Annotated in this window: 55 protein-coding genes and 1 pseudogene (1 of these 56 cut by a window edge); 26 read left to right on the top strand and 30 right to left on the bottom strand. The window is 54.2% G+C overall.

Features of this window, described 5'->3' with window-relative positions:
- Positions 1-1,187: the 3' portion of an ABC-F family ATP-binding cassette domain-containing protein gene (locus VGM55_RS17180; RefSeq protein ID WP_154185637.1), read on the top strand. Its footprint begins 544 nt before the window's first position; the window shows 1,187 of its 1,731 coding nt (coding positions 545-1,731); its start codon lies beyond the left edge, outside the window; its stop codon occupies positions 1,185-1,187.
- Positions 1,188-1,222: 35 nt separating this feature from the next.
- On the opposite strand, the gene VGM55_RS17175 is transcribed toward VGM55_RS17180, so the two are convergent.
- Positions 1,223-1,981, bottom strand: a complete 759-nt coding sequence (locus tag VGM55_RS17175) for an alpha/beta fold hydrolase (protein WP_154186284.1) — start codon at positions 1,979-1,981, stop codon at positions 1,223-1,225.
- A 142-nt stretch (positions 1,982-2,123) separates the two neighbouring features.
- Positions 2,124-3,461 (bottom strand): esterase-like activity of phytase family protein, encoded by a 1,338-nt coding sequence (locus VGM55_RS17170; RefSeq protein ID WP_331636121.1) that lies wholly within the window; start codon positions 3,459-3,461, stop codon positions 2,124-2,126.
- Positions 3,462-3,655: 194 nt separating this feature from the next.
- On the opposite strand from VGM55_RS17170, the gene VGM55_RS17165 reads away from it, so the two are divergent.
- From VGM55_RS17165 to VGM55_RS17150, 4 genes are all read left to right on the top strand, one after another.
- A complete protein-coding gene (locus VGM55_RS17165) occupies positions 3,656-5,194 on the top strand; it encodes a methyl-accepting chemotaxis protein (RefSeq protein ID WP_331636120.1) in 1,539 nt (512 codons plus the stop codon).
- 127 nt (positions 5,195-5,321) lie between these two features.
- Entirely contained in the window at positions 5,322-6,239 is a 918-nt protein-coding gene (locus VGM55_RS17160; protein WP_154185643.1) for a bestrophin family protein, read from the top strand.
- A gap of 528 nt (positions 6,240-6,767) precedes the next feature.
- Positions 6,768-8,642 carry a PAAR domain-containing protein gene (locus VGM55_RS17155; protein ID WP_331636119.1) on the top strand — a complete coding sequence of 625 codons (1,875 nt, stop codon included), beginning with the start codon at positions 6,768-6,770 and terminating at the stop codon, positions 8,640-8,642.
- Positions 8,633-9,298 carry a DUF2931 family protein gene (locus VGM55_RS17150; RefSeq protein WP_331636118.1) on the top strand — a complete coding sequence of 222 codons (666 nt, stop codon included), beginning with the start codon at positions 8,633-8,635 and terminating at the stop codon, positions 9,296-9,298. Before VGM55_RS17155 ends, VGM55_RS17150 begins: the two co-directional genes overlap by 10 nt.
- 110 nt (positions 9,299-9,408) lie before the next feature.
- On the opposite strand, the gene VGM55_RS17145 is transcribed toward VGM55_RS17150, so the two are convergent.
- Positions 9,409-10,089 carry a winged helix-turn-helix domain-containing protein gene (locus tag VGM55_RS17145; protein WP_331636117.1) on the bottom strand — a complete coding sequence of 227 codons (681 nt, stop codon included), beginning with the start codon at positions 10,087-10,089 and terminating at the stop codon, positions 9,409-9,411.
- Between the two features lie 74 nt (positions 10,090-10,163).
- Here VGM55_RS17145 and VGM55_RS17140 point away from each other — a divergent pair, with 74 nt between their 5' ends.
- Positions 10,164-10,523 carry an antibiotic biosynthesis monooxygenase gene (locus VGM55_RS17140; RefSeq protein WP_331636116.1) on the top strand — a complete coding sequence of 120 codons (360 nt, stop codon included), beginning with the start codon at positions 10,164-10,166 and terminating at the stop codon, positions 10,521-10,523.
- Complete coding sequence (locus tag VGM55_RS17135) at positions 10,516-11,259, top strand: sulfite exporter TauE/SafE family protein (protein WP_331636115.1); 744 nt, start codon at positions 10,516-10,518, stop codon at positions 11,257-11,259. The genes VGM55_RS17140 and VGM55_RS17135 overlap by 8 nt, the downstream gene beginning before the upstream one ends.
- On the opposite strand, the gene VGM55_RS17130 is transcribed toward VGM55_RS17135, so the two are convergent.
- Positions 11,256-11,645, bottom strand: coding sequence for a rhodanese-like domain-containing protein (locus VGM55_RS17130; protein ID WP_154185653.1), 390 nt, complete (start codon positions 11,643-11,645; stop codon positions 11,256-11,258). The genes VGM55_RS17135 and VGM55_RS17130 overlap by 4 nt on opposite strands.
- A 65-nt stretch (positions 11,646-11,710) precedes the next feature.
- Between VGM55_RS17130 and ftrA the strand changes: the two genes are divergently transcribed.
- The 3 genes from ftrA (at position 11,711) to VGM55_RS17115 (ending at position 13,486) form a co-directional block, all read left to right on the top strand.
- Entirely contained in the window at positions 11,711-12,715 is a 1,005-nt protein-coding gene (gene ftrA, locus VGM55_RS17125; protein WP_331636114.1) for a transcriptional regulator FtrA, read from the top strand.
- Positions 12,716-12,836: 121 nt separating this feature from the next.
- Positions 12,837-12,932 (top strand): protein MgtS, encoded by a 96-nt coding sequence (gene mgtS, locus VGM55_RS17120; protein ID WP_008459108.1) that lies wholly within the window; start codon positions 12,837-12,839, stop codon positions 12,930-12,932.
- Positions 12,933-13,126: 194 nt separating this feature from the next.
- Entirely contained in the window at positions 13,127-13,486 is a 360-nt protein-coding gene (locus VGM55_RS17115) for an RcnB family protein (RefSeq protein ID WP_154185657.1), read from the top strand.
- A 45-nt stretch (positions 13,487-13,531) separates the two neighbouring features.
- On the opposite strand, the gene VGM55_RS17110 is transcribed toward VGM55_RS17115, so the two are convergent.
- The 4 genes from VGM55_RS17110 to VGM55_RS17095 all read right to left on the bottom strand — a co-directional run bounded on the left by VGM55_RS17110 (position 13,532) and on the right by VGM55_RS17095 (position 15,911).
- Positions 13,532-13,789 (bottom strand): MafI family immunity protein, encoded by a 258-nt coding sequence (locus VGM55_RS17110; RefSeq protein ID WP_038472561.1) that lies wholly within the window; start codon positions 13,787-13,789, stop codon positions 13,532-13,534.
- 148 nt (positions 13,790-13,937) lie between these two features.
- Positions 13,938-14,840, bottom strand: a complete 903-nt coding sequence (locus tag VGM55_RS17105; protein ID WP_154185659.1) for an alpha/beta hydrolase — start codon at positions 14,838-14,840, stop codon at positions 13,938-13,940.
- Between the two features lie 154 nt (positions 14,841-14,994).
- Complete coding sequence (locus tag VGM55_RS17100; protein ID WP_154185661.1) at positions 14,995-15,552, bottom strand: histidine phosphatase family protein; 558 nt, start codon at positions 15,550-15,552, stop codon at positions 14,995-14,997.
- Between the two features lie 68 nt (positions 15,553-15,620).
- Entirely contained in the window at positions 15,621-15,911 is a 291-nt protein-coding gene (locus VGM55_RS17095) for a hypothetical protein (protein ID WP_154185663.1), read from the bottom strand.
- Between the two features lie 66 nt (positions 15,912-15,977).
- Between VGM55_RS17095 and tam the strand changes: the two genes are divergently transcribed.
- Positions 15,978-16,736: a trans-aconitate 2-methyltransferase gene (tam, locus tag VGM55_RS17090; RefSeq protein WP_154185665.1), complete on the top strand. Its 759-nt coding sequence runs from the start codon at positions 15,978-15,980 to the stop codon at positions 16,734-16,736.
- Here the strand turns inward: tam and VGM55_RS17085 are convergent.
- From VGM55_RS17085 to VGM55_RS17075, 3 genes are all read right to left on the bottom strand, one after another.
- Positions 16,733-17,662, bottom strand: coding sequence for an AraC family transcriptional regulator (locus VGM55_RS17085; RefSeq protein ID WP_154185667.1), 930 nt, complete (start codon positions 17,660-17,662; stop codon positions 16,733-16,735). The genes tam and VGM55_RS17085 overlap by 4 nt on opposite strands.
- A 1-nt stretch (position 17,663) precedes the next feature.
- A complete protein-coding gene (locus tag VGM55_RS17080) occupies positions 17,664-19,082 on the bottom strand; it encodes an aldehyde dehydrogenase family protein (protein WP_331636126.1) in 1,419 nt (472 codons plus the stop codon).
- A gap of 264 nt (positions 19,083-19,346) precedes the next feature.
- Positions 19,347-19,787 (bottom strand): multidrug/biocide efflux PACE transporter, encoded by a 441-nt coding sequence (locus tag VGM55_RS17075; protein WP_154185671.1) that lies wholly within the window; start codon positions 19,785-19,787, stop codon positions 19,347-19,349.
- 88 nt (positions 19,788-19,875) lie between these two features.
- Here VGM55_RS17075 and VGM55_RS17070 point away from each other — a divergent pair, with 88 nt between their 5' ends.
- The gene (locus tag VGM55_RS17070) at positions 19,876-20,739 is read left to right on the top strand and encodes a LysR family transcriptional regulator (RefSeq protein WP_154185673.1); all 864 of its coding nucleotides are present in this window, start codon (positions 19,876-19,878) and stop codon (positions 20,737-20,739) included.
- An 80-nt stretch (positions 20,740-20,819) separates the two neighbouring features.
- On the top strand, positions 20,820-21,443 hold the full coding sequence (locus VGM55_RS17065) for a LysE family translocator (protein WP_061276466.1): 624 nt from the start codon (positions 20,820-20,822) through the stop codon (positions 21,441-21,443).
- A 43-nt stretch (positions 21,444-21,486) separates the two neighbouring features.
- Here VGM55_RS17065 and VGM55_RS17060 read toward each other — a convergent pair whose 3' ends face one another.
- Positions 21,487-21,675: a YdiH family protein gene (locus VGM55_RS17060; RefSeq protein WP_016536582.1), complete on the bottom strand. Its 189-nt coding sequence runs from the start codon at positions 21,673-21,675 to the stop codon at positions 21,487-21,489.
- Positions 21,676-21,799: 124 nt separating this feature from the next.
- On the opposite strand from VGM55_RS17060, the gene VGM55_RS17055 reads away from it, so the two are divergent.
- Positions 21,800-22,189 (top strand): acyl-CoA thioesterase, encoded by a 390-nt coding sequence (locus VGM55_RS17055; RefSeq protein ID WP_154185675.1) that lies wholly within the window; start codon positions 21,800-21,802, stop codon positions 22,187-22,189.
- A gap of 158 nt (positions 22,190-22,347) precedes the next feature.
- Complete coding sequence (locus VGM55_RS17050; protein WP_061276470.1) at positions 22,348-23,016, top strand: epoxyqueuosine reductase QueH; 669 nt, start codon at positions 22,348-22,350, stop codon at positions 23,014-23,016.
- A 239-nt stretch (positions 23,017-23,255) separates the two neighbouring features.
- Here VGM55_RS17050 and dcp read toward each other — a convergent pair whose 3' ends face one another.
- Positions 23,256-25,304, bottom strand: a complete 2,049-nt coding sequence (gene dcp / locus VGM55_RS17045) for a peptidyl-dipeptidase Dcp (protein ID WP_331636113.1) — start codon at positions 25,302-25,304, stop codon at positions 23,256-23,258.
- Between the two features lie 134 nt (positions 25,305-25,438).
- On the opposite strand from dcp, the gene ydfG reads away from it, so the two are divergent.
- Together ydfG and VGM55_RS17035 are read left to right on the top strand one after the other, a co-directional pair.
- Positions 25,439-26,188 (top strand): bifunctional NADP-dependent 3-hydroxy acid dehydrogenase/3-hydroxypropionate dehydrogenase YdfG, encoded by a 750-nt coding sequence (ydfG, locus tag VGM55_RS17040; RefSeq protein ID WP_154185681.1) that lies wholly within the window; start codon positions 25,439-25,441, stop codon positions 26,186-26,188.
- A gap of 90 nt (positions 26,189-26,278) precedes the next feature.
- Complete coding sequence (locus VGM55_RS17035) at positions 26,279-26,965, top strand: GntR family transcriptional regulator (protein ID WP_331636125.1); 687 nt, start codon at positions 26,279-26,281, stop codon at positions 26,963-26,965.
- 51 nt (positions 26,966-27,016) lie between these two features.
- Here the strand turns inward: VGM55_RS17035 and VGM55_RS17030 are convergent, their stop codons facing one another.
- From VGM55_RS17030 to VGM55_RS17000, 7 genes are all read right to left on the bottom strand, one after another.
- Positions 27,017-28,468, bottom strand: a complete 1,452-nt coding sequence (locus VGM55_RS17030) for a mannitol dehydrogenase family protein (RefSeq protein ID WP_154185683.1) — start codon at positions 28,466-28,468, stop codon at positions 27,017-27,019.
- 71 nt (positions 28,469-28,539) lie between these two features.
- The gene (locus tag VGM55_RS17025; protein ID WP_331636112.1) at positions 28,540-30,090 is read right to left on the bottom strand and encodes an MFS transporter; all 1,551 of its coding nucleotides are present in this window, start codon (positions 30,088-30,090) and stop codon (positions 28,540-28,542) included.
- 25 nt (positions 30,091-30,115) lie between these two features.
- Positions 30,116-31,522, bottom strand: a complete 1,407-nt coding sequence (gene uxaC, locus VGM55_RS17020; RefSeq protein WP_154185687.1) for a glucuronate isomerase — start codon at positions 31,520-31,522, stop codon at positions 30,116-30,118.
- A 64-nt stretch (positions 31,523-31,586) separates the two neighbouring features.
- Complete coding sequence (locus tag VGM55_RS17015) at positions 31,587-32,975, bottom strand: MFS transporter (RefSeq protein ID WP_331636111.1); 1,389 nt, start codon at positions 32,973-32,975, stop codon at positions 31,587-31,589.
- Positions 32,976-33,038: 63 nt separating this feature from the next.
- Positions 33,039-34,052: a Zn-dependent oxidoreductase gene (locus VGM55_RS17010; RefSeq protein WP_331636110.1), complete on the bottom strand. Its 1,014-nt coding sequence runs from the start codon at positions 34,050-34,052 to the stop codon at positions 33,039-33,041.
- A 127-nt stretch (positions 34,053-34,179) separates the two neighbouring features.
- The gene (gene rspA, locus VGM55_RS17005) at positions 34,180-35,394 is read right to left on the bottom strand and encodes a starvation-sensing protein RspA (protein ID WP_154185693.1); all 1,215 of its coding nucleotides are present in this window, start codon (positions 35,392-35,394) and stop codon (positions 34,180-34,182) included.
- A 184-nt stretch (positions 35,395-35,578) separates the two neighbouring features.
- Complete coding sequence (locus tag VGM55_RS17000) at positions 35,579-35,905, bottom strand: YnfA family protein (protein ID WP_154185695.1); 327 nt, start codon at positions 35,903-35,905, stop codon at positions 35,579-35,581.
- 103 nt (positions 35,906-36,008) lie between these two features.
- On the opposite strand from VGM55_RS17000, the gene VGM55_RS16995 reads away from it, so the two are divergent.
- The 3 genes from VGM55_RS16995 (at position 36,009) to katG (ending at position 39,489) form a co-directional block, all read left to right on the top strand.
- Positions 36,009-36,410: a DUF1283 domain-containing protein gene (locus VGM55_RS16995; protein WP_154185697.1), complete on the top strand. Its 402-nt coding sequence runs from the start codon at positions 36,009-36,011 to the stop codon at positions 36,408-36,410.
- Between the two features lie 65 nt (positions 36,411-36,475).
- A complete protein-coding gene (gene speG, locus VGM55_RS16990; RefSeq protein WP_154185699.1) occupies positions 36,476-37,033 on the top strand; it encodes a spermidine N1-acetyltransferase in 558 nt (185 codons plus the stop codon).
- A 281-nt stretch (positions 37,034-37,314) separates the two neighbouring features.
- Complete coding sequence (gene katG / locus VGM55_RS16985) at positions 37,315-39,489, top strand: catalase/peroxidase HPI (protein WP_331636109.1); 2,175 nt, start codon at positions 37,315-37,317, stop codon at positions 39,487-39,489.
- A 72-nt stretch (positions 39,490-39,561) separates the two neighbouring features.
- Here the strand turns inward: katG and VGM55_RS16980 are convergent, their stop codons facing one another.
- From VGM55_RS16980 to VGM55_RS16960, 5 genes are all read right to left on the bottom strand, one after another.
- Entirely contained in the window at positions 39,562-40,680 is a 1,119-nt protein-coding gene (locus tag VGM55_RS16980) for an S-(hydroxymethyl)glutathione dehydrogenase/class III alcohol dehydrogenase (RefSeq protein ID WP_154185703.1), read from the bottom strand.
- A gap of 28 nt (positions 40,681-40,708) precedes the next feature.
- Positions 40,709-40,984, bottom strand: a complete 276-nt coding sequence (locus VGM55_RS16975; protein WP_154185705.1) for a metal/formaldehyde-sensitive transcriptional repressor — start codon at positions 40,982-40,984, stop codon at positions 40,709-40,711.
- Positions 40,985-42,185: 1,201 nt separating this feature from the next.
- Positions 42,186-42,578 (bottom strand): tautomerase family protein, encoded by a 393-nt coding sequence (locus VGM55_RS16970; RefSeq protein ID WP_154185707.1) that lies wholly within the window; start codon positions 42,576-42,578, stop codon positions 42,186-42,188.
- A 121-nt stretch (positions 42,579-42,699) separates the two neighbouring features.
- Positions 42,700-43,239 carry a dihydrofolate reductase family protein gene (locus tag VGM55_RS16965; protein ID WP_331636108.1) on the bottom strand — a complete coding sequence of 180 codons (540 nt, stop codon included), beginning with the start codon at positions 43,237-43,239 and terminating at the stop codon, positions 42,700-42,702.
- A 71-nt stretch (positions 43,240-43,310) separates the two neighbouring features.
- Positions 43,311-44,255 carry a GlxA family transcriptional regulator gene (locus tag VGM55_RS16960; RefSeq protein ID WP_331636107.1) on the bottom strand — a complete coding sequence of 315 codons (945 nt, stop codon included), beginning with the start codon at positions 44,253-44,255 and terminating at the stop codon, positions 43,311-43,313.
- 117 nt (positions 44,256-44,372) lie between these two features.
- Here VGM55_RS16960 and VGM55_RS16955 point away from each other — a divergent pair, with 117 nt between their 5' ends.
- The 5 genes from VGM55_RS16955 (at position 44,373) to VGM55_RS16935 (ending at position 51,601) form a co-directional block, all read left to right on the top strand.
- Positions 44,373-45,170, top strand: coding sequence for an SDR family oxidoreductase (locus tag VGM55_RS16955; RefSeq protein ID WP_331636106.1), 798 nt, complete (start codon positions 44,373-44,375; stop codon positions 45,168-45,170).
- A gap of 210 nt (positions 45,171-45,380) precedes the next feature.
- The gene (locus VGM55_RS16950) at positions 45,381-46,253 is read left to right on the top strand and encodes a ChaN family lipoprotein (protein WP_331636105.1); all 873 of its coding nucleotides are present in this window, start codon (positions 45,381-45,383) and stop codon (positions 46,251-46,253) included.
- Positions 46,254-46,260: 7 nt separating this feature from the next.
- Positions 46,261-47,049, top strand: a complete 789-nt coding sequence (locus VGM55_RS16945; RefSeq protein WP_331636104.1) for a TonB family protein — start codon at positions 46,261-46,263, stop codon at positions 47,047-47,049.
- Positions 47,050-47,133: 84 nt separating this feature from the next.
- Complete coding sequence (locus tag VGM55_RS16940; RefSeq protein ID WP_331636103.1) at positions 47,134-49,242, top strand: S9 family peptidase; 2,109 nt, start codon at positions 47,134-47,136, stop codon at positions 49,240-49,242.
- A 91-nt stretch (positions 49,243-49,333) separates the two neighbouring features.
- The gene (locus tag VGM55_RS16935) at positions 49,334-51,601 is read left to right on the top strand and encodes a TonB-dependent receptor domain-containing protein (RefSeq protein WP_331636102.1); all 2,268 of its coding nucleotides are present in this window, start codon (positions 49,334-49,336) and stop codon (positions 51,599-51,601) included.
- Positions 51,602-51,641: 40 nt separating this feature from the next.
- Here the strand turns inward: VGM55_RS16935 and VGM55_RS16930 are convergent, their stop codons facing one another.
- Positions 51,642-52,529 (bottom strand): SDR family oxidoreductase, encoded by an 888-nt coding sequence (locus VGM55_RS16930; protein ID WP_331636101.1) that lies wholly within the window; start codon positions 52,527-52,529, stop codon positions 51,642-51,644.
- Positions 52,530-52,653: 124 nt separating this feature from the next.
- Between VGM55_RS16930 and VGM55_RS16925 the strand changes: the two genes are divergently transcribed.
- Entirely contained in the window at positions 52,654-53,550 is an 897-nt protein-coding gene (locus VGM55_RS16925; RefSeq protein ID WP_331636100.1) for an AraC family transcriptional regulator, read from the top strand.
- A gap of 38 nt (positions 53,551-53,588) precedes the next feature.
- Here VGM55_RS16925 and cybB read toward each other — a convergent pair whose 3' ends face one another.
- From cybB to VGM55_RS16905, 4 genes and pseudogenes are all read right to left on the bottom strand, one after another.
- Positions 53,589-54,125 (bottom strand): cytochrome b561, encoded by a 537-nt coding sequence (gene cybB, locus VGM55_RS16920; protein WP_331636099.1) that lies wholly within the window; start codon positions 54,123-54,125, stop codon positions 53,589-53,591.
- 144 nt (positions 54,126-54,269) lie between these two features.
- Positions 54,270-55,064, bottom strand: coding sequence for a YdcF family protein (locus VGM55_RS16915; protein WP_331636098.1), 795 nt, complete (start codon positions 55,062-55,064; stop codon positions 54,270-54,272).
- 86 nt (positions 55,065-55,150) lie between these two features.
- Entirely contained in the window at positions 55,151-55,606 is a 456-nt protein-coding gene (locus VGM55_RS16910; protein ID WP_331636124.1) for a GNAT family N-acetyltransferase, read from the bottom strand.
- A pseudogene (locus tag VGM55_RS16905) lies at positions 55,598-55,699 on the bottom strand (glutathione transferase); the annotation flags it as partial. The gene VGM55_RS16910 and the pseudogene VGM55_RS16905, both read right to left, overlap by 9 nt.
- Positions 55,700-55,837: the final 138 nt, after the last annotated feature.

Below are 55,837 nucleotides of genomic sequence, written 5' to 3'. Positions count from 1 at the left end.
GCAGCCTGCTGGACAACGTCACCAACGGCAGTTGGATCCTGCGCGATCGTGCGCTGCATTTCTTTGCGCTGCCGTGTACTCAGGCACGCAGCGCGCTGGAAGAACGGGACAAAACCGATGCCCACCGCCGCCAGGCGGAGCAAAAGGAAATTGATCGTATTACCGCCAGCGCCAAACGTCTGGCGATTTGGGGGCGGGTCTACGACAACGAGGACCTCTCCCGAAAAGCCAAGCAGATGGAGAAACGCATCGACCGGCTGAAGGACGAGCAAACCGAGCTACCTGCCGGTAGCCAGTGGCGGCTAAAGCTGAAAGGCGAAGCGCTGATTGCCGACAGGCTGCTGGAGCTGGAAGCGCTGAACGTTCGGCCCGCGCCAGAATGCGAGCCGCTGTTTACCCTGGCGTTACAGAGGGTGAAAAGCGGCGATCGCGTGGCGGTGATAGGCCGTAACGGCTGCGGAAAGTCGTCGCTGTTGCGCCTGCTTTGGCAGCAGTATCAGCAGCCCGAGCGCGAGGAAGGCATTCGCCTGCATCCTCGCGTTCACCTGGGGTATTACGACCAGACGCTGCATCAGCTTAACGACGGTGACTCACTGCTGGCGGCGCTGGAGCCCTTTGCCCCGCTCAGCGAGCAGGACAGGAAAATGGCGTTAATCAGCGCTGGATTCCCGTGGCTGCGGCATCAACAAACCGTCAGTACGCTCAGCGGCGGCGAACGTTCAAGGCTGCTGTTTGTCGGCCTGACGCTGGCCCGCTACTCCCTGCTGATGCTGGACGAGCCAACCAACCACCTGGATATGGAAGGCAAAGAGGCGCTGGCGGAAACGCTGCAAACCTTTGAAGGCGGCGTGCTGCTGGTGACCCACGATCGTGAGCTGATCGCCAAAGGCTGTAACCGCTTCTGGCTGGTAGATAATAGCCTGCTGAGCGAATGGCACGATCTGGATGCACTCTACGCTCTGTTGACCGCGGAGGAAATCGGGCAGCCTATGAACGACGCGAAACCTCAGCCCGTACAGACCGTCACTGAACACTACCGCGAAAGCGATGCGCTGCTGAAGCGGCTTATCGAGCTTGAGGATAAGCTGGCTGAGGACATTGCGCGTAAGGAAAAGCACCAGAAACCAGCGCTACAAAAGCAGTGGCGTGAAGAGATAGCGGCGCTAAATAAAAAGTTAGCGATTTAAGCTCAAAGGCCATCCTCCGGGATGGCCTTTTTTTCTTAAGCACGGCATTGCTCAGCCAGCACCCGTGCCAGTCCTGCCGGGTTCTCCCAGGACATGGAATGCCCGGCGCTCGGCACGATAGCCGTGGTAACGCCGGCCTGCTGGAAGGCGGTAAAATCCTCATCCGGCAAAGAGAGCTCCCCAAAAATAAGCGTTTTGGGGATTTTTAGCTGAGTAAACAGCTGATACCAGTCCGGCTCAATGCCGCTGACCAGGCTGCTGGCGGCACGCCATGCTGCGCGGGGAGCGGTGTTCTGCAGGCAACCCGCCCAAGGATTATTTTCATTCGCCTTAATCGCTTTCCGGTAGCCATCGGCAACAAACTCGTCTTCGGTTTGCGCGGCAATCATGCGGCTGTACATCCCGCCGCCGATATGAAAATTAGGCTCCGACACCATCAGCCCGGCTATTTTCGCCGGCATTGAGGCCGCGACTTCAATGGCGATGCTGCCGCCCATGCTGTGTCCGTAAAGAAAGAAGCGATTTAACCCCAAATGCTCCACCAGCTCACCCACGACTTTTGCCTGCTCGCGGGTGCTGTAGCCGTAATCCTGAGGCCTGTCACTGTACCCGCTGCCGGGCAAGTCGATAAGGATGCTGCGGCGAGAACTCCAGGCAGGATCGCTGACGACCCGAGGATATTCATAAGAGGATGCACAGCCGAGGCCATGAATGAAGAACAGCGGCACACCTCCGCCGGGTAAATCCAGATAACGCACGCGGCATTGCGCCGTGGTGGAGAAGAAGTTTTGCATCAATATTCCCTTTTCTTACAATAACTGTGTTTATATACAGTATACCGTATTTTCCTGCCACTCCTTTCTCTAAAATGCCCCGGCCCGCATGGCATTATTGGCTTGCTCCTTCGCCGGTGCGACAAAGGAGCAAGGGCAGAGATTACTTCACCGGCTCTGGCAGCTTGATCACCCAGATGTCGTTTTGTGATTCAGGTTTTTCCAGCGGTTTGAGCACGATTTTTGTCGCCACTTCAGCGCCGTCTTTCAGCAGGTGGCCTTTACCGTCAACCTGGTAGTCTTCGGCGTTCTCCAGCACGGCCTGCAGGCCAAAGTCGTTGTCGTTGATAACGGCAATCGTCTGGCTATCAATCAGCGCCATACCTTCGGCTTTTTCCTGCTGCCAGCCCAGCTTGCGCAGGTCGACGATCTCTTTTTTGCTCGCCAGCTTGATGCCGCGCGCCTTCAGTTGCTCAGCGTCATCAAACTCAGGGGCTTTTTCCTTATCAAAACTGGCCAGGTCGGACGCGCCGTTCAGATCGACAACGTACACCAGATTACGCATCTGCTTGTTTTTGTCGCCGCCTTGCTCAATCAGCAACAGACGGTGATTATCCAGCGCCACGATGTCGCCAATTTTGGCATCTTTGGCTTTTTTATAAACGTCCACGTCAATCGGGTAGCCGTACATTTCAGTTTTACCGGTCGCCGGATCAAGGCTCACGAGCCGGGTAAACTGCGCGCTGTTTTTGGTTTTACCGTCAATGTCCAGCGTACTTTGCACCGCGGCAATAATACGGCCATCCGGCATACGGGTTATGCCTTCGAACCCACGGTTAGGCTGGCGCCATTTGACGATATTGGGTAATCCGCCCGCCACGCCCTGTTCACCTTGCTCAGCCTGCGGGCCATATTTTTTCAGGATTTTACCGTCTGCATCCACATGGATAACAAACGGGCCATATTCATCGCACAACCAGTAGCCACCTTTACCATCCGGCGTTACGCCTTCGGTATCCAGCCCGCGCTTGTCGCTCTTCAACTGCTGGAGCGTATCGCTCAACGCAATTTCATTGGTGGCGCCAATCAGCCCTTCCGGCAGCGGCAGCCCGCTAATTGGCCCTTGCTCGTCATGCAGCGGCTTCGCGTCGATAGCTTCGGCTTTGCCGTTGCTAACGCGGATGGTCATCAGCAGCGGCGTGAAGTCAGGGTTTGCAAAAATCTTGGACTCTTTTTTCCCTGCTTTCGGCGAGTCGGCGTTTGGCCCGCGATCCGTCACGGTGGTAAAGATCAGGTCGTCGCCCTGCTTGCCCATAAAGGTCAGGCCGGAACCTACGCCTACCGGCAATCCATGAGGGAAGTTAGCGGCGTATTCTCCTTTGTAGGTCACGCTGTCCCCCTGAGGGAACGTGACAATGTAACGTTCGACCTGCGCATCCGCAGCGTGAACAGCCAGAGGGAAAACGGTACTGCAAAGTAAGGCAAGTGTTTTTAATTTCATGGTTTTTATACATATCGATGGTTGAGGTACCGGAGTTATAAAATAGCCAGATGACAGTAAGATTACACTTTGTGCTCTATATTCGCCGTTCGGTAAATATCCCCTTCGCGCTGCCGATAACCTTACAGCCAGCAGTGTTGAACCTCTTAGCGGCTGGCTGGGATGAGAATAATTTACCGATTTAAGGATGTACTATGTCAGTCAGGCGTTTTTCGATTTTGGTTTTCAGCACGCTATTGTTTATTTTTCTCGCCAGTACGGCGTCCAACATTTGGTCCCTTACCCGCAGCAATCACGCCCTCAATGACGTAAACAGTGAAATCCGCGTCGTGTTATCCGTAATTGACCCGATTAACCACAGCCGCACGATGCGCGTTCGCGCCATGCAGGCGATTCAGGAGATGGAGTCAGGCAACGCCACGCAGGCAAGCCAGAGTCTGGAAGGCGCAAAGGAAGCGCTGGGCAAAGCTGACTCAAGTTTCCAGGCTTACCTTGCGGCGGTGAAGCAGCCCGGAGAACAGGCGCTGGCGGATGAGTATAAAGCAGCCTGGCTTGCCTATCGTGACGGTGGCCTGCAGCTCCTGCTGGACGCCGCCAAAGCCAATGACAAAACCCGCAGCGCTGAACTGGTCACGGCCACCATCCCGGCGCTCGATCGCGGGTTCGAAATCACGCTGGATAAGCTGCTGGCGTTCAGAGAACAGCACGCGCATCAGCTAAATGAGGACGCACAGCAAGGCTTCCACTCCAGCTTTGTTGCCATCGGCCTGTTTGCCGCGCTGTTCATCGCCATTCTTGCCGCCGTCTTTATTTTGCTGAAGGTTCGCGTTCTTAAAGAGCTGGACACCGCGAAATCACACTGCGCTGAAATCGCCAACGGCCTGCTGCATCACTCGATTGATATCAAATCCAATGATGAAATCGGCCAGATGATGCACAGCCTTGAGCAAATGCGCCTGTCGCTTACCGACATCATTGGCCAGGTGCGTGAGTCCAGTACCACCGTGGCTTATGCCGCAGAAGAGATAGCGGCAGGCAATACCGACCTGTCTGCCCGCACCGAAGAACAAGCGGCCTCTCTGGGCGAAACGGCGGCCAGTATGGAACAGCTTACCGTCACGGTTAAACGAACGTCAGAAAGCTCGCATCAGGCCAATACGCTGGCTAACGGTATGCGCGCGGCGGCGAGCGAAGGTCAACAGATTGTCGACCAGGTGATCGGCTCCATGCGCAATATTGAAACCAGCTCGGGCAAAATCGACAGTATTATTTCCATCATCGAAGACATCGCTTTCCAGACCAATATTCTTGCCCTTAACGCGGCGGTAGAAGCCGCACGAGCGGGTGAACAAGGTCGCGGTTTTGCGGTGGTCGCCTCCGAGGTGCGTAACCTTGCCCAGCGCTCCTCCGTGGCGGCAAAAGAGATTAAAGATCTGATTGAGCTGTCCGGCCAGCAGGTTATCAACGGCAGCGAGCTGGTTAACCGCGCGGGGGAAAGCATGAAGCGCATCTCATCTTCCATAACGCAAGTCACCACGCTAATGGCGGAAATTGCCGTGTCTACCGACGAGCAAAGCCGCGGCATCGAGCAAATTAACCAGGCCGTGCTGCAAATGGATGTGGTTACGCAGCAAAACGCCGCGCTGGTTGAGCAAGCTTCTGCCGCCGCGCTTTCTCTGAAGGATCAGTCTCAGCGGCTCAACGAAGCCGTCTCGGTGTTCAAACTCGCCTGATAGCCTCTTCAGGCCACCTTCCGCCGTTCTGAGGTGGCCTGTTGTTAAGGTTTTGTAGTGATAAATGTTGATCTGCGTCACGGTCTGCCGTTAAATAAAGGCTCTTGTTACTATTCTGTTACTCATCATGATCGTTCGCCCGCATCAACACTGGTTGGCTCGCCTGTTCGTCTGGCACGGCTCGGTATTGGAAAAAATTTATTCCCGCCTGCTGCTGAATCTTGCTCTTTCGATTAGCGTTATTTTCTTTCTGCCGTGGTATGAAACCCTCGGGATAAAGCTCACCATCGCGCCGTTCAGCATCCTCGGCGTGGCCATCGCTATTTTCCTCGGGTTCCGCAACAGCGCCTGTTACGCGCGTTTTAACGAAGCGCGTTTGCTGTGGGGGCAACTGGCTATCACCTCCCGCTCTTTGCTGCGAGAAGTGAAAACGCTGACGGGCGACCAGCCTGAAGCCGTGCAGCATTTTGTAAATTTGCAGGTGGCCTTCTGCCACAGCCTGCGTATGACGTTGCGCAAAAAGCCGCAGCAGGAAACGCTTAGCCGCTACCTGCGCCCGCAAGATCTGGCCTGGGTCAGCGAAAGCCACGCCCCGTGCAACCGTATTCTGATGCTGATGGGCAGTTGGCTGAACCAGCAGCGCGAACGAGGCGTTATTTCTGACGTGCTGTGGCGCAGCCTGGACAATCATCTGAACGAGCTGTCGACGGTTTCCGGCGGCTGCGAACGTATTATTTCTACCCCAATGCCGTTCGCCTATAGCCTTATCCAGCACCGCACGGTGTATATTTTCTGCATCATGCTGCCGTTTGCTCTGGTGACCGACCTGCACTACATGACGCCGTTTGTTTCGGTGTTCGTCTCCTACACCTTTATCTCTCTCGACTCGCTGGCCGAAGAGCTGGAAGATCCGTTTGGTACCGAGGATAACGATCTGCCGCTGGATGCGATTTGCGTGGCGATTGAGCGTGATTTGCGGGATATGAACGACGAGGCGGAAAAACCCGAGGCGCTGAAGCCTAACCGGCATTATCGGTTGAGCTAGATTACCCATTTCAGGGTCGATTGCTCATATTCAACCAACGTGCACCGATGTCATTCTGAAATACATCAGTGCACGCCATTTCTGGTTTTGCTTTTCTATAACGCAGTGCCACAGGGCATTAGCTATTTATCCGGCGGCATACTGACATCGCGATCGGTGAAAATCTCCCTCAGGCCAAATTTAAAAGTTAATCCGAATATCTACTCTGACCAGACAACCCCCCCACCAACCCAGTTAATTTAGGTTAAGTCACACTCAACATACTGATATACTGCGCTGGTTTTTTGCCCATACTAATCATGTGGAATTGATGTGAGGCAATATACGACCACGTTAAGCCCGGAGTTTAAAGCATTCCCGGAGCCACCTGTTACCGATCTATACCAGGTTGTCGTGAAGAGGCGTCTATGGCGCAATGATGACCGGATTATCAGTCTTCCTCAGAGCAGCGAGAAAATATTTCAGCGGCAAAGTGCTCCTGAACCAGAAGGCTTTTTGTGTTTACCGCAGACCTGCTAAGGACAGCATATGGCAATGGGCTATTATCTTCGCGTTGGCGATAAAACTACCTGTGGCGGGCAGATCCTGTCGGGCGATCCCACCTTCACCTGGTACGGTGTTGCTACCGCACTGGAAGGCAGCGTGGTGTCCTGCGGCGAGAACCCCGGCGTTTCCTATAAAATCCTCGGTGGAACGTTGGACACATGGGATGAGGGACGTTCACTAGCCGGGACGCTGGACAGCGTCAGTTCATGCCCGTGTCGGGCCAGATTCATTCCCTCCATTTTTGATTGCTATGAAAAAGTCTCTGCCACCGCGGCACGAGCCTCTCTCGCCCCTGTGCCCGGCGTTTCTCAGTTCGGACAGACGGCCAAACGTGAAGAAGAGCCGGAGCAGCACGCGCAGGCGGCAAAGAAAAAGAAACGTGAAATCACCCTGACCATCGGCGTATTTTTCGACGGTACGGGCAACAACGCCATTAACAGCGGCGAGCGTCAGAGAGCCTGCTCCGGGGAGCAGTTCAATATGAGCGACGGTGACGTGGCGTCGGCTCAGGCGCAGTGTGTTCAGTTGCAGCACGGTTATGGTGGTACGGCAGCCGGGAGTCATCTGGGCTATTACACCAACGTGCACTGGCTTTATACGCTGTATAACCAGGAGCTCACCGTCGATACGGCGCATGGGCAATGGGCGGTTTATATTGAGGGCATCGGCACCGAAAACGGCAAAGGCGATGATACCTGGGGAATGGCCTCCGGCTCCGGCGATACGGGCGTGGTAAGTAAAACAGATAAGGCAGTTGCCGGTCTGGCTTCTGCCGTGCAGGCTTATCTGGGCAAACATCCTGATGCAGGTTCAGGAGTAATAAAAGAATTACAGTTTGATATTTTCGGTTTCAGCCGGGGGGCTGCGGCGGCGCGGCATTTTGCTAACCGGGTATTCAGCCAGGACAGCGCGATTATTGCGGCGATCAAAGCCGGGCTGGGTGACGTTGAATTCTCTGGTAAACCGGGCGGTAAAACCCGTTTTCTGGGGATATTTGATACGGTGGCGGCGATGGGAACCCCAGCCAACGGCCTGAATCCGCACAGCGCCGATACCGGGGCGGCTAATATTGCGCTGCGTCCAGGCGTGGCGGAGAAGGTTTTCCACATCACCGCCCAGCATGAATGCCGCTTTAACTTTGCCCTGAACAGCGTTAAGCCCGCCTGGCCTGAGCTGGCCCTGCCGGGCGTACACTCTGATATTGGCGGCGGCTACAACCCCGAAGAGCACGAAGCCTTTTTCCTTAGCCGCCCGCAGTTTGAGACGGTGCCGCTTTCTGTGGCCGATGAAAATACCCTCACCTATCAGCAGACTAGCACTCAGCTTCAGATAATGGATACATATCCGGCTATAGCCCCTGTCCTGCAGGCGGTGGAAGTCGAAATTCACGCCTGGCATGACAGCCGCATGCCTGCCGATCGCTATGGAACGCCGCAAAAACGCGCGGGCGCCGCGCTAGTTATTGACCGTAAAACGCGTAACGACTGGTCAAAAGTGGTGCTGCGGGTAATGTTGGATGCGGCACAGGAGGCTGGGGTTATATTTGATCTTATTTTATCTAAAGATGACAATCTGTCGTTACCTCCAGAACTTAATGACCTGTGTAATAAAGCGCTCAGGATGGGACAGGCAACCCGTAGGGGTCACTCCGAGCCCGGCTTCTCCACGCCGGAAATTATTGCGCTAGCCGAAAAATACATTCACTGCTCGGCTAACTGGAATAACGTGGAAAGGAATAAACAGGGGGCGATCGCTGGTGCGGTGAAACCCGCAAAACTGTTAACCTTCACCAATCGCCCTGATGAACGCTGGCAGCGCACAATCTACGATATGGACGGAAACAAAATATGGAAATAAAACGTCTGGCCGGGCTTATTTCGCTGCTGACGCTGACGGCCTGCCACAGCGCAGGCCAGTCGGGTGCCGCCCCCGCGAAAAGCGATGCCCCCACCGAGTGGAAATTTAATTTTTTCACCCCCAAAGCCCTGCCTGCGATGGTGACCTTTGCCGTTGTGCTGGATGAGTCCGGCGAGTGGGTTTCACGGTACGTGACGCTGGACAGCACGCCCGCGATGAGCAAGGTTGTCGGAGAGTGGAACGATACTTCACGTGCCCCCAGCGGGCACTGGAATCGCGTCAAGTACCCACCCAGACACATTTTTTTCTGCTGGGATTCCATCATCGATAAAAAAGTCTATGAAACCCGGATTACCTTCTCGGCGGCTGACATTGAGAAGATGAAGCAGCCTAGCAAATATAAAGACCACAGCGGTAACGTCGCCTATTACGACAGCATACAAATTGGTCTGGCGCCGGGCGGTAAAGTTGCCGTCTGGCTGGACGGGATCGGGTTTGAGCCTAATTACCGCATTACGCCCTCGGCGTTAACCACCCTTTCCGGAGACAAACTGGAGATTTGTAAGGGAGTGACAAAGAGCGATTTCTCTTATGGATACGATAAAGACATAAAAGATTTTATAAAAGGTAAAACCTATCCTTATGGCTCATGGTAGCCATGGTGCATAAGTGGTTCTGGCAGCCCACTATTTACAACATGGACGGAAATAAAACATGGAAATAAAACGTCTGCCCCGGCCACCCTGTCAGTGAGGAGTTGTGACCGTCAAAACGCCACTCCAAATATCCCCGCCAGCTTGCGCTTACCGCTCGCCGACACGTGCAGCTCGCGGCTGACTAAATCCCGCCGCATCCAGCCTTTTTGCTCACAGGCATGCAGCAACGCTTTCCCTAACTGCCCGCCCAGGTGTTCACGCCTTTCGCTCCAGTCCAGACAGCCGCAGGCATAGCGACGGCGGGACGAACCGGCCTCCGCGCTTACCCCAAGAAGCAATAGCTGCTCTTTACCGTGAGCGGTGACCGCGTACTCTTCACCTTCCAGCCAGTTAAGACGAAACAGCGCGTCGTGCAGCGCCACCGCAATTTCACCCGCCATATGGTCGTAGCAGGTTCTGGCGTAGCGAAGATTACCGGGCGTTTTTGTGCGCATAGCCGCGTCATCGCGTCCAACTAATCCCATTAACCCCTCCAGCGCACCGGCGATTTGGCTGCTGTAAAGCCGATAGTAGCGGTGCCGCCCCTGCTGTACGCAGGCAATCAGCGATTGTTCCATCAGTTTTGCGAGATGGCTGCTGGCCGTGGACGGCGCCACATTGGCCATAATGCTTAATTCGGTTGCGGTCCAGGCCCGGCCATCCATTAGCGCGCAGAGCATGCTGGCGCGGGTTTTGTCCGCAATGGCGGAGGCAACGGCGGCAAGTCGGGTTTCGAGAAAATCTGTTTCCATATTTCGATGCTCAGCGAAGCGTCCTGTCTGACGATGAATTAGGGTTAGCACGACATGACAATAAGGAGCAACTGATGATCGCCGTAATCTTTGAAGTCCTGCCTGCAGAAGGTCACTATAGCCGCTATCTCGAGCTGGCGGCAGAGCTTAAGCCGCTGCTGGCTGAAATTGACGGTTTTATTTCAATCGAACGTTTTCAGAGCCTTAGTGAACCGGGAAAGATCCTTTCGCTTTCGTTCTGGCGCGATGAGGCCGCCGTGCAGCAATGGCGCAACCAGGAACTGCATCGCAGCGTCCAGCAACAGGGCCGCTGCGCGGTCTTTACCGATTACCGACTCAGGGTGGCAGGTGTAATTCGGGATTATGGCATGTTTGACCGTGAACAAGCGCCGCAGGACAGTCGTGATGCGCACAAGGAAAACGCTCATGAGTGATATCACGCTAAGCATGGCGATTACCGCCACGTTTGTTCTCGTGGGTACCGTAAAAGGTGTAACGGGGATGGGTTTACCCACCGTGGCGATGGGCATTTTAGGATCGTTGATTTCACCGGTGGCCGCGGCTGGCTTGCTGCTTCTGCCCTCTTTCCTGACCAATATGTTCCAGCTGTATGAAGGCGGTAATCTGGCCGCATTGCTCAAACGCCTGTGGCCGATGATGCTTACCATCGTGCTTGGCACCGTCGCCAGCAGCAGCCTGTTAGCTTCGGGCAGCAGCCACGCGACCACCATTGCGCTGGGCATCGCGCTAATTATTTATGCTTTATGGACGCTTTTTGCCAGACCGCTGCACGTGTCTGCCCGCCACGAACGCTGGCTTTCACCGCTGACAGGCTTGCTCACCGGATTATTAACCGGCGGGACCGGCGTATTTGTGATCCCCGCCGTGCCGTATATTCAGTCGCTTGGCCTCGAGCGCGATGAACTGGTTCAGGCGCTCGGGCTTTCCTTCACCTTTTCTACCCTTGCGCTGGCGGCCGGGCTTTGGTGGCACGGCGCGCTGCAGGAAATCGCTATCAGCACGTCAGTCATGGCGGTTGTCGCCGCGCTTATCGGCCTGTTTGCAGGCCAGCGTATCCGCAAATGCATCAGCCCATTAGCCTTCAAACGCGGCTTCCTGGTTTGCCTGGTTCTGCTTGGCGGCGATATGGTTATCCGGGCGCTGATTTAGCCGAACGCCAGGCCTTCATCTGCCCAGCCGGTAATGCCACCGGGCATAACCTTCACTAACCTGCCGAGCAGCGCAAGTTTCAATGCTGCGCGATCGGCACCGTTGCAGTGTGGCCCTGCGCAGTACACCACAAACAGCGTGTCTGCGGGCCATTCGGCCATGCGGGCTTCGGTGATAAGCCGGTGCGGTAAATGAATAGCGCCCGGCAGGTGCCTGCGAGCAAATGTCTCGTCAGACCCCACCACGTGCAGCAAAACAAAGTCGATATCAGCGCTGTGAATCGCCGCGTTGACGTCTGCACAGTCGGTTTCAAACGACAGTTTTTGCAGGTAATGTGCCGCGACGATTTCTGGCGTGGCCGCAGGATAATCAGTGACATAGCTCATACAGTTCTCCTTTTAGTCTGAGCTTTGATTCTGAAGCAGCCGCGGCGGCTTGACAGCTGGCATAAATGACGATTAGCGTAAAGATTATGACAAAATTATCCGTTACCTCTGATTCTCCGCTCGTTGTGGCGCTCGCCTACGACGGCCTTTGTACGTTTGAATTCGGCGTGGCCGTCGAGGTTTTTGGCCTGCCGCGCCCGGAGATGGGCAAAAATTGGTACCGGTTTGCCGTGGCCGGTATTGAGCCTGGCGAACTGCGAGCGATGGGCGGTATTCGGCTGGCCGTTGACGGCGGGCTGGATTTGCTGGCTGAAGCCAGCCTGATTGTCATCCCCGGCTGGCGCGGCATGGATGAACCCGTACCTGAAACGCTTATTCTCGCGTTGCAGGCAGCGCACGCGCACGGAGCGCGAATTATGTCTATTTGTTCCGGCGTATTTGTGCTGGCGGCGGCAGGTTTGCTCAACGGCAAACAGGCAACCACCCACTGGCGCTACACGGCAGTGTTACAGGCTCGCTACCCGGACATCGAAGTGATACCGGACGTGCTGTATCTTGATAACGGCGATGTTTTAACATCCGCAGGAAGCGCGGCGGGTATCGACCTCTGCCTGTATCTCGTCCGCCGTGATTTCGGTGCAGCGGCCGCGAACAGCGTTGCGCGCCGATTGGTCGTACAGCCGCATCGCGACGGTGGACAGGCCCAGTTTATCGAGCAGGCCGTTCCGGTAGAGTATGAAGGTGAGAGGTTTGCTCCGCTGTTTGATCACCTTCAACGTCATCTGAACCACCCGCATTCCGTAGCGAGCCTCGCCGCTATTGTCGGCATGAGTCCGCGGACTTTTTTACGCCGCTTTGAGGGCGCAACCGGCGTCACGCCTGCCCGCTGGCTCCTGCAAAGCCGCCTTAAGCGCTGCCGGGAATTACTGGAGAACAGCACATTGCCGGTGGAAATTATTGCCGAACAAACGGGATTTGGTTCAGCGGCAACGCTGCGGCATCACTTTCGGAAACACCTGCGTACTTCTCCCGGCGCTTATCGAAATTCATTTACTTCACAAAACGAATAATTTACCTGCGGTTAGTCATTGTTTAAGTTGTGTACGTTATGATGGCATCACTCATCTGAGTAAACCCTTTTTTATCACGCGAGGTATTTCTATAGAAATGCAGTAATCTGGAGGATTAACTATGTTAGGGAATATGAACGTATTTATGGCAGTACTCGGATTCATCTTGTTTTCCGGTTTTCTTGCCGCCTGGTTTAGCCACAAATGGGATGACTAATGAACGGTGACCTTCCCCCACCTACGACGCCTCTCGCGAAATACACTTTCCGGGAGGCGTTTTCTTTTCTGCCGCCGGTTACGGTGGAGGATTTGCTAACAAAAAAATACAGCGCGAAATGAGTAAATCGGCACAATTTGTTGTCTTCCTATTCGGGACCAACAAAAGCAGACTGGATTCACTCTGGAGAATTTATGCGCAAGTCGACAAAAGTAGCGGTATTAACGGCGGTATGGCTCGCGGGCGCGCTGCCCTCTCTGGCCTTTGCCTATTCAGGGGATAAGCAGCTGAAAGCGACTGCGCCCGGCACGTCTACGCAGTCCTATGAACTAAAAGAATTCTCCTCAGATTTCAAAATGTACAAAATCGGCGACATCGCGCCGGACATCTACCGCACGGAACCCTATAACATCAAAAGCTGGCAGCTTCGCCATCTTCCTGCGCCACAGGCCGGTAGCCACTGGACCTATATGGGCGGCAATTACGTATTAATTACCGACGCCGAAGGAAAAATTCTTCAGGCCCTGGCCGGGGATATATTTTATCAGCACTAAGGATAATCCAACCCTGAGGCTGGATATCCTCAAAGACTTCAGGGTTTAGTTTAATAAATTCCTCAAGGGATCGATTTCAGCATAGTGATTATCGATCTCCAGCTGCCCTGCAATATCCAATACCTGCCTGTACTCTTCAGGACTGATGCGCACCTGATAATTTGCGATATGTCCACACAGCGTTTCAAAAGCCAGTACATTCTCTGAAAAGTCGATATATTCCAGCGCGAAGTCGATAAGCGATGAATCGAGCCGGTTTTTAAGTGCCTCACCAAAGGTTTTGATCTTTTCGTTGATATCCATGTTGACCACGTAAAGTTAATTGTTATTTGCGTGCCATCATTGCGTATGGAGAGCGGCATCCTGCCGAAATACATCCCTTTGGATATCGGATTGCGAGGAAATTTCTTGAGGGGTAAGCGTAATAGTTATTTTAAATGGCGACCCAGCGCTAGCTTTTAGCCAGCCATTTAACGTAATGCTCAGGCCATTTCACGGTTGGTGTGGCCGGTTTTCCCATACCAAAACCATGGCCGCCGTTGCTATAACGGTGCATTTCTACCGGAATATGCGCCCGCTCGCAGGCCGCCGCCATAATGAGCGTATTTTGCGGGTCTGAAACCGGATCGTCCTCCGCCTGCACCAGGAAGAACGGCGGTGAATGCGGCGTGACGTAATTCTGCACCGACCATTCGGCGTTCTCGGCAGATGAAGCATCTTTGCCAACAAGAATCTTATGGGTGGAAGTATGCTGGTAAGGTTTTTCCAGCGTGATAATCGGGTAAATTAGCGCGGCGCGGTCGGCGAATGCCGGTTTGTCATCTAAACGATCCTGCCGCGGGTAAGAACGATAGTCGGTGCGCGTGGCGGCAAGGCCAAGCAGATGCCCACCGGCAGAAAAACCCAACACGCTAACGTTGTTTGCTCGCTCACGAACAATTCTCAACGCACGCTGCGCGTCCTGTAAAGCAACCAGATTACCGCCAGCCCACCCCTCGGACGGTAAACGGTAGCTCAGCACGTATGCGGTGTAACCCCGTTCCGCAAGCCACTCTGCCGCAGGCCAGGCTTCTGACCCCATCTCAATGCGCTTATAGCCACCGCCCGCTGCCACCAGTACGGCGTGGCCATTGGGCATTTCAGGCTCAATAACGGTGAGGATGGGGATCGCAATATTGCTCTGCGCGCCTCGAGCCGAAGTCTGAATACTTCCCGATGGCCCACCGCCGCCGGGAGGCGTGCCTTTCCACAGCGGAATAACCGAACGCTTAACGCCTGCGGAAGCAAAAGAAACGCCCGCCTTCGCGGCAAGTAGCCCAGCGGTAACACAGGTAATAAAATGGCGACGATCCATAGTAAACTCCTGACAGCACAGGCTAATCACTATGCCAAAAGAGTGTGTCTAAAGTCATATTCTAAACCTGTATTAGGTAACCGGTCGTTTCGGCTCGTCATTTTATGGATAATTTATGGATGCATGAACTGATACAGACCGAATACAGACTGATTTAAAGCCGATAAATATACGTCGTCACGCCCCAAAAACCTTTTCCCGCACTCCTGCTCTTTTGCCAGCCAAGCAGTTCCAGCTCCCGCGAGACGAGTCTGTTCATAAAACCATGTCCCATGCTAAAAACGTGGCCGTGTTCCCTGGTATAGTCGGCAAGATTTTGGGCAATCACTTTTGCCCTTTTTACCGCCGCGTCTCGCGATTCAACGCCAGTTGAAATCCCCACATACCAATATAAACGAAAAATAATGAGCCATATGTCAGGAGGAAGTTTGATAAAAGGGATACGAATATTGGGGAGTTCTGCCTCTCTCAGCCCATTTGCGATTAAGTTGGGTTCAGTCCCCAAAGCTTGCAGTGATGCACGTGCACGTGGAAGAGGACTGGTGATAATAAACCGGCTACGGCTACACTCTGCAATAGCCACTGGGTCGGGAACACCGCAAATACACGCAGCGTTGTAATTATCGATCCACGCCTGCATTTCAACACTTTTAATCCACAGCCCGTGGGCGCTAATATCTGGCTTCCCATGCCTGACTAATGTTATTTCCATATCTATCCTAAACAGGAATGGCCTTTTATATATTGCTAAGTTACCCGGCCTGCGCCGGGTAATTCGTGTTATTTACGCAGCGCTCTGACCTGCGAAAAACCGTGCTCGAACACGCTATCTGCGGCGCAGATAATCACGATAACGTCGCCCCCGGCTGCTTCCTCCAGTAAACGCGTCAGCTCAGAGTCCAGCTCGCGGTTCATCTTCGGCATCGCAAGGTGCATTTCACCCGGATAATCCTCATCTTCGTCAGGCGGCATGTCTTCGATGCGGCTGCCCTTCACCACGTAAATCAGCAGATCATTGTCATTATGGGTGAGCTCTAGTCTCAAATATTTGCCAACCGGATGTTTAGCCATGCGTTACCTTCAATAGCGTATAAAATAATTTGTCGGCAATGTTAGCAAAGCAACGAGGATAAAACGATGCAGGACTGGAACCCCGCTCTCTATTTGCAGTTTGAAGCTGAACGTACCCGCCCGGCCGCCGAATTGGTTGCCCGAATCAACCACCCCGGCGCAACGACCTTTACCGATTTAGGCTGCGGCCCCGGCAACTCCACCGCCCTGCTGCGCAATCTGGCGCCGAAAGCCACCATTACCGGGCTTGATAATTCTCCTGCGATGCTGCAAAAAGCCAGCACCGCGCTACCCGACTGCCGTTTTGAAGAGGCGGATATTGCCACATGGCAACCCGAAGTCAGGCAGGACGTGATTTTTGCTAACGCTTCCCTGCAGTGGATTGCTAACCATAAGCAGGTCTTCCCGCATCTCGCCGCGCAGCTGGCCGATGGCGGCGTGCTCGCGGTGCAAATGCCCGACAACTGGCAGGAACCCACGCATACGTTGATGCGCCAGGTTGCAGACGAGCTGGGTATCTCGCGCTCCAGCCGCGAAGCCTTGCTTAACGCGCAGGAATATTACGATCTGCTGGCCGAAAATGGCTGTACGGTCGATATCTGGCGCACAACGTATTTCCACGTCATGCCGTCTGCCCGCGCGATTATCGAATGGCTAAGCTCAACCGGCCTGCGCCCTTATCTGGACGGGCTTGATGCGGTTCAGCATGAGGCGTTTATTGAACGTTATCACCAGTTGCTGCAACGCGCCTACCGTAAGCAGCATGACGGCAACGTATTGATGCCGTTCCCACGCCTGTTTATCGTGGCGCGGAAAACGGCCTAAAGCGAAGTACCCTGCTGACGCAGGGCATCAATGTCCTGCAGCGGAGACGCGCCAAATGCCCGGCGATACTCCCGGTTAAACTGGGAGGGGGAATCATAGCCCACCTTCCAGGCAACGCTTGCCACATCCCCTTCACGGCTTAATAAGCGGCGACGTGCCTCCAGCAGGCGGATCTGTTTTTGGTACTGCAGCGGGCTCATGATAGTCAGGGCTTTAAAGCGGTGATGCAGGCTGGATGCGCTCATCCCGACACGTTTTGCCAGCTCGTCGATGACCAGCGGCTCGGCGTAGTTTTCTTTTATCCAACTGATGGCTTCTCCCACGCCTTTACCCTGCGCCCAGCCAAGTGCCTGCTTCCAGAATGACGCGCCTGCGGGCGCTACCACCAGGCGGTAGAGGATTTCTTGTTTGATCAGCGGCGCAAGGGCATGCAGATGCTGCGGGCTGTCCAGGAGGGTGACTAAACGCAGAAACGCCGCCTGGAGTTCTTCTTCAGCGGCGGCCACCCATGCCCCTGTTTTCTCGCCGTTGCCGTCCGGCAGCACAACGTTCATGTTCACCACCAGGTCGGCAATTTCTTTGCCGTCGAGATCGATGCGCACGCCGTAATAAGGCTGCTCCCGGCTCGCGCGGGTGACCTGCCCTGAAACCGGCATATCCACAGCCGCCAGCGAGTAGTTACCCGGACCGTATTCCGTGACGTTGTCACCGATAAGCATCTTTTTGCTGCCCTGCAATACCATGCACATCGACGGTGAAAGCATGCCCCGATTGAGTAACGTCGGCTGGTCTATACGAATAAAGCTCAGCCACGGCAAGGCGCTACGCAGATCTTTCACGCCGCTATCGCCCGCCGTATAGCGACCGGCAACACGGCGGCACAGTTCTTCGATAATGCGGCCCGAAGGCCGCTCAGGTTGTTGCATATTACTGTCCCATAATGGCTTTGGGTTCAAGATACGCTTCCAGCCCCCAGGTGCCAAATTCACGGCCAAGACCGGACTGTTTAAAACCGCCAAACGGCGCGAGCGGCTCATCGTAAACGCCGTTCACAAACACGCGCCCGGCAATAAGCTGGCGGGCAACGGCGGCAGTCCGCTCCGCGTTTTTGCCGCTGACGTAGGCCTGTAGCCCATAAACCGTATCGTTGGCGATCTGCACCGCTTCGGCATCATCGCGGTAGGTAATCACCGACAGCACCGGACCGAAGATTTCCTGCTGGGCGATGGTCATGTCGTTGCGAACGTTCACAAACACCGTCGGTTTGACAAAGTAGCCGCTTTCCAGCCCCTCAGGGCGCCCTTCTCCGCCGCAAAGCAGCTCCGCCCCTTCGGCAATCCCGCTACGAATATACTCCTGCACGCGCTGGTATTGACGGGCGGTAACGGCGGCTCCGATGTTCGTTTTTGGATCTCTTGGGTTGCCAGGTACCAGAATAGCCAGGTGTTTAAGGATCTGCGCTTTCACGGCTTCCAACTTGTTTTCATGCACTAACAGGCGCGTACCGGCGATACAAGCCTGGCCGCTGTTCCAGCTCATCACCTGCAGCGCCAGCGGAATGGAGGTCTCGAGATCCACATCGTCGAGCAGCACGTTGGCAGACTTGCCGCCCAGCTCGAGCGTAACCCGTTTCATGGTTGCCGCCCCGTCGCGGGCGATAGTTTTGCCCACCGCCGTTGAGCCGGTAAAAGAGATTTTAGCCACGTCCGGATGGCGGGTGATTTCCGCCCCAACCACGTTACCCAAGCCGGTGACGATGTTAATCACGCCGTTCGGCAGGCCGGCATCGTGCAGACATTCAGTAATGATAGCGGTCTGCCGGGCGCTCAGTTCGCTGGGTTTGATTACTGCGGTATTACCCGAGGCGATAACCATCGCAAGCTTAGTGGTAATAAAGCCATAGTTGGCATTCCAGGCGGTGATAAGACCGACAACGCCCAACGGCTCCATCACCACTTTCGCCACCCCCGCCTGGCTTTCAAACGAGTAGTCTTTCAGCAGGTCGATAGCCTGCAGGAAGCTGTTGTACGAGCGCGCCACGGTGCTTTGGGCGAACGCGACCGGGCAGCCATATTCATCCACCATGATCTCCACCAGTTCATCTTCACGCGCTTTCACGGCGTCGTGCAGCAACTGCAGCCAAATCATTCTTTGCTCGCGGGTGGAGAGACGCATTTGCGTAAAGGCTGCTTTTGCAGCGGCGATGGCGAGGCGGGTGTCTTCTTCGTCTGCCAGGCGAACCTGAGCTACGGGCTGTTCGCTGACCGGATGAATTAAGGTCAGCACCTCACTGCCGTGGGGCGTGACGTGCTGACCGTTAATATAGAGGGTGTCGATGGTTTTCATTTTTGCGCTCCAGCGGTTGTGTTTGACGCTTAAAGTGTCGTTGAACACGTCCGTTTTCCTGTAGCGCAATCCTGTTTGATGCTTGCACAATCCTGCAAATCAGGATTCAGATTGATGACAAACAGCCGAAAAACGTGGTTTTCGACTGTTTGGGGCAAACCAGAGAACATTATTCATTGTTTTTATTAGACCTGGGGTCGGACTTTTTAGAGCAATGAACTTTGTCAGCAGTCTCAATCCTGCAAAGCAGGATTATTTTTTCTTCTACTGTCTCTCGGCTATGGCCTGAAAGCGTTTCGCGCGTAGCCAGTCGTAGCACCAGTTATAAACCACGGTGTACGGCAGGAAGAACAGGAAGAAACCAATCTCTACCATCAGCGCCTGCAGCAGCGTGACGTTCAGCATCCACGCGGCGAGCGGCAGACCAATCAGAATAAAGCCCCCTTCAAAGCCCAGCGCGTGAGCAATGCGCAGCCCCATGCCACGCTTGCGTGACGGCGGGTAAAATTTATCAAACCCGGCGTTGTAAATAATGTTCCAGACCATCGCGACGGTGGACAGCATGATGGCCAGCGCCCCCATCTGGAACAGGGGTTTGTTCATCAGCCAGGCGGCGGTTGGCGCACAGATACCAATGGCGATGGCTTCGAAGCCGACGGCATGCACGATGCGCTCAGAAAGGCTTCTGTTGTTTTGCGATTTCATTTTGATGACTCCTTTTTCACAAGGCCGCCATTATCATCGTAATTATTGATATGATATAGCTAACAGCCATCGATAAAAGCGATAGTTTATGCGTTACTCTCCGGAATCACTGGAAGCCTTTTTGCAGGCCGTTGAAACGGGTTCTTTTTCCGCTGCAGCGCGTAAGCTGAAGAAGAGCCAGTCAACCATCAGCAGCGCCATTGCCAATCTGGAGGCAGATCTCGGCGTCACTCTGTTTGATCGCCACGCCAGACAGCCAACGCTCACCCCACATGGGCAGCGTGTTTTGCCCTATGTGCAGGCGATTTTTGCCGCCAGCGAGCGGCTGGATGAAGTGTCCGTCAGGCTGGCCGACAACGTCGAACCTCGCCTGACTTTTGTGCTTTCCGACATGTGGCAAACCGCCCACCATGAATCCATCCTGCAACAGTTTTCCGAGCGCTACCCGGACATCGAATTTGAGTGCATCATTGCCGAAGATGAAGACGTGATCGATAGTCTGCAGATTGGCCGCGCCCACGTCGGCGTGCTGCGGGTTCAGGCAAGTTACCCGCCGGATATCACCGTCGCCCGCCTCCAGGTCGGCGCAGAGATGACGATTTTTATCCATCGCGATCACCGGCTTGCAAAGCAGACCGAGGTGCGAATGGATGAGCTACATACCGTGCGGCAGCTGGTGCTTAAAACTTTTGTGCGTCCCGGCAAGGTCGCAGCGCGCGGTCCCGTCTGGTCGTCCCCCTCTTTACTGCTGCTGCTTGAGATGGCGGAGCAGGGATTCGGCTGGGGCATTTTGCCGAGCTGGCTGGTAGAACAGTTTGGGCACGGCGTGCTCAAGCCGCTCAATGTAGAAGGCTGGCCGCAGATGCTGGAAGTGGACGTCGCGTGGTCGAACAAAACGCCGCCCGGGCCGGCTGGCCGTTGGATGATTGACCGGCTGCGCGAGCGGCGGTAATAAATCGGCACACACTTGCGGTTGTCACTTCGTGCGCTTTCAGGTTAAAAAATTGTTTTCCAACCAACAGGATCCCGTAAATGAGCGCCATCACCACCCTTTTTGCCATTACCGCCACCGTCACGCTGGGCGCAATGAGCCCCGGCCCAAGTTTTGTTTATGTCGCCCAAAATGCCGTGGCCCGTTCCCGCGCACATGGACTGGTGACCGCGCTGGGTACCGGCGTCGGCGCGGCTGCATTTTCACTGATGGCGCTGCTGGGCCTGCAGGCTTTCCTGCTGGCGGTGCCGGTGGCATATACCGGGATCAAGATAGCCGGGGGGCTTTATCTGCTGTGGCTGGCTTATAAGATAATCAAACACTCGCGCGAGCCGCTGCACGTTGGCGCGGTGGGGAAAAGCGATAAAAGCATGATGGCGACCTTCCGCGACGGGCTATTCACTCAGTTGAGCAACCCGAAAACCGCCGTCGTGTTTGCCAGTATTTTTACCGCATTGCTTCCGCGCGAAATCCCGACCTTTTATTACGTCGTCCTGCCGGTGCTGTGCTTTGTGATTGATGCGGGATGGTATTCGATTGTCACGCTGGTGTTGTCTTCAGAGAAGCCGCGCAATGCCTACCTGCGCTTTAAAACCGTGATTGACCGCTTAGCGGGCGGCGTGATGGGGATTTTGGGGCTGAAACTGATTTTCTTCTCACGCTAAAAAACAGAAAGCCACCGCAGGCGGTGGCTCAGACAGAGAGGGATCAGTGAATCCCCAACCGGTGCGCATGGGAGATTTCTTCACGCAGCTCAAGGTGGGTTAAACCCAGCAGATCGGCAAACTCCAGCTTTAACTGCTGCAGGCGGATCAGGAATTGTGCGGGGGTTAACTGCTCTTGTTCGCGGCGGAGAAATTCAAACGCTAAGGTGGTTGGGGTTATCTCGGTGTCCATGGTAATCCTCTGTTTGGTTGTGAAATCAGGGCTATTGTACCACCAACGCACTGTGCAAAAAACAGCCAGACCGGCGTTTTCTGGCTGCAGAAACTTTTTACCTACATAACATCAGGACAGCTATATGTTTTCTAAGCATTATGAAGTTGATGCAAGCCATATCGATTTTCAGGGCGTGGTAGACGGCCTGTACTATCCGTTTTACATGGAGTGGACTCGCCACGCTTACATGCGTGAGGCGCTGGGTATTGATATTGAGGAAGAGTTCCGCCAGGGCAAACTTTATATGGTGCTGGAGTACTCGCTGCGCTTTCGTAAAAGCCTGCAAAAAGGCGATAGCGTCGAGGTTACCTGCCAACTTGAGCGGAACGAAAAACGCAACCGCGTGAACTTTGCCCAGCAGATCAAGGTCGACGGCGTGGTTTATGCCGAAGCAACGTTTGTGGCAACCTGCCTGGCTAACGGCCGCCCTTCCATGCCGGAAGCCGTGCTGAACGCGCTGGAACAACTCTAACTTGAATTAGCGAAGGGCCATCGCGCTCTTCGCTCCTCTTCCCAAAGCCTGCTTTCCCCCTCCCAAACATAAGTGTCTTTATTGATTTATGGTGATTCCACGCCCCTGTTCCTGCTACCCTCTGGCAAAAAAGTGAATAAGACTTAGGATCGCCTGCAATGCAAGAATTTACCCGGCCAGTTTTACAGCTGCCTAATAACGAAAAGAAACTACTGCTACACTCCTGCTGCGCGCCCTGCTCGGGCGAGGTCATGGAGGCCATACATGCGTCCGGCATCGAATACACCGTGTTCTTCTACAACCCGAATATTCATCCGCAGAAAGAGTACCTGCTGCGCAAGGACGAAAACATTCGCTTCGCGGAACAGCACGGCGTGCCGTTTATCGACGCGGATTACGATACCGATAACTGGTTTGAACGAGCGAAGGGAATGGAATGGGAGCCAGAGCGCGGCGTCAGATGCACGATGTGCTTCGATATGCGCTTTGAGCGCACCGCGCTGTACGCCCACGAAAACGGGTTTAACGTCATCAGCAGCTCGCTGGGCATTTCGCGCTGGAAGAACATGCAGCAGATTAACGACTGCGGCCATCGCGCCGCAGCGCCTTATGAAGGCATGAGCTACTGGGACTACAACTGGCGTAAACAGGGTGGCTCCGCACGGATGATTGAAATCAGCAAGCGCGAACAGTTTTACCAGCAGGAGTACTGCGGCTGCGTCTATTCCCTGCGCGACACCAACCTGCACCGAAAAGCCAATGACCGCCCGCTGATCAAAATTGGCAAGTTGTTCTACGGTAAAGACGACGAATCAACGGAAGCGTAACGCGAAGGGTGAAAATCCGGGAGCCTGCCGACATCGATCAGGCCCCGTAATTATTCAAAGTAACCCAGAAGCACCCTGCGTTTTCCCGAGCAGGTTAGAAGTTTATAGCCATCAACCCTGCACATTGCACGGATATATTCTGTTTGATTTTTAAGGCACTTAACGCAAATCAGGGCTTTGCAGTTTGCGTTAAGTGCGATTTCACTGCGGCTACATTAGTGAGTGCGCTTTCTTCAAGGTTATTCCCCCGCCAGGCCCCGGTTTTTCAGCATCGGCTCGCTGCGCGGATCGTGTCCTCGCCAGTCACGGTATAACGCTTCGAGATCGCTGCTGTTGCCGCGTGAAAGAATCGCCTGCCGGAAGCGCTGGCCGTTTTCAGCCGTGAGTCCGCCCTGCTCCACAAACCACTGATAGCCGTCGTCCGCCAGCATTTGCGTCCAGATATAGGCGTAATAACCCGCCGCGTAGCCGCCGCCAAAAATGTGGGCAAAATAGCTGCTGCGGTAGCGTGGCGGGACTTCTGCCAGATTAATATGTTCTTTTTCCAGCGCTTCGGCTTCAAAACGCGTCACGTCGTCAATTTCCGCGTCTGGCGGCAGGCTGTGCCAGTTCATATCCAGCAGCGCCGCCGCCAGCAGTTCGGTCATGTCGTAGCCTTTGTTGAACTGTGCGGAGCGGAACAGCTTGCCGCGCAGCGACTCGGGCATCGGTTCACCGGTCTGATAATGACGGGCGTAGTTGGCAAATACCTCGGGATGGCTCGCCCAGTGCTCGTTGATTTGGGAGGGGAATTCCACAAAATCTCGCGGCGTGTTGGTCCCTGAAAGACTCGCATAGCGCTGCGTAGCAAACAGGCCGTGCAGCGTATGGCCGAACTCGTGGAACAGCGTCACTACGTCATCCCAGGAAATCAGCGCGGCCTCGCCGGAAGCGGGTTTTGTATAGTTGCAGACGTTGTAGATAACCGGCATCGCGTCAAACAGCGTGGACTGTTCAACAAAATTCCCCATCCACGCCCCGCCGCCTTTGCTGTCGCGGGCAAAGAAATCGCCGTAAAACAGCGCCATACCACGGCCGTCTTTGTCGAATATTTCCCAGGTACGCACATCCGGGTGATAAGTCGGGATATCAAAACGCTCCACAAAACGCAGCCCGAAGAGCTTACTGGCGGCCCAGAAGACGCCGTTGGTCAGCACGCCGTTAAGTTCAAAGTAGGGTTTGATTTGCCCTTCGTCGAGATCGTACTTCGCGCTACGCACCTGTTCGGCATAGAACTGCCAGTCCCAGGCTGCTGCCTGGAAGCCCCCATCCTGAGCATCAATGACGTCCTGAATGTCTTTCAGCTCACGGCGGGCGCGCCCGGTTGCGGCAGGCACGATATTTCGCATAAAGCGCAGCGCCGCGTCAGGGGTTTTCGCCATCTGGTCGGCCATTTTCCATGCCGCGTAGTTTTTAAAGCCCAATAGCTTTGCCTGTTCGGCTCGCAGCCTGGCCAGACGAGCGACGATAGCGCGCGTATCGTTAGCGTCATTGCGCTGGGAACGCGTCCAGCCAGCCTCAAAAAGCGCTTCACGCGTTGCCCGGTGACTCAGGCTTTGTAGTGCAGGCTGCTGGGTGAAATTAAGCAGCGGAAGTAACCATTTTCCTTCGAGCCCTTTGTCGGCCGCAGCCTGAGCCGCCGCCGCAATTTCCGCACGGGTTAAACCCTTAAGCGCCTCAACGCTTTCAACGACCAGTCCGCCGGCCTTATCTGCCGCATGCAGGCGGTTATTAAACTGGCTGGTGAGCTGGGCGCTCTCTTTATTCAGCGCTTTCAGGCGGGTTTTGTCCTGCTCGCCGAGCGTAGCGCCCGCCAGCTTGAAATATTGCCAGGTAACTTCCACCAGCCGCAGGGATTCTGCATCAAGATTAAGATCGTGGCGCTGCTCATAAACGCTATTAAGACGAGAGAATAAGACGTCGTTCAGGCGAATTTCATCCGCCAGCTCGGCCAGTTCGGTGGAGAATTCTTCGTCCAGCTGCTGGAGGAAATCATTGGTGTGCGCCGAAGTCATCGCGTAGAAAACGGTGGTGACACGCCCGAGCATCGCGCCGGTTTTCTCCAGAGCCAGGTAAGTATTGTCAAACGTCGGGGCTGCCGGGTTACCGGCGATGGCGGCAACTTCTTCACGCTTGACTCGCTTACCTTCGTCGAAGGCCGGGCGGTAATGCTCGTGGGTGATCTCATCGAAATACGGCGCCTGATAAGGCAGTAAACTCAGCTGGAAAAACGGGTTGCTGTGCAACATCCTCTACTCCCGGTAACCTGAAATGTGGGTTAGTTATAGCGTATTTCGACACGTTTCTTAAAAGAAAACTAAGATTACCGTGGCCCGCTAGCGTGCTAAGGTAGTGCAGGACAAAAGCGTTGAGGAACAGAGAGATGATTGTACTGGTTACGGGTGCTACCGCGGGCTTTGGCGAAAGCATTACCCGCCGTTTCGTTAAAAATGGCCACAAGGTTATTGCCACCGGCCGCCGTCAGGAACGCCTGCTTGAGCTTAAAGAAGAGCTGGGCGACAACCTGCTTACGCTGCAGCTGGATGTACGCAACCGCGCCGCTATAGAAGAAGCGCTGGCTAGCCTGCCTGCCCAATGGCAGCAGATTGATATCCTGGTCAATAACGCCGGGCTGGCGTTGGGCATGGAGCCTGCGCATAAAGCCAACGTCGACGACTGGGAAAACATGATCGATACCAACAACAAGGGCCTGGTCTACATGACCCGCGCCGTGTTGCCGGGCATGGTCGAGCGTAATCGCGGCCATATTATCAATATCGGCTCTACGGCGGGTAGTTGGCCTTACGCCGGCGGTAACGTCTACGGCGCGACGAAAGCGTTTGTGCGTCAGTTTAGCCTCAACCTGCGTACCGACCTGCACAAAACCGCCGTTCGCGTGACCGATATCGAACCGGGCATGGTCGGCGGCACCGAGTTTTCCAACGTGCGCTTTAAAGGCGACGACGACAAAGCCGGGAAAACCTACGAAAATGCCAATGCGCTGACGCCTGAAGATGTCACCGAGGCCGTCTGGTGGGTGGCAACCCTACCGAAACACGTCAATATAAATACCCTGGAAATGATGCCGGTTAGCCAGACTTTCGCCGGGCTTAGCGTCCACCGAGAAGGGTAGTGCCAACCAACCCCGGGTAAAATGCCCGGGTTTACGTTTTAATAAGATTCGATGTCTAATTCGCACTCAACCTCTGAAGATAAAAAAACCATGCCACTTTCCCGAGAGATCAATCCCACTCAACCGGTAAACCAGCAAATTTATCATATTCTGCGGCGCGAAATTGTACGCTGCCAGATTGCCCCAGGCACCCCCCTTTCAGAGAAAGAGGTGTCCGTCCGTTTTGATGTATCACGTCAACCGGTACGGGAAGCGTTTATTAAGCTAGCGGAAACCGGGCTGGTGCAGGTTCGCCCTCAGCGTGGTACGTGGGTGAGTAAAATCTCCATCAGCCATGTAAAAAACGGCTGTTTTATTCGCGAAGCTATTGAACGTGCCGTCGTTAAACGTGCCGCCACAAAAGTGACCGACTCCGATCTGTACACGCTGGAGCACCTGCTCAACCAGCAGCGAGTGGCGATTAACGACAACCACATTGATGACTTTTTCTCTCTCGATGACAAATTTCATCAGCAGCTTGCGCTTATTGCCGACTGCAGCCTCGCATGGGAGACGGTTGAAAACATCAAAGCAACCATGGATCGCGTGCGCTATATGAGTCTCGACCATGTTTCCCCGCCGGCCATGCTGCTCGACCAGCATTATGCGATCTTTAACGCACTGAATGCGCATGATGAGACAGCGGTGGATAACGCTATGCACCTTCATCTGCACGAGATAAGCCAGTCGATATTGCTGATTCGCCAGGAGAACCAGGACTGGTTCAGCGAAGAGTAGTAAAGCGTCGCACTACGGTGACAGCGGGACGTTTAGCGCCCCGCTACGTGATTAATAACGCGAGACGGTCGTCTTCGCGCCATTTTCACACACTTCCAGATACAGTTCGGTTACCCGACTAACAAAACCGGCGTTAGCGGGTAAATCGCTCCCGAAAATCGTATTCAGCCCAAGCAGGGCCTTCACACGCGCTTCCCCTTCTGCGCTTTGCTCTACTGCAGATTTTATCGCCGGCAGTAACGGGTCACTGATTTCGATAGGCTCCCCCTGCTCGTCCACGCCGCCTACGTAGCGGATCCAGCCGGCGACACCCATCGCCAGCAAGTCATACCGGCTGCCGTTCAGGATATGCCAGCGAATTGCGTCCAGCCAGCGCTGAGGAAGCTTCTGGCTACCATCCATTGCAATTTGCCAGGTACGATGACGCAGCGCCGGGTTGGTGTAACGCTCAATAAGCGAGTCGGCATACTTTTCAAGATTAACGCCCTGCACTTTCAGCGTTGGAGCTTGTTCATTTAGCATCAGCGCCTGCGCCGTGCGGCGGTAGTTTTCATCCTGCATGCAGTCAGAAATATGCGGGTAACCGGCAAGATAACCCAGATAGGCCAGAAACGAGTGGCTGCCGTTGAGCATACGCAGCTTCATTTCTTCATATGGCAGCACGTCCTTAACCAACTCAGCCCCGGCTTTTTCCCATGCCGGGCGTCCAGCCACAAAGTTATCTTCAATTACCCACTGTCGGAAAGGCTCGCAGGCCACGGCGGCCGGGTCTGCAACGCCGGTTTGCTCCACAACCTGAGCCAGTGTTTCCGGGGTAACAGCCGGAACAATACGGTCAACCATGGTGGACGGGAAAGTCACATTAGCCGCAATCCAGTCGGCCAACGCTTCATCAAGTGCCCTGGCCCATGTCAGGATAACGTTACGGGTGACGTGACCGTTTTCCGGCATATTATCGCAGGACATCACGCTGAACGGTTTGAGCCCAGCCGCTTTACGTCGAGCCAACGCTTCGATTATCACACCGGGAGCTGACTGCGGCTGATGTGGCTTTTCCAGATCACGAAGATATAAAGGATGATCGGTCAGTAATTTGCCGGTCGCCGGGGAATGGCAATAGCCCTTTTCAGTAATTGTTAGAGAGACAATCGCGACCTCAGGCCGCATCAGAGCGGAAAATACCGCCTCAAGTCCGTCAACCTGGGCGTGAAGCGCTTCGGTAACTACGCCCACTATGCGGCATTGCCAGGCATCTGCGGACATTTCCGCTACGCTGTACAAATTTCCCTGCTGTTTTAAATCGGCAATTTGCTGTTCGCCACCGATCAAATTGATTTCACAATAACCCCAGTCGCTGCCGTGCTCATTCGCCAGAATATCGGCGTAAACAGCCTGGTGCGCACGGTGAAAAGCGCCAAAACCCAAATGCACGATACGAGGAACCAGCTTGTTACGATCGTAATCAGGGGTGATGGCTCGGGACCTAAGTAGTTTGTTTTCCATAATAGACTCACTGTTGGTATCGGTCAGATTATGCCGCGGACTCGCCGCGGCAATGTCGTTCGTTACTCGGTTTATGCACCGGGCTGCGATGTGGCAGGTTTCTCGGTCGGAGCTATGTTCGCTGAGTCGCTGAACCATAACTTGTCGTAGTGATAGCCCGTTAAATCTTCCACGACAGCTTTCGTCTCGGGCTGCACATCGCGCTTTTCACCGCCCGTTTTCAGCCGTTCAACCTCATCAACAAAAATTTTGTGCGTCCGCTTATTCAGGCGGAAGGTCAGAGCTTGCCAAAGCGCGAGCAGCAACAGTCCAGCAGTACCCACAAACAGCAGCCCTGCAATCATGTTGATTGCGCTCTCCGGTTGAACCTGACTGCCTTTTACAAATCCCCCCACCTGCAACAAAACACCAACAATGAAAGTGGCGATGGCAACGGTCGTTTTGCGGGAAAAGGTCATTACTGCGGCAAAGAGCCCTTCACGGCGCTGACGGGTGATCATCTCGTCGATATCAGGAATAAACGGGAATACGTTCCACGGCGTGAATTCGAGTACGCAGCGGCCAACCTGGTAAACGACAGCGAGTGCAATCAGCAACATCGCTTTGTTATCCGTCGGGAACAGATACACCATCAGTAAGCCAAGCAGGCAAAGCATCATTACGCTGTAGGCGAAGATATAGAGGCGGGATGGACCGTACTTGATGATAGCGACACCCGCAATCAGCGTAACCGGCAATCCTACGATACTCATAGAAAGCAAGGTGCCTGCAAGTGCAGAAGAAACATTCAGGCAGTAAACACAGAAGAAGACGAACACCGTGTTATAAAAATCCTTGCCGGTAAACGAGCAGAGATAAATGGCAAGGTGCTTTCTGAACGCCCGAACTTTCAGCGTTGAGAAATAATCCTTAAACAAATTAACCAGCGTAGTCACATTGCCCACGGCTGAAATTTCGTTGCCACTGTTCTCCAGTTCCGCCAGCATTTCCGGCGTCAGATCCCTTTCCCAGGTCACCTTCCACGAGATAAATACGCAAACCATAAATAGCACGGCAAACACCATACCGTTGATAAGATAGGCATTAGCGTCATTTTCCCCGAAATAGCTGATTAACAGCCCCGGAATAAACGTCGCCAGGAAGGTGCCTGTGGCAGAGAAGAACATACGGCAGGTGGAAAGCTTGGTACGTGAATTAAAGTCTCTGGTCATCTCTGACGGCAGCGTTTCCCATGGGATCAGTACCATAGCCGCGATAATTTCGAAGGCGAGGTACACCGTCAGATAAAACATAAAGCTCATGCCGTTTAGCCACAGTAGCGCGTAAACCAACATCAGCGGTGCGCCAATAAGTAAGAAGAAACGGCGACGGCCAAACTTCTTGCCCAGGTAGTGCTTATAGAAATGGTCGGTGAAGCTGCCCATAAACAGACTGACTATGGCATCCACAATTCTGGCAATCGCCACGATGGATGCAGCTTCTACGGGAGATAACCCAACAAAGGTGGTATAGAAAAACAGCAGCCATGCGCCAATGACCGTAAATGCACCACCGCCCATAATATCCGTGATACCGTATCCGATACTCACCGGAATCGTTATTTTCCTGTTTGCACGAGACATTCTATTTCCTTATATCCGGCGAAAATTAAAACTCGAAATACTTTTCGGCGTTGTCATGACAGATATTTCTCACCATCCTGGTCAGGATCGCTTTGTCTTCCGGGACTTCACCGCGCGTGACCCAGCCGCCGATGAGGTTGCAAAGAATACGTCGGAAATAATCGTGGCGAGTGTATGAGATAAAGCTGCGGGAGTCCGTCAACATGCCGATGAAATTGGTAAGCAGCCCCTGGTCGGCCAGGCAGTTAAGCTGGTTTTCCATGCCTCTTCGGGTGTCGTTAAACCACCAGCCTGAACCAAACTGAATCGGTGATTTAACGCCCTCCTCTCCCGACTGAAAATTAGCAATCGCTGAGGCAACCACGTCGTTGTAGCTGGCATTGAGGTTATAGACGATGGTTTTAGGCAGCGCCCCCGCCTGGGTCATCGCATCCAACAAGCCGTTGAGCCCCTGCGCCAGCTGACTTTGGTCACCAATGGAGTCAAAACCGGTGTTGATACCAACACGCTTCACCAGAGTGCTGTTGTTATTACGAATCGCGCCAAAATGCAGCTGCATCGCCCAGCCGCGGGCCTTATAGTGCCCCGCCAACATCAAGAAAACGGCGCCGGTAAACTGCGCGTTTTCCTCGTGTGTCAGCGTCTCTCCCGCTATTTTTTTGGTGAACAGTGAGTCGATGGTTGCCTGCGAGGCATATTGATACTGTATTTCGAGCGGGCCGTGATCGGAAATACGGCAACCATGTTCATGGAACCAGTCGATGCGCCCGGCCATTGCCTGAGACAACAAATCAAACGAGGTTATCCGGGTTTTACAGAGCTCGGAGAGCTTTGCAATAAAGGCAGTAAAGTATTGCGGGCGTGCCTCAAAAATGTCATCCGGGCGGAAGGTAGGCAATACCTTTGTGGTAAAGCCAGCGTCCTGCTGTAATAAGCGATGGTACGCCAGTGAGTCCAGCGGAGAGTCGGTCGTGCAGAGCGTTTCTACGTTGGAACGCGTGATTAAAGCACGTGGTTTAAAATCATCCTGCTGCAATACTTCATTGCAGGTCCGCATGATTTCACGCCAGTTTCGGCTACTGAGATTCTCTTCAATGCCAAAATAGTATTGCAGTTCAAGATGGGTCCAGTGGTAAAGCGGGTTACCAAAACTGGATTCCACCGTTTCTGCCCACACGCGAAACTTCTCTTCCGCGCTGGCGTTACCAGTAATATACTCTTCTCCAATGCCATTCGCTCGCATCGCCCGCCATTTATAATGGTCACCAGCCAACCACAGCTGAGTAATATTTTCGAACGCCTTATTTTCATAAATTTCTTTTGCGTCAAGGTGACAATGGTAATCAATTATCGGTAAATGCCTTGCGACATTCTGATAAAGTACACGTCCATGTTCGTTATCGATCATGAAAGCGTCATTAATAAATTTCATCTCGTTCCCTCTATTATTATCCCGCAGAGAACCAGGCCACTATTACGGCAACCTGGTTGCAGTATTAGTTGTTGCGGGCTACGTCCACCGGACGGCACTGACATTCAGCGGCATCTTCTTGAATACTGAGATCGCGATCTTTAACTTCGGGCATTAACACGGCGGCAACCAGTCCAATAATCGAATAAGTGATTAGCATGACGACAAGTGGCCACCAGGAACCCGTTGCATTGACGAATATACCCGCCAGCACCGGCCCAAAGCCCACGGCAACCAAACCACCGGCCTCTTTTGAAATAGCCATGCGTGTGAAACGGTTTCGGGCACCAAATATCTCCGCCATAGTGATATTCTCCAGTGCAAACAGTCCCAACACCGCGACATTATGAATAACAATAATACTGGCCATAATAGCGCTGACGCTCTGGCTCCTATCGATAATTATCGATAGCATTGGATAGGCAAGAAGGATCGCAGAAATATTGACGATAATATAAGGCACGCGGCGGCCAATCTTATCCGATAACCATCCAAGAAGAGGAATGGTGATGAAACCGATAATGGAGCTGATCATCAGGGCATCCGTCGGAATACTCTTATCAAACAGCAGCGTCTGCACCAGGTAGCCCGCAAGGAAGGTTTGAATCAGCCCGGAGTTTCCAGCCTGGCCAAAACGTAAACCGGTTGCCAGCCAGAATGACTTACTGGTAAACATTGCCCCCATGGAGTGGGTATTATCGTTCTCATTTCCTACCTTTGCCGTTTCGCCTTCATTAACCTTTTCAAAGACGGGACTTTCTTTGAGATTAATACGAAGCCAGATGGCAAAGATCATGACCACTGAGCTTGCCAGGAATGGAATTCGCCATCCCCACGCAACAAGCTGATCTTTCTCAAGGACGAAGAACATCATCGCCCAAATTGCCGTTGCCGATAACGTACCGCAGTTAGTCCCCATTGCGACCAGTGACGAAATAATCCCACGCCGTCCCTTAGGAGCATATTCAGCCAGCATTGTTCCGGCCCCGGAGATTTCAGCGCCAGCACCGAGCCCCTGGATAATACGCAAAACAACGAGTAATAATGGAGCAAAAATACCTATTTGCGCATACGTTGGCAATACGCCAATCAGGGTCGTACAGATACCCATCATAGTAATTGTAATAAATAACACTTTCTTACGGCCAATGGTGTCACCCATTCGACCGAATATAAACGCCCCGACAATTCGTGCAATATAACCCGCACCATAGGTTCCCATTGCCAATATTAACGCCATTGCGGCAGACTGCTCGGGGAAAAATATCTCATGGAACACTAATGCAGCGCCCAGAGAATAAAGCTGGAAATCCATAAACTCAAGTGCAGTACCAAGCCAACCGGAAACGGCGGCCTTGACAAGATCTGAAGTGCTTCTTTCCGATTGCTGATTATGTATTATGTTTGTCGTCATAATTATGATCTCTGCAATTTATTGTTGTAGGTACAGAAAATATATGAGTGCAGAAGCTATGATTTAGAATTTCAATAAGACCTTACAGCAGTGCTGCCCATCATTTTCGAAAGTATTCATAGCGTCAATAATCTGGAAATAATCAAATTGGTGGGTAATCAATTTTTCAGGGTGAATTTTCCTTTCGACCATCCAGCTAATCACCTGGGGGAAACGATTACTGTTCAGACGTGAGCTATAAATTGAGATCTCCTTACTGGTGATCCCCTGCTGGCTGATAACGCAGGGCGCATCTGAGAAGCCCAGGATGCCAATTCGAGCGGCTGGCGAGGCCAGGCGGATTGCCTCCGGTAAAATCGAGGGGTGGCAGGCAGCATCAATAATCACCGTGGGGCGAATCCCAAGCCGGGCCAGTTCATCAGCCAGATCGAGGCTGGAATTATTGATTATTCGGTCTGCACCGTTTGCTTTAGCCATTTGCAGGCGCTCATCAATACGATTGACAACAATCACTTCTTTTACGCCATAAACGCCGCGCAAAGCCTGAATGGACGTTAGCCCCATCGGTCCAGCACCGTAGATCAACGCAGTGTCCAGCGGGCCCGGTTTCAGCTGATTGCAGATATTCGCCGCAATGGTAAATGGCTCTATCATCGTGGCTTCACTATCGTGAATAACATCCGGTACAACGTGAGCATTCTTAGCCGGCAGCGTTACATATTCACTAAAGCCGCCGTCCCGATGCACCCCGATAACCTGGAGTTCAGAGCATACATTCGGCCGCCCGACTGAACACGGATAGCAATGCCCGCAGCTGACCACAGGATCGCCAACAATACGCTCACCAATGCGCTCAACAGCAACGCCTGTGCCTACGGCATCAATACACCCTAAAAACTCATGCCCAATAACGCGGGGGTATTTAGCAAAAGGATTATGTCCTCGCCAAATATGCAGGTCGGATCCGCAAATACCCGCGCTGATAACACGAATACGAACTTCCCCTGCCTGTGGCTGCGGTATTTCACGCTCCTCAATAACCAGGTCATTAGGCGCTCTGACAGTAATAGATTTCATTATATTTACTCCGGTGATTTTCCCTGAAAAACAGCGGGTGTGCTTTCACCCGCAGCTCAATGTGTTCGCTATGACTGAAATCTCCATACAGAAAGGCACTACGCATGACGAAACGGAATAATTTCAGTTACCAGTTCCAGAGCGTTCCGTCTTCCAGACGTGCTACCGGGAGATAAGCCGGTTCGTAGGGATATTTAGCCGCGAGCTTTTCGTCGAACTCGATACCTAGCCCAGGTTTCTCGCCAGGGTGCATCAGCCCTTTATCGAACGTCCAGCTATGCGGGAAGACTTCCAGCATCTGCTCGGAATACCCCATATATTCCTGCACGCCGAAATTTGGCACCCAGAGATCGAAGTGCAGCGCGGCGGCCATACAAACCGGTGACAAATCAGAGGGGCCGTGAGAGCCGGTGCGAACCTGGTAGAGAGAGGCAAAATCAGCAATACGGCGCATGCCGGTAATACCGCCCGCATGGGTGATGGTGGTACGGATGTAATCGATGAGCTGCTCTTCAATAAGCTGCTTGCAGTCCCAGATGCTGTTAAACACTTCACCGACGGCAATCGGCGTCACCGTATGCTGGCGGATCAGGCGGAAGCATTCCTGGTTCTCCGCTGGCGTCGGATCTTCCATCCAGAACAGACGGTAATCTTCAATGCTCTTACCAAACCGCGCCGCTTCGATCGGCGTAAGGCGGTGGTGCATGTCGTGCAGCAGATGCTCGTCAAAGCCGAACGCCGAACGAACCGCATCGAACAGCGTTGGCGTAAAGTCGAGGTATTTTTCGGTGGACCACAGCTGCTCTTCCGGCCAGTCTCCTTTCGTCGCAGGTTCATAAGCCTGCCCTTTCCCTTTTGCCATACCATAGGTGGTTTTCATGCCCGGTACGCCACACTGCACGCGAATGGCCTTAAAACCCATCTCTTTATGGCGAGCGTAGTCGTCCAGTACTTCATCAATGGAATGACCGGTTGTATGGCAGTAGACCATTACGCCTTCACGAGAGGCCCCGCCTAACAACTGGTAAAGCGGCATTCCGGCTGCTTTTGCTTTGATATCCCAAAGTGCCATATCAATGGCCGAGATGGCGGACATGGTGACCGGGCCACGGCGCCAATACGCCCCTTTATAGAAAAACTGCCAGATATCTTCGATTCGGTGCGCGTCACGCCCAACGAGCTGCGGGCAGAGATGATCTTTAAGATAAGACGCTACCGACAACTCGCGACCGTTAAGCGTAGCGTCGCCCAGACCCGTTAATCCGTCATCCGTGGTGATTTTCAACGTAACAAAGTTACGTCCAGGACAAGTGACAAATACCTCAGCCTTTACGATTTTCATTCATTGTTTCCTTACGGCAAATTGCTACAACGGTAAATATTCGTGCAGAAGTTACTCCCCAATTAACTACCATACAAGTATGCAAATGTCGATAATCGTAGATAAGTCACATTTAAAATGTGACTTTATGAAACGGTTACAATTTGAATGAGAGAAAAATCAGGCAGGAAAAAACACAGGAAAATCAGGCCCGGCCCCAACCGGCAACGATAATTAGCATACCGCAGAACGCAATGACTGCCCCCGTCCAGTCATAGACGCTGAGCTTTACGCCATCCACAATTCTCAGCCACAGCAGCGCGGTAACCACATAAACGCCGCCGTAGGCCGCATAGACTCGTCCGCTAGCTGCCGGGTGCAGCGTCAGGAGCCAGACAAATATCGCCAGTGACAGCGCGGCAGGAAGCAATAATAGCGGTGAACCATTGCGCTTCAGCCATAGCCACGGCAGGAAACAGCCAATAATTTCCGCCAGTGCGGTAGCAAAAAACAGCAGGGTTGTTTTGATCATATTGTCTTTTATTCAGTAATAATGGTGTCCATGAGCGGCGTAATTAGGCGCCCACTAAGCCCAATGATATGATTAGTTTCGTTAAACCTAAAAGGAAATCACAATGAACTCAATCCTTCGTAAGTCTCTGTCATGGATGCCGTTAGCCTTGCTGGGTGCCGCATTCATGGTTTCCGTACCGGTTCAGGCAGACACCAACTTTGTCGTTGTCCAGCCGGGTTCCGGGAACGCCGTCGGCGGCCAGGAAAATTCACTGACCCGCCAGCGTGCGGCGGAAGAAAAAGAACAGTGGAACGACACCCGTACCTTGCGCCATAAGATCAACCGCCACAACGAAAAAGTGTTCGACCGTGAGTCTGCACGCGGTGATAAAAACTGGGATAAACAGGATGCCGCACAGGACAATTTTGATAAATGCCAGCAGAGTGCAAATGTGAACGTTTACTGGGAACCAAATACCTTGCGTTGCCTGGATCGTCGCACCGGCCGCGTAGCTAATCCATAATTAAACCTGTCCAAACGAGGCTTCTGCCCGCAGTCGCCTCCCTATCATCCGCGCAAGGATTTGCTATGAGTCATGAACTGTCTATCAGACTTCGCCCACTTGAGCGCGAAGACCTCCGCTTTGTCCATCAGCTGGATAATAACGCCAGCGTGATGCGCTACTGGTTTGAAGAGCCTTACGAGGCATTCGTTGAGCTTTCCGACCTGTATGACAAACACATCCACGATCAGAGTGAACGCCGTTTTGTGATCGACTGCAACGGCGTGAACGCCGGGCTGGTGGAGCTGGTAGAAATCGATCATATTCACCGCCGGGCTGAGTTTCAGATAATCATCACCCCGGAGTTTCAGGGCAAGGGGCTCGCTTCTCGCGCCGCCAAGCTGGCGATGGATTACGGTTTTACCGTGCTCAATCTCTACAAGCTCTACCTGATTGTCGATAAAGAGAATGAGAAAGCGGTACATATTTACAAAAAGCTGGGCTTTATCGTCGAAGGCGAGCTGATTCACGAATTCTTCATTAACGGTCAGTACCGCGATGCCATTCGCATGTGCATTTTCCAGCATCAGTTCCTGGCGCAGAAAGCGCCTGAAAACACCCTGCTAAAACCAACCGCTCAGTAACAATTGCGCCCCGGCGCAGGTGAACCACATTCCTGATGCATGTTCACCTGCCGCCGCATGAAACCTCCACGACAGCGGCTTGTCCTCCTTTTCCCGTTTCGCTTATTTTCCAGCCAGTCGGACGCGTTTTCCCGGCAAACCGATCAATCAGAACTAAAATAATAGGGTCGTATAATTTTGCGTTTAAAAGGTAACGGCTATCAAATTCGTAGGCCCATTCAGATATTAATTATCGATCGTACAGACTATCGTTAGCGGGCATACATATAACGGAGAGCAAAATGAGCAATTCTACTGACTTACACGACGCTTCCTCAGCGGGCGCAGGAAAGTGCCCATTTCACCACGGCCAGAGCACGGATATCGCCGGCGAGGGAACCAGCAATCAGGACTGGTGGCCGCATCAACTGCGCGTCGACCTGTTGAACCAACACTCCAACCGCTCTAACCCACTGGACGGCAACTTCAGCTACCGCAAAGAATTCAGCAAACTCGATTACTACGCCCTGAAAGGCGACATCAAAGCGGTGTTAACGGATTCTCAGTCCTGGTGGCCTGCAGACTGGGGCAGCTATATTGGTCTCTTCATCCGCATGGCGTGGCACAGCGCAGGAACCTATCGTTCCCGCGACGGCCGCGGTGGCTCCGGACGTGGTCAACAGCGTTTTGCTCCTCTTAACTCATGGCCAGATAACGTCAGCCTTGATAAATCCCGCCGTCTGCTGTGGCCTGTTAAACAAAAATATGGCCAGAAAATTTCCTGGGCTGACCTGATTATTCTTGCCGGCAACGTGGCGCTGGAAAATGCGGGCTTCCGTACCTTTGGCTTCGGTGCCGGTCGTGAAGACGTGTGGGAACCAGACCTTGATGTTAACTGGGGCAGCGAGAAAGAGTGGCTTGAGCACCGCCATCCGGAATCGCTGGCTCAGGCACCGCTTGGCGCCACCGAAATGGGCCTGATTTACGTGAACCCGGAAGGCCCCGAGCACAGCGGTGACCCGCTTTCAGCAGCGCCTGCTATTCGTGCCACCTTTGGTAACATGGGTATGGACGACGAAGAGATCGTCGCGCTGATTGCCGGGGGCCACACTTTAGGTAAAACGCACGGCTCTGCCGCCGCCACCCACGTGGGTGCCGATCCGGAAGCTTCACCGCTCGAAGCACAGGGCCTTGGCTGGGCAAACAGCTACAACAGCGGCGTAGGCACAGATGCCATCACTTCCGGTCTGGAGGTGGTCTGGACGCAAACGCCAACCCAGTGGAGCAACTACTTCTTTGAAAACCTGTTCGGCTATGACTGGGTGCAAACCCGCAGCCCGGCAGGCGCTATTCAGTTTGAGGCGACCAACGGCCCGGATATCATTCCCGATCCTTTTGACCCGTCCAAAAAACGCAAACCAACGATGCTGGTGACCGATCTTACGCTGCGCTTCGACCCGGAGTTCGAGAAGATTTCTCGCCGCTTCCTGAACGACCCGCAGGCCTTCAACGAAGCCTTCGCCCGCGCCTGGTATAAACTGACGCATCGCGATATGGGGCCAAAAGCGCGCTACATCGGGCCGGAGGTGCCAAAAGAAGATCTGATTTGGCAGGATCCGTTACCGCAAGCCACGCACGCCCCGTCCAGCGCGGATATTGAAGCTCTGAAGCAAACTATTGCTGACTCTGGCCTGTCCGTCAGCGAACTGGTGTCTGTCGCGTGGGCTTCAGCCTCAACCTTCCGTGGCGGCGACAAACGCGGCGGCGCGAACGGTGCCCGACTGGCTCTCGCGCCACAGCGTGGCTGGGAAGTCAACGCCGTTGCGGCTCGCGCCCTGCCGGTGCTGGAAGCCATTCAAAAGGCCTCCGGTAAAGCATCTCTGGCCGATGTTATCGTGCTGGCCGGCGTGGTGGGTATTGAGAAGGCCAGCCACAGCAAAGTGCCGTTTACGCCGGGTCGCGTTGACGCCACTCAGGAGCAGACCGACATCGAATCCTTTGAGCTGCTGAAACCGGCCGCCGATGGCTTCAGAAACTACCGCCGTGTCGCCAATGCCACGTCGACCGAAGCACTGCTGATCGACAAAGCGCAGCAGCTGACGCTGACCGCGCCTGAGCTGACGGTGCTGATCGGCGGTTTGCGTGCGCTTGGGATTAACTACGATGAAAGCCAGCACGGCGTGCTGACCTCTCGTCCGGGCGAGCTGACGAATGATTTCTTCGTCAATCTGCTGGATATGCGCACCGAGTGGAAAGCCGTTGACGGCGGCAGCGAACTGTTTGAGGGCCGCGATCGCCTCAGCGGTGAAGTGAAATACACCGGCACCCGCGCCGATCTAGTCTTCGGTTCTAACGCGGTACTGCGCTCGCTTGCGGAAGTCTATGCCAGCCAGGATGCAGAAGAGAAATTCACCAAAGACTTTATTGCCGCGTGGACGAAAGTCATGAACCTTGACCGTTTCGACCTGCAGCAATAAACAAAAGGAGGCTTTTAGCCTCCTGTTTTTTCTCTCAATAAGGGAAGGTATTACGCCTTCCCTTTTTACTGCTTATTCTTCGCCGAAGTGGATCACGGTGCGAATTGATTTGCCTTCGTGCATCAGATCAAAGGCCTCGTTGATCTTATCCAGCGGCATACGGTGAGTGATGAACGGATCGAGATTAATCTTGCCCGCCATGGCATCTTCCACCATGCCCGGCAGCTGTGTGCGCCCCTTCACGCCACCAAACGCTGAGCCCCGCCATACGCGGCCGGTAACCAGCTGGAATGGGCGAGTTTTAATTTCCTGACCCGCACCGGCCACGCCGATAATCACGCTCTCTCCCCAGCCTTTGTGGCAGCATTCCAGCGCGGATCGCATCACGTTCACGTTGCCGATGCATTCGAAGCTGTAATCAACCCCGCCGTCCGTCAGCTCAACGATCACGTCCTGAATTGGCTTCTCGTGATCTTTCGGGTTGATACAGTCGGTCGCGCCCATTTCGCGGGCGAGGGTAAATTTCTCAGGGTTGGTATCAATGGCAATAATGCGCCCGGCTTTTGCCTGCACCGCGCCCTGAATGACCGCCAGGCCGATACCACCGAGGCCAAATACCGCAACGGTATCGCCTTCTTTAACCTTCGCCGTGTTGTGAACTGCGCCAATACCTGTCGTTACGCCGCAGCCAAGCAGACAGACTTTGTCCAGCGGCGCCTGAGGATTTACCTTCGCCAGGGAGATCTCCGCCACAACGGTGTATTCACTGAAGGTGCTGGTACCCATGTAGTGATAAATGGGCTCGCCCTTGTAGGAGAAGCGGGTCGTGCCATCCGGCATCAGTCCTTTCCCCTGTGTGGCGCGAACCGCCTGACAAAGGTTCGTTTTGCCGGATTTACAGAACTTACACTCGCGGCATTCTGCGGTGTAAAGCGGAATGACGTGATCGCCCGGCTTCAGGCTGGTCACGCCCTCGCCCACTTCAACCACGATACCGCCGCCTTCGTGGCCCAGTACCGCCGGGAACACGCCTTCCGGATCGTCGCCGGAGAGCGTAAAAGCATCGGTATGGCAGACGCCGGTGTGGGTGATTTTCACCAACACTTCACCTTTTTGCGGTGGCGCAACGTCGATTTCAACAATTTCTAAAGGTTTACCCGGCCCAAAGGCCACCGCAGCACGTGATTTCATCGTTTTCTTCCTTTTGGTGAGGGTGTTTTTATTTTAGATAAGAACGTAGCAAAGCCCCGACTTCCGCCATGCGCAGCGCGCGCTGCTCTTCAGACGTGTCGCCGGTGACCAGCTCATCTTTAAGGTGAATTTCCATCATTTCGCCCATCAGGCCGTTTGCTGCGCCGCGAACGGCCGCGATCTGCTGCAAAATAGCGAGACAAGGCTCGCCGTTTTCCAGCGCGCGCTCCAGCGCTTCCGTCTGCCCACGAATGCGCCTGACACGGGTCAAAATGCGTTTTTTGTCTTCCGGAGAGTGTGGCATAGCCGCCCCTTTATACTGTAGGGGGGTATAGTACCGTAATCTTTAGGCTATTGATAATCTTATATTTTATATAATTATCAGCCACTTAAAAGTAACCACAAACAGACATCTGGGGACATATACAGTCATTGACATGCCCCCAAATCTGCCCAGCGTTTTTCTACGTTAAGCGCGGCCGCATTCGCGATCTATGGTGAGCTGTGAAATCCACGCCGGTTTGAACGGTCCTGGAGTCTGACGCTCAGTGGAACCAAAACTCACGTTAAGAAAGTAGTGAACTTCCTCTGGATGGACCGGTATATGTAGAGTAAAAGCTCAAACATGCTGAAATTCCTTCTGAAATATATTTCCCTAAGGGACAATGATTGGGCATGTACGACTTCCCGGACAACGTCGGGGATAATTTAATATACTATATGACTCAGGCATTTAATAATCTGCGCTCACGCCAGAAAGCATAACTACAGGTTATAATAATTAACGCAGAAACCAAAGTGTGTGAGTTCCAGTACATAATTCCTATCTGAGGGACAATGGTATTTTGAAAACCTCCAGAATAAGGAGGTTCATTACTTATTTTAAACGTAACAAACCATATTATTATTACAAGTATAAACCGGCCAAACAGCCATGCAATAAAAGGCAACAGTATAATATACACCCCCCCAAGTTTCTTATTGGAACTCAATAAGATGAAGCACATCAATGGTATCAAAGCTGGTATTATACCTGTTGCCCATGTTACTATTAGTTGCCAGACAGGAATATTCCATTGAGTTAAAACATTCCACCACAAAGTAACATCGGACGGGAATGTTCTATAAAGCAATAAAAAACTGACAGCCCCCCAAATTATCGCTGATTTCAACGTGTTATTTATCAATCTGCTATCCTCCATTATTTCTATAGTCCTTTTGTGGCTTAGTGCCACATTTCACCGTCAGTACCGATCCCTCGTCAATAAACCGGCATGCCAGGCCCCTGAGCATCAAAGGCTTTTATCAGTTGGATCACTGTTGACTGGTTGGTACCCTTACGTAACCATAAAGTCGTATAAAGCATAAAAATGTACCTTAAATCGAATGTCGGACAATTTGCATCCATTATTGCAAACTTAGAGGTTATAGATGAATTTATATTTTATCTAATTATCGATTGGTTGTGGAAAATTAAAGCCTGCACATACGATACACGCCCGGCCTTATTGTGACATCGAGACAGGTGAGGCTCTTCTGCCCCCGCCGAATGAACTGTTCAGGCGATCGATCTCACTGAAAAGCACCATCAGATCGTTGCTGTCCAGCCCAATCAGCTCAAGCTCGTGAACCAGTGACTGCAGGAGCAACTGCTTGCGGGCATCAGGCGAACCAGAGGACAACGCCGCTTCAATCAGCACGAAATTAGCACTCCGCGGGCGTTCAAGGTCAGGATATGTTGGGTCCACATAAAACGAATCGTCGTCGAGACTCATAAAGCGCTGGAACAGATCGTTATGGGGGTAGCCGGTTGTGACTGTGGCAGCGTGAATGGCAGCCGAAATTCTTTTTTTATCTAACGTACCGGTGCTTCGCAGCGTGACAGTAAATACAGGCATGGTCTGGCTCCTCAGGATAGTAAAAAGAGTCTACTGCCTTCCGCTCTTATAGATAGCCTGAAAACTGTTTCGCGCTGTAACCAGGCTGATGACTCCCGCGGCTTCTGCATACTTCACTTTTTTATCCCACCACCACATCACAAACCAACTCAACAGCCCCGCTTTTCAGCACCTTTTGCGTGACTGGCTTAAGGTTCAACACCTTACTCACCGGCAGCAGCGGTATCCCCGCCCCGATAACGACCGGGATCTGGGTGATAAACAGGCGCTGCAGCTCGTCGGCTTCTGCAAACAGGGCGGCGGTTTTGCCTCCGCCGACCAGCCAGACGTCTTTGCCTTTGGCGGCCATACGCGCCTGCGCCGCAACCATGGAGGCAGCGCCCTGCACCAGGGTGATGTTTTTCCCCTCAGGAATGGAGAGCGAACGATGCGTGACGATAAATGCCGGAACGTTGGCATAAGGCCAGGCCTCTGGCGAATTTTCGAGGATCCAGCTGTAGGTTTCAGCCCCCATGATCACCGCCCCGACGGTCCGATAGAAATCATCGTATGGCGTCGCGTCATCCCCCAGCGGGAAGGCCATTAACCAGTCCAGCTTGTGGTCGCTGTCGGCAATGTAACCATCCAGCGTCACGGCTACGTAATAGACCAAATCTGCCATCCTTTTCCCTCTCAGTCAGACAATTATGCGCCTGATAATACAGGGATAAAAATACATCGCCACTGCCAGTTTTAGGCTTGCATTTCTTCATCCCCTCGCGCCTGGCGGCGTATCACCTGCGGCGGCTGGCCGTAGGCACGAAGGAACGCGCGGCGCATTCTGTCGCGCTCGCCAAACCCGGTTTGCCGGGCAACTTCGTCGATGGAACGGGCGCTGGTTTCAAGCAGCATGCGGGCGGACTCAAGGCGCAAATGCTCTATCGCCCGCGCGGGCGACTGCCCGGTTTCTGCCTGAAAACTGCGGCTAAACTGCCGGGGCGATAAACTGGCCACCGCGGCCAGTTCCTCAACGCTGAGCGCGTTTTCCAAATGGGCACGGGCGTAAGTCATCACTTTCTGAATACGGTCCGATTTTGGCTCCAGCTCAAGCAGGGAAGAAAACTGCGACTGGCCGCCGGAGCGGCGATGATAGAGCACCAACTTTCGGGCTATAGTACGAGCGATATCCGGCCCCAGGTCGTCTTCAATCAGCGCCAAAGCCAGATCGATGGCTGCCGTCATGCCTGCTGAAGTCCAGTAAGGCCCGTCGCAAATAAAAATCTTGTCTTCTTCCACGCTGATACCAGGAAAACGCTGCTGTAGCGCGCGCGCGTACATCCAGTGCGTGGTGGCTCGCCTGCCCTCCAGCAATCCGGCTTCGGCCAATAAAAATGTCCCCAGGCAGGCGGCGGCTACGCGACGCGCATAGGCCGCCGCCTGGCGAACAAACTCGATGGTCGCGGGAGAAGCCTGTTCCATGGTGGCGCCGAACAGCAGGAGATCGTACTGCGTATCGGCCATTGACTCGGTCACCACGTCAAACCCTGCCGATGTAGGCACCCTGCCGCCGTGCTCTGACAGCAAATGCAGCTCATAAACCGGCTCGCTCGCCATCAGGTTAGCGACTTCAAACGCCGTGATGACGGCAAATCCCATGGTGGAATAACCGGGAGTCACGACAAAACCTACTTTCTGCATGATAAGCACCGCCGCATTTAATGATGTCATAAAAAGACGGTTATATGACATTTAAGACAAAAAAAGCCAGTGTTAATGTTGCTTTCGTCAATTACCCCCCTTTTCAGGAGTCACACAATGAGCAACGCATCTAAAGGCACCGCCCTGGTCACAGGCGCATCCGGCGGCATCGGCGCAGTCTACGCTGCCCGTCTCGCTAAACGCGGCTATGACCTGATTCTGGTCGCCCGCAATACCGATCGCCTGAACCAGGTTGCCCGACGCATTCGCGAGGAAAGCGGGCAAGCGGTTGAGGTCGTCACTGCCGATCTGGGTAACGCGGCAGAACTGCTTCAGCTCGAAACGCGGCTAAAAAACGACACGTCTATTTCGTTGCTGGTTAACAACGCTGGCTTCGGCTCAAAAGAAAGCGTACTGGAAGCCAGCGTGGATGAAATGACGGCGATGATAGACCTCAACGTTACCGCTTTAACCCGCCTGACCTATGCGGCAGCCCCGGCGATGGCAGCCCGGAAACACGGCACCATCATCAATATCGCCTCGATTGTGGCCATCGCGCCTGAATTGCTGAACGGCGTTTACGGCGCCAGCAAAGCTTATGTGCTGGCATTGAGCCACTCTTTGCAGCATGAACTGGCGGGATCCGGCGTGCGTATTCAGGCCGTGTTGCCAGGCGCAACCGCCACGGACTTCTGGAACATCGCCGGCGTTGGCGGCCATGAAAACCTGCCGCAAAGCTGGGTGATGAGCACCGAAGATATGGTCGATGCCTCACTGGTCGGCCTTGACGCCGGTGAGAAAGTCACTATCCCTGCATTACAAGCAGGCAGCGACTGGGATAACTGGGAAGCCGAACGCCGGGCGATTAGCACCCGCCTGAGCGCAGCCCAACCAGCCCCGCGTTACGCCAGATAACCTTACGCACTATTTTATCCCGCAAGATGCCGCCTTCCGGCGGCATTATCGCTACGATCAATGAGATCGGCAGCGCATAGCATAACCTTACCAATTAAATACAAATGATAATGAGTATCATTTGATCGCTTTGTTTGTTAACATCCCGCCCGCTATACATCATCGATATCAATATAAACAGCCAGTGAAGGCTACCTCCGGGCAAAAGATATGCGTAAAAAATTGATCCTTGCGTCTTTGACAGCGTTAGCCAGCCTGGGCCTCAGCGCCTGCAGCCAAACCACTCACACTCCTCCAGCGGCCAGCCAGGTCGCGATGACTCGCGGGCAAATCATTGATTTGCACAGCGGCGAAATGCTCACCGATCGGCAGCTGCTGGTAAAGCTCGCTGGCGCTCAACGGCTTATCGTCGGCGAAAAACACGATAACGCCGAACATCATCAGATTGAGCTCTGGCTGATGCAAAACCTGCAGCGGGAACGCCCGCAGGGCAGCGTGCTGCTGGAGATGCTGACGGCTGGCCAGCAGCCACGCGTCACCAGGGTTAAAAGCTGGCTGAAGGAAGACCCGCTGGTGCGGGATAGCCATATCCAGGAACTGCTTAGCTGGCAAAAAGGCTGGCCGTGGGAGATGTACGGCGGCGTTGTCACCGAGGCGCTTCGTGCCCCTTACCCTCTGCTCAATGCGAATATCAACCGCGACGAGATAATGCGTCTTTATAAAGAGCCGCATTTCCCTGAAGGCAAACTTTCGACGGCCCCTGCCGTGCAGGCCGCGCTGACGGAGACCATTATTGCGATGCACGAGGGGAATATTGAAGGCCAGCAGCTGACAGCGATGCTGGCGATTCAGCAGCAGCGTGACCGCTATATGGCGCAACAATTGCTGAATGCCCCCGCTCCGGCGCTGTTGATTGCCGGCGGCTACCACGCGTCTAAAAGCTTCGGCGTTCCGCTGCATATGGAAGATCTCTCCCCTTCATCACGGCCGGTTGTGCTGATGCTGGCGGAAAAAGGCATGAACGTCACCGAGGCTCAGGCTGATTACGTCTGGTTTGTCGCCCCGGCCGCCGCAAAACGGTAAGCCGGGAATGACAGATACATTTTATGCGCATCCGACAAGCGGAAAAGGCGTGTGGTTTACCGTTTCTTTGCTCCTGCACGGCCTGCTTTTTTTAGCCCTGATTTGGCAGGCAACGGAGGTGCAGCCTGCCTTACAGCCTGCACCCGCCGTGATGCTGCAGTGGTCGGATAACATCGAAGCACCGGCCTCGAAGCAGCCGCTTCCCGTGGGGATTACACAGCAGGAGTCTGCGGCCGCAGAGGAAAAACAGCAGGCCGAAGACAATCAGCAGAGGCCGCTGCCGGAGGATAAAAACGCGGTGATTGAAGTCACCCGGCAGAAAAAAGCTGCCGAAGGCGAGAAGAAGAAACCGCGTCCGCCGCGCAACGTCAGGGAGCAAACCAGCGACAATAGCCAGGCGTCCGTCTCGACCAATGCCGCGCCTCAGGCCAGCGTTGTTTCATCCCGCATTGCCGCGCCGTACAACAGCGATGCCGCGAAACAAAACAGCCTTGAAGACTCCTGGGAGAGCCGCGTAAAAGGCCATCTTAACCGCTTTAAACGCTACCCTGCTGACGCCCGCAAGCGCGCCCGCACGGGCATCTCGGTCGTGACGTTTACCGTGAACGCTGCGGGAGAGGTTATTGGAAGTTCGCTGAGCAGCTCGTCGGGAACACGCTCGCTTGACCGCGAAGCGATTGAGGTTTTAGAGCGCGCCCGGCCGCTGCCCAAACCACCCACCGAACGCTTAAAGGGAGGCGTTTATAGCGTGATGATGCCAATAAACTTTGACCTGACGGAGCTGGGCCGAAGCTAGCGCTACGCTCCCCGCTACCTGAATTTTATTTTTATGCTGACTATTTCGGCAGGGCGCCCTGTCGCCTGACGCTAAGGACGTATTATGGAAAAACTATGGAAAGCTACGCCGCTGTTCATCGCCTGTTCGCTTTACGCGAGCTGCGCTGCCGCCGACATGCCCCGGCCGCCCGCTACGGAAAAAATCCCCCACGAGCTGATTGAACATGGCGATATCCGCGTGGATAACTATTTTTGGCTCAGGGACGACAGCCGCAGTGACGCAAAGGTACTGCGTCACCTGGAAGATGAAAATAACTATGCCCGTCAGGCTCTCCAGCCCGCCACTGAATTAACGGAGAAGTTGTATCAGGAGATGGTCGCGCGGATGAGCCCGGAAAATCGCTCGGTCCCCTTCCAGCGCAATGGCTACCTCTATCAGGACGTTTACCTGGCCGGGCAGGATTATGCCGTCAGCCAGCGCCAGCCAGCAGGAAGTAAAAACGAATGGCAGACGCTGGTTGACGGGAATCAACGCGCCAAAGGCCATGCCTATTATCAGCTAAGCGGCCTGGTAGTCAGCCAGGATAACCAGATGATGGCTATCGCGGAAGACACCGCCGGTCGCCGCCAATACCGCCTCTCGCTACGTGATTTACAAAGCGGAAAATGGCTCGCCGAAACTATCGACAACACCTCCGGGAATATGGTCTGGTCAAACGATGGTCACTATCTGTTCTACGTGCGCAACGATCCCCAAACGCTGGTGCCCTCGCAGGTCTGGCGGCACCGGCCAGGGACGCCGGTGACAGAAGATAAATTAGTCTATCAGGAGAAAGATGGCGGCTTTTATCTCGGCCTCTCCCGCTCCTCGTCCGATCGTTATTTGATTATCACGCTCAGCGCCAGCACGTCGTCAGAAGTACGCCTGCTGGATGCCGACAGGCCGGAAGCGCCGCCGGTGCTGTTCGCCGTTCGCAGCCCCGGAATTGAGTATTATCTCGATCATTTTGGCGACGATTTCTACCTGCGCGCAAATCAGGAAAGTGCCAATTTCGGGCTGTATAAAAGCCACGCCCCGGGTGACAAATGGCGGCCCGTTGTCGCGCCTCAACCTGGGAAAATGGTGGAAGGGTTCACCCTGTTTAAAGACTGGCTGGTGGTGGCTGAACGCCAGGACGGGCTGAGCCAGATCCGCAAGATTCACTGGCTGAACCACGGTGAGCAAACGCTGAAATTCGATGATGCCAGCTATATGGCCTGGCTCGGCTACAACCCGGATCCACAGTCCGGCAAGCTGCGCTACGGTTACTCCTCGATGACGACCCCAACCAGCACTTACGAATGGGATTTAGCCAGCGGGGAACGTACCCTGCTTAAACGGCAGGAGGTGAATAACACCGACCCGCAGGACTACCATAGCGAACGGATTTGGACCACGGCACGCGACGGCGTGAAGGTGCCCGTTTCGCTGGTCTATAACAAAAAAATGTTCAAACCGGGCCACAGCCCGCTGCTGGTGTATGGCTACGGCGCTTACGGAATGAGCATGGATCCGGCCTTCAGCGCCAACCGCCTGAGCCTGCTGGATCGCGGGTTTGTCTTTGCTATCGTTCACGTGCGCGGCGGCGGCGAGCTGGGCCAGCAGTGGTATCAGCAGGGGAAACTGGAGAACAAGCAGAACAGCTTCAACGATTTTCTTGATGCCACGCATAGCCTGGTTAAACAGGGCTTCGGCCAGGCCGGCAGGCTCTATGCCATGGGCGGAAGCGCGGGCGGCCTGCTGGTTGGCAACGTCATCAACCAGCAGCCGGCCCTCTTTAACGCCGTGGTCGCGCAGGTGCCGTTTGTGGATGTGGTGACAACCATGCTGGACGAATCACTGCCGCTCACGGTGGGCGAATATGACGAATGGGGTAACCCACACCGGAAAGCAGACTATCTGCGACTCAAATCCTGGAGCCCGTACGACAACGTGAAGCCTTCGCACTACCCTAACCTGCTAGTCACCAGCGGCCTCAATGACTCGCAGGTGCAGTATTGGGAACCCGCCAAATGGGTCGCTAAGCTGCGGGAAAACCAGCAAGGCCCCGGCAAAATACTTCTGCTGACCGATATGCAGGCCGGGCATGGCGGTAAATCAGGCCGAATAAAACGCCTGGAAAATACCGCGCTGGAATACAGTTTTATTCTGGAGGCAGATAAACAGCGCTAACCGGAAACCCCTCCCTTATCGGGGAGGGTTCGTTAAAGCGACATAATTATAAAAATAACTTTTATTTTATTACGATACTTCAAGGACACGTATGAACGTAAATAAACTGGCCGTTGCCCTCGGCTCGGGCATGCTATTGCTCAGCGCCAGCGGGGCGGCACAAGAAAATAATGATAAAAGCAGCGGAGATAAAAAAGGCTCGGCGGTATTTAGCCCGCTTAACGTTTCCGCCGGGAATATCACCAGCGAACAAGAAGCGCTGGAAAAACCTGGCGCCACCAGCTCTCGCTCCACGGGAAAAAACCTGCAGTCCCTGGACGCCACGCTGCGGAGCATGCCCGGCACCTATACCCAAATCGATCCCGGTCAGGGCACGGTGAGCGTCAATATTCGCGGCATGAGCGGCTTTGGCCGGGTTAACACCATGGTAGACGGAATTACCCAAAGCTTTTACGGCACCACCACGTCAGGCACAACCGTTCACGGCTCCACCAACAACCAGGCCGGCGTGCTCATCGATCCTAACTTTTTGGTCGGCGTGGACGTCACGCGCGGTGACAGCAGCGGCTCGGCGGGGATTAACGCCCTGGCGGGAAGCGCAAATATGCGCACCCTTGGCGTGGATGACGTTATTTTTAAGGGCAATGATTACGGACTGAGATCGCGATTCTCGGTAGGCAGCAACGGTATCGGGCGCAGCGGAATGATTGCCGCCGCAGGGAAAACCGACGCCTTCACCGATACCGGGAGCTTCGGCGCCATGGCCGCCATCAGCGGCAGCTCTATTTATTCGAATTTCTCCAACGGCTCCGGCATTAATAGCGAAGAGTTTGGTTATGATAAATTCATGAAGCAGAACCCGAAGTCCCAGCTTTATAAAATGGACATCAAGCCCGATGAATTTAATAGCTTTGAGCTGTCTGCCCGAACTTATGAAAATAAGTTTTCGCGCCGCGACATCACCAGCGACGATTATTATATTAAATACCACTACGCCCCGTTCTCTGAGCTGATTGATTTTAACGTCACGGCCAGCACCAGCCGTGGCAATCAGAAATACCGCGATGAGTCGCTGTACACCTTTTACAGCACGTCCGCGCAAAACCGTTCCGATGCGCTGGACATAAGCAACGTCAGCCGTTTCAGCCTGGGTGATAATGACCTGGCGTTTACGCTGGGCGGCAAGCTGATGCGCACCCGCTACACCAAGCTCATTAATTCCGCCGCAGGCGATGAGAAAACCAACCAGGAGTCGATCGAAAACAATCCGTTCGCCCCTTCCGGGCGGCAGGATATTTCGGCGTTATATACCGGGCTGCAGGTGAAGCGCGGTATCTGGCAGGCAGACTTGAACCTCAACTACACGCAAAACAGAATCACCGGTCACAAGCCGCCCTGTGACGAACGCGTTATCTGCGTCCCGCAGGGAAGTTACGACGTCGATGAGCGAGAAAGCGGCTTTAACCCGTCGGCCCAGCTGTCGGCTCAGGTCACCCCCTGGCTTCAGCCGTTTGTCGGCTACAGTAAGTCGATGCGTGCGCCAAATATTCAGGAGATGTTTTTCTCCAACTCCGGCGGGGCTTCCATGAACCCCTTCTTAAAGCCTGAACTCGCCGAAACCTGGCAGGTCGGTTTTAATATCGACACCAAAGACCTTATCGCTAAGCAAGATTCGTTGCGCTTTAAAATGCTGGGCTATCGCAGCAGGATCCAGAACTATATTTTCAGCGAATCTTACCAGGTCTGCTCCAGCGGGAGAAAATGCAGCATGTCCGAGGTCATTGGCAACGACTGGGCGGACATGAGCGACGACTACAGCGACAATATGTACATCTACGTGAACTCTGCCACCGGCGTCACCGCCCAGGGCGTTGAGCTGGAGATGGACTACGACGCAGGGTTCGCCTTCACCCGTCTCTCCTTCAGCCAGCAGCTAACCGACCAGCCAACGTCCATCGCCAGCACCTACTTCGGCGCCGGAGATATGACCGAGCTGCCAAGAAAATATATGACGCTGGATGCCGGGGTGCGTTTCTTCGATGAATCGCTGACCCTCGGGACGATCGTCAAATACACCGGGAAAGCCCGCCGGCTGTCGCCTGATTTTGAAACCGATGAGCATACGGGCGCCATCATTAAAGAGGATTTGCCGCAGATCCCGACGATTATCGATCTCTACGGCACCTACGAGGTGAACCGCAATCTGATGCTGAAGCTGACGGTGCAAAACCTGATGAACCGGGATTACTCAGAGGCGCTGAACAAGCTCAATATGATGCCTGGGCCGGGCGATGATGCGAGCCGGGCCAATACCGCACGCGGCAGAACCTGGATCTTTGGCGGCGAAGTTCGCTTCTGATCGTCCCCCCATCGCCCGGAAGCATCCGGGCGATGTACGTTTAGCGGTACTTCATGTGCCGCAAATCCTCAATCAGCTCTGGGCCAACGGGCCGCCAGCCCGTTTTCTGCTGCGTCTCAAGGCTTGAGGCCGACATATCATGCGCGGCAAAGTTAGCGAGCCAGCCAAAATGGTCGCTGGCTTTGTCGGCGTCAATGCTGCACACCGGTACGCCAAGCCCCTGGCCAATTACCTCCGCAATCTCTTTAGTGGTGATACCCTCTTCCGCCACGGCGTTGTATCGCTCGCCCGCCATTCCTCTTTCTACCGCCAGAACATAAAGACGCACCGCGTCGCTCACGTGTACCGCCGACCAGCGGTTTTTGCCCTCTCCGATATAAGCCGCCACGCCCTTCTCCCTCGCCAGTTCAATCAGCGGAGTGATAAGCCCTTGCCTGACGGTGTCATGCACCTGCGGCAGGCGAACAAACGAGGCGTTAACGCCCCGCTCAAGCAGGCTTACTCCAGCGATTTCCGTGACTTTGCGCGGATTCGGCGTCAGGACGTTATAGCCCGCTTCAGTCGCTGGTTTGCCCGGTTCCGTTGCCCCCATAGCCACAAAAGAGGTGATGACCATAGGCCGCGATGACCCCGCCAGCGCGTCCCCCATCGCACCAATCACTTTGCCGTCAGCCTCGCAGTTGGCGACAAACGTAGAAAAGTCGTGATTAAAAGCGGTGTGAATTACAGCGTCCGCAAGATCCGCCCCATGCTGCAGGCTGGCCAGGTCATCCAGATCGCCAAAATGTGCTTTCGCTCCCCATGACTTCAGAGCCGCAGCCCCGAGTTCGGATCGCGTTAGCCCCAGCACCTGATGCCCCGCCGCGAGCAGCTGTTGAACGATGGCCGAGCCAAGAAAACCGGTCGCCCCGGTAACAAAAATACGCATAGTCTTTATCCCAAACCGTAACCAAGGACTGAGTTGCCGCCCGACGGGATTTACTGTAAACAGAGGGCAGAATACGAACAATGTTCAAAAGTCGCCATTTTTGGTCTTATCGTCCGGAGTTGATATGGATCCGCTGTCTGAACTGCTTTCCCTGCTTAAACCCCAGAGCTATGCCTCGGGCGGCGTTGCTCTGCACGAAACGATGGCAATCCAGTGGCCTGAGCATGCCGGTATTAAATGTTATGCCGTGGTTTCCGGGCGCTGCTGGCTCACCGTTGAGGGGATGAACGAGCCGCTGCTGCTGCAGGCCGGAGACGGTTATCTTCTGCCGCCCGGGCCACCGTTTTGCCTGGCGACTGAACCTGACGCCACGCCGGTGGACTTCTATACCCTGCGCGAGGCTGGAAAGCTGGGGCCAGATGTTGTCCCCGGCCAGCAGGAAAACTGCTTCCTCGTCGGCGGCCATTTTGTGCTGAGCGGGGAAGCGGCCGACCTGCTGCTGAGCTCTCTGCCGCCGGTGGTCTGTATCCAGCACCCGGAAAGCAAAGCGGCGATGCGCTGGGCGCTGGATCAAATGACTGACGAAGTGCGTAATCCCCGGCCCGGCAGCGCGCTGATAACCCAGCAGCTGGCGTGGATGATGCTTATCCAGGCGCTGAGGCTGCACTTAACCCACCAGCCCGCGGTCGGCTGGCTTTATGCTCTGGCGGATAAACAGCTGAGCCTCGCCCTGACCTGCATGCATAAAGATCCCGCGTTTGGCTGGACGCTTGAAAAACTGGCAGAACATGTGGGGATGTCACGATCGGCTTTTGCTGCACGGTTTAAAGCGGTGACGGGCGCATCCGCTATCGACTACCTGACGCGCTGGCGAATGATGCTGGCCTGCGACAGGCTGCGCCAGTCAGGAGATTCACTGGCGCGTATTGCAGCGGATTTAGGCTACGAGTCGGAAAGTGCGTTCGGGAAAGCGTTCAAGCGGGTGATGGGCTGCTCGCCCCGGCAGTATTCAAAAAATTAGCGGCTGCACGGCACACCGGAGCAACCGCTGCCGGGAGATTATTCTCGCTCTCGCTTGCCCGGCATCATTCGCAGCAGCGTATTGTCCTTCCAGACGTAATGGTGGAACAGCGCGCCAACGGCGTGAATGCCGATAACGAAATAGCCGGTATTGGCGATAAGTTCATGCCAGGACTTGATGCTGAACTCCAGGTCTTCGTCCGGCACCGCCGCCACCGGCATTTGTAGGCCAAAAGCGACCCACTCACTCCCGCGATAGTACATCGTCAAAAAGCCCAGCACCGGCAGCGCAATAAACATCAGATAGACAATCGTGTGGACCAGGTGGGAGATACCGATAACCGCCGGATGCGGCTTCGGCACAATGGGAGGTGCGCGGAACTTAATGCGAACCAGCAGACGAGCGACCATCAACACCAGCACAGAAATCCCACAGGTGAAATGGATAGAATTGATGAGCGGCCGGTAGCTACGTGGCGCAAATCCACGCAGTTCCATGGCGCAGTACGCTCCGACAACCAGCAAAAAGACCAGCCAGTGGAGCGAAATCTGTAACGAGGTATATTTAGTGCGCATGAATGACCCTGCCCTGAAATAACGTTAAATGCGAGGATAACGAAGAAACATTAAAAGAGCATTAACATCAACGTATTATGGACGTTAATTTGTTTCAGCGTGTAATTTTTTAGCCTTAACGGTGTTCAGGGCAAAGCCCGAGGTTTACAGCCCGCGTTCGCGGATCATTGCGCTCAGCGCCATATCCTGCTGGAGAGCGTGCCAGGCGGCCATCACCTGCGGCGGAATATCAACGTGAACGATGAAGTCTCGCCCCTGTGGACCATAGCCGGTTGCATCGTCACGCAGGCGAGGAATTTCACCCAGCGCCAGCGATACATAGCGCTCCAGCGGCCACAGGCCCTCAGCCTCTCCGGCAAAAACGGTGCCCTGCTCGCCTGCAATTAACTCCGGCACTACGCCCGGCCAGCTCAGCCATTCAGGTGCCTGCGCATCACCTTGCCAGACTCGGGAGAAGGCCGCGACGGTGCGGCGCTGCATGGTCGGGTCCTGAACAATCAACACGCGCGTTGGGCTCAGGCCCAGTTCGGCCATCTTAGCCACGCTAAAGCGCGCGTTTTCGCCGCAGTTGGTCGATTTCTCTTCGAGGATGATTTTTTCGTTTGGGACTTTCCAGAACTGGTGGGCAATATCCTTAAGGATTGCCGCTTCGGAACGCCCGGTAGTGGGAATGCTGTTATAACGAGGATGACGGGCTATTTCGGCGTAGAGATACGTCGTGGAATGGCCTATTCCGCCGGCGATCAGCAGCGTTTTTTCACCGTTAGCGGCAAACTCGCAGGCGGCGTCAATGGTTGGCATCACGGCATTACCGGCCAGGATAATCAGCTCGGCATCCTGAGCCTGCGGCGCACCTGTAAAATCGCTTTGCGCCAGCCATTGTCCAAGAGTGTTAATGGCCTGGATAGTGGGTTTACTCAGGGTTGGGGATGTCATCATCAGCTGGTCCCTCCATGTTAAAAACCAGTGTCTAGCCTAACCCGGTCAATCCGCCGGGCCTATCAGATGCCGCTGAAAAGGCTCAATCAGACGGAAAGCGACTTTTGCAGCAGCAGGCGGTGCTCGTTTGGGGTGCCCTTTTGCTCAAGCTCTACCAGCTGGTAGCCGTTTTTGAGCAGCATCATCAGCATGCCACGGAACTTGTTGCGGGTTTTCACGGTAAGCGTGCGGTAGCCCTGTTCCATCGCCCATTTTTCCTGCTCAACCAGTAAAGCCTGAGCGACGCCGTCCCGTCTGAACTCGGGTAAAACGCCGCCCAGCCAGCTGTAAAATTCTGTTTCGCTCAGCGCATAGCCAAGCTTGAACCCGGCTGGAGTGTCATTAACGCAGGCGATGAGCTGGCTGGTCTGGCGACTGGAGAGCCGCGCCTGAAGATCCGCCACGCTTCGGCAATCTTCAAACTCCGGTAAACGATGATAAAGCTCGAGGATCTCCGTGAGAGAGGCTTGCCGCACGGTAAGCCCGGTATCCTGGAAGGTCATCCCCCGATAAGGTTTTTCCCTGCAGGCCGCCAGGCGGCTGGCTAAATCCCCCACGTGCAGCTCTAGCTGGTGGTTATCGGGGTCAAGAAAGTTGAACCGCCCCGGTTTTCCGGGAGAGTGTTTTGTCTGTGAACTCAGGCTGCCAGATCCTTATTCCCGATGGAAGCGTACCAGGCCTTTTCCGCTTCTGCCGGTGGGATATGACCCAGCCGTTCCAGTAACCGTTTGTTG

The sequence above is a fragment of the Cedecea sp. genome, assembly GCF_036500665.1.
Lineage (GTDB): Bacteria > Pseudomonadota > Gammaproteobacteria > Enterobacterales > Enterobacteriaceae > Cedecea.
The sequence above is the reverse complement of the archived record's forward strand: the minus strand, read 5'-3'. Positions and strand labels throughout refer to the sequence as shown.

What these genes read in the sequence shown, in the direction of transcription:
- VGM55_RS17175 (WP_154186284.1), bottom strand. Translation starts at nt 1,981, where the DNA reads ATGCAAAACTTCTTCTCCACCACGGCGCAATGCCGCGTGCGTTATCTG.
- VGM55_RS17170 (WP_331636121.1), bottom strand. Translation starts at nt 3,461, where the DNA reads ATGAAATTAAAAACACTTGCCTTACTTTGCAGTACCGTTTTCCCTCTG.
- VGM55_RS17165 (WP_331636120.1), top strand. Translation starts at nt 3,656, where the DNA reads ATGTCAGTCAGGCGTTTTTCGATTTTGGTTTTCAGCACGCTATTGTTT.
- VGM55_RS17160 (WP_154185643.1), top strand. Translation starts at nt 5,322, where the DNA reads ATGATCGTTCGCCCGCATCAACACTGGTTGGCTCGCCTGTTCGTCTGG.
- VGM55_RS17155 (WP_331636119.1), top strand. Translation starts at nt 6,768, where the DNA reads ATGGCAATGGGCTATTATCTTCGCGTTGGCGATAAAACTACCTGTGGC.
- VGM55_RS17150 (WP_331636118.1), top strand. Translation starts at nt 8,633, where the DNA reads ATGGAAATAAAACGTCTGGCCGGGCTTATTTCGCTGCTGACGCTGACG.
- VGM55_RS17145 (WP_331636117.1), bottom strand. Translation starts at nt 10,089, where the DNA reads ATGGAAACAGATTTTCTCGAAACCCGACTTGCCGCCGTTGCCTCCGCC.
- VGM55_RS17140 (WP_331636116.1), top strand. Translation starts at nt 10,164, where the DNA reads ATGATCGCCGTAATCTTTGAAGTCCTGCCTGCAGAAGGTCACTATAGC.
- VGM55_RS17135 (WP_331636115.1), top strand. Translation starts at nt 10,516, where the DNA reads ATGAGTGATATCACGCTAAGCATGGCGATTACCGCCACGTTTGTTCTC.
- VGM55_RS17130 (WP_154185653.1), bottom strand. Translation starts at nt 11,645, where the DNA reads ATGAGCTATGTCACTGATTATCCTGCGGCCACGCCAGAAATCGTCGCG.
- ftrA (WP_331636114.1), top strand. Translation starts at nt 11,711, where the DNA reads ATGACGATTAGCGTAAAGATTATGACAAAATTATCCGTTACCTCTGAT.
- mgtS (WP_008459108.1), top strand. Translation starts at nt 12,837, where the DNA reads ATGTTAGGGAATATGAACGTATTTATGGCAGTACTCGGATTCATCTTG.
- VGM55_RS17115 (WP_154185657.1), top strand. Translation starts at nt 13,127, where the DNA reads ATGCGCAAGTCGACAAAAGTAGCGGTATTAACGGCGGTATGGCTCGCG.
- VGM55_RS17110 (WP_038472561.1), bottom strand. Translation starts at nt 13,789, where the DNA reads ATGGATATCAACGAAAAGATCAAAACCTTTGGTGAGGCACTTAAAAAC.
- VGM55_RS17105 (WP_154185659.1), bottom strand. Translation starts at nt 14,840, where the DNA reads ATGGATCGTCGCCATTTTATTACCTGTGTTACCGCTGGGCTACTTGCC.
- VGM55_RS17100 (WP_154185661.1), bottom strand. Translation starts at nt 15,552, where the DNA reads ATGGAAATAACATTAGTCAGGCATGGGAAGCCAGATATTAGCGCCCAC.
- VGM55_RS17095 (WP_154185663.1), bottom strand. Translation starts at nt 15,911, where the DNA reads ATGGCTAAACATCCGGTTGGCAAATATTTGAGACTAGAGCTCACCCAT.
- tam (WP_154185665.1), top strand. Translation starts at nt 15,978, where the DNA reads ATGCAGGACTGGAACCCCGCTCTCTATTTGCAGTTTGAAGCTGAACGT.
- VGM55_RS17085 (WP_154185667.1), bottom strand. Translation starts at nt 17,662, where the DNA reads ATGCAACAACCTGAGCGGCCTTCGGGCCGCATTATCGAAGAACTGTGC.
- VGM55_RS17080 (WP_331636126.1), bottom strand. Translation starts at nt 19,082, where the DNA reads ATGAAAACCATCGACACCCTCTATATTAACGGTCAGCACGTCACGCCC.
- VGM55_RS17075 (WP_154185671.1), bottom strand. Translation starts at nt 19,787, where the DNA reads ATGAAATCGCAAAACAACAGAAGCCTTTCTGAGCGCATCGTGCATGCC.
- VGM55_RS17070 (WP_154185673.1), top strand. Translation starts at nt 19,876, where the DNA reads ATGCGTTACTCTCCGGAATCACTGGAAGCCTTTTTGCAGGCCGTTGAA.
- VGM55_RS17065 (WP_061276466.1), top strand. Translation starts at nt 20,820, where the DNA reads ATGAGCGCCATCACCACCCTTTTTGCCATTACCGCCACCGTCACGCTG.
- VGM55_RS17060 (WP_016536582.1), bottom strand. Translation starts at nt 21,675, where the DNA reads ATGGACACCGAGATAACCCCAACCACCTTAGCGTTTGAATTTCTCCGC.
- VGM55_RS17055 (WP_154185675.1), top strand. Translation starts at nt 21,800, where the DNA reads ATGTTTTCTAAGCATTATGAAGTTGATGCAAGCCATATCGATTTTCAG.
- VGM55_RS17050 (WP_061276470.1), top strand. Translation starts at nt 22,348, where the DNA reads ATGCAAGAATTTACCCGGCCAGTTTTACAGCTGCCTAATAACGAAAAG.
- dcp (WP_331636113.1), bottom strand. Translation starts at nt 25,304, where the DNA reads ATGTTGCACAGCAACCCGTTTTTCCAGCTGAGTTTACTGCCTTATCAG.
- ydfG (WP_154185681.1), top strand. Translation starts at nt 25,439, where the DNA reads ATGATTGTACTGGTTACGGGTGCTACCGCGGGCTTTGGCGAAAGCATT.
- VGM55_RS17035 (WP_331636125.1), top strand. Translation starts at nt 26,279, where the DNA reads ATGCCACTTTCCCGAGAGATCAATCCCACTCAACCGGTAAACCAGCAA.
- VGM55_RS17030 (WP_154185683.1), bottom strand. Translation starts at nt 28,468, where the DNA reads ATGGAAAACAAACTACTTAGGTCCCGAGCCATCACCCCTGATTACGAT.
- VGM55_RS17025 (WP_331636112.1), bottom strand. Translation starts at nt 30,090, where the DNA reads ATGTCTCGTGCAAACAGGAAAATAACGATTCCGGTGAGTATCGGATAC.
- uxaC (WP_154185687.1), bottom strand. Translation starts at nt 31,522, where the DNA reads ATGAAATTTATTAATGACGCTTTCATGATCGATAACGAACATGGACGT.
- VGM55_RS17015 (WP_331636111.1), bottom strand. Translation starts at nt 32,975, where the DNA reads ATGACGACAAACATAATACATAATCAGCAATCGGAAAGAAGCACTTCA.
- VGM55_RS17010 (WP_331636110.1), bottom strand. Translation starts at nt 34,052, where the DNA reads ATGAAATCTATTACTGTCAGAGCGCCTAATGACCTGGTTATTGAGGAG.
- rspA (WP_154185693.1), bottom strand. Translation starts at nt 35,394, where the DNA reads ATGAAAATCGTAAAGGCTGAGGTATTTGTCACTTGTCCTGGACGTAAC.
- VGM55_RS17000 (WP_154185695.1), bottom strand. Translation starts at nt 35,905, where the DNA reads ATGATCAAAACAACCCTGCTGTTTTTTGCTACCGCACTGGCGGAAATT.
- VGM55_RS16995 (WP_154185697.1), top strand. Translation starts at nt 36,009, where the DNA reads ATGAACTCAATCCTTCGTAAGTCTCTGTCATGGATGCCGTTAGCCTTG.
- speG (WP_154185699.1), top strand. Translation starts at nt 36,476, where the DNA reads ATGAGTCATGAACTGTCTATCAGACTTCGCCCACTTGAGCGCGAAGAC.
- katG (WP_331636109.1), top strand. Translation starts at nt 37,315, where the DNA reads ATGAGCAATTCTACTGACTTACACGACGCTTCCTCAGCGGGCGCAGGA.
- VGM55_RS16980 (WP_154185703.1), bottom strand. Translation starts at nt 40,680, where the DNA reads ATGAAATCACGTGCTGCGGTGGCCTTTGGGCCGGGTAAACCTTTAGAA.
- VGM55_RS16975 (WP_154185705.1), bottom strand. Translation starts at nt 40,984, where the DNA reads ATGCCACACTCTCCGGAAGACAAAAAACGCATTTTGACCCGTGTCAGG.
- VGM55_RS16970 (WP_154185707.1), bottom strand. Translation starts at nt 42,578, where the DNA reads ATGCCTGTATTTACTGTCACGCTGCGAAGCACCGGTACGTTAGATAAA.
- VGM55_RS16965 (WP_331636108.1), bottom strand. Translation starts at nt 43,239, where the DNA reads ATGGCAGATTTGGTCTATTACGTAGCCGTGACGCTGGATGGTTACATT.
- VGM55_RS16960 (WP_331636107.1), bottom strand. Translation starts at nt 44,255, where the DNA reads ATGCAGAAAGTAGGTTTTGTCGTGACTCCCGGTTATTCCACCATGGGA.
- VGM55_RS16955 (WP_331636106.1), top strand. Translation starts at nt 44,373, where the DNA reads ATGAGCAACGCATCTAAAGGCACCGCCCTGGTCACAGGCGCATCCGGC.
- VGM55_RS16950 (WP_331636105.1), top strand. Translation starts at nt 45,381, where the DNA reads ATGCGTAAAAAATTGATCCTTGCGTCTTTGACAGCGTTAGCCAGCCTG.
- VGM55_RS16945 (WP_331636104.1), top strand. Translation starts at nt 46,261, where the DNA reads ATGACAGATACATTTTATGCGCATCCGACAAGCGGAAAAGGCGTGTGG.
- VGM55_RS16940 (WP_331636103.1), top strand. Translation starts at nt 47,134, where the DNA reads ATGGAAAAACTATGGAAAGCTACGCCGCTGTTCATCGCCTGTTCGCTT.
- VGM55_RS16935 (WP_331636102.1), top strand. Translation starts at nt 49,334, where the DNA reads ATGAACGTAAATAAACTGGCCGTTGCCCTCGGCTCGGGCATGCTATTG.
- VGM55_RS16930 (WP_331636101.1), bottom strand. Translation starts at nt 52,529, where the DNA reads ATGCGTATTTTTGTTACCGGGGCGACCGGTTTTCTTGGCTCGGCCATC.
- VGM55_RS16925 (WP_331636100.1), top strand. Translation starts at nt 52,654, where the DNA reads ATGGATCCGCTGTCTGAACTGCTTTCCCTGCTTAAACCCCAGAGCTAT.
- cybB (WP_331636099.1), bottom strand. Translation starts at nt 54,125, where the DNA reads ATGCGCACTAAATATACCTCGTTACAGATTTCGCTCCACTGGCTGGTC.
- VGM55_RS16915 (WP_331636098.1), bottom strand. Translation starts at nt 55,064, where the DNA reads ATGATGACATCCCCAACCCTGAGTAAACCCACTATCCAGGCCATTAAC.
- VGM55_RS16910 (WP_331636124.1), bottom strand. Translation starts at nt 55,606, where the DNA reads ATGACCTTCCAGGATACCGGGCTTACCGTGCGGCAAGCCTCTCTCACG.